General features: G+C 44.6%; 40 protein-coding genes, 10 tRNA genes and 6 rRNA genes (1 of these 56 only partly in view). 55 read left to right on the top strand and 1 reads right to left on the bottom strand.

What is annotated here, in order from left to right:
* Positions 1 to 279: 279 nt before the first annotated feature.
* The 16 genes from glmU (at position 280) to MKY93_RS00365 (ending at position 16,641) form a co-directional block, all read left to right on the top strand.
* Entirely contained in the window at positions 280 to 1,638 is a 1,359-nt protein-coding gene (gene glmU, locus MKY93_RS00290) for a bifunctional UDP-N-acetylglucosamine diphosphorylase/glucosamine-1-phosphate N-acetyltransferase GlmU (RefSeq protein WP_078818836.1), read from the top strand.
* A 27-nt stretch (positions 1,639 to 1,665) separates the two neighbouring features.
* Positions 1,666 to 2,619 (top strand): ribose-phosphate diphosphokinase, encoded by a 954-nt coding sequence (locus MKY93_RS00295; protein ID WP_009499423.1) that lies wholly within the window; start codon positions 1,666 to 1,668, stop codon positions 2,617 to 2,619.
* Between the two features lie 90 nt (positions 2,620 to 2,709).
* The gene (locus MKY93_RS00300) at positions 2,710 to 3,330 is read left to right on the top strand and encodes a 50S ribosomal protein L25/general stress protein Ctc (RefSeq protein ID WP_340757772.1); all 621 of its coding nucleotides are present in this window, start codon (positions 2,710 to 2,712) and stop codon (positions 3,328 to 3,330) included.
* 82 nt (positions 3,331 to 3,412) lie between these two features.
* Positions 3,413 to 3,976 (top strand): aminoacyl-tRNA hydrolase, encoded by a 564-nt coding sequence (pth, locus tag MKY93_RS00305; protein WP_040760055.1) that lies wholly within the window; start codon positions 3,413 to 3,415, stop codon positions 3,974 to 3,976.
* A 53-nt stretch (positions 3,977 to 4,029) separates the two neighbouring features.
* Entirely contained in the window at positions 4,030 to 4,257 is a 228-nt protein-coding gene (locus MKY93_RS00310) for an anti-sigma-F factor Fin (protein WP_009499428.1), read from the top strand.
* Between the two features lie 117 nt (positions 4,258 to 4,374).
* A complete protein-coding gene (gene mfd, locus MKY93_RS00315; protein WP_340757778.1) occupies positions 4,375 to 7,908 on the top strand; it encodes a transcription-repair coupling factor in 3,534 nt (1,177 codons plus the stop codon).
* Between the two features lie 83 nt (positions 7,909 to 7,991).
* Complete coding sequence (gene spoVT, locus MKY93_RS00320) at positions 7,992 to 8,528, top strand: stage V sporulation protein T (RefSeq protein ID WP_009499430.1); 537 nt, start codon at positions 7,992 to 7,994, stop codon at positions 8,526 to 8,528.
* A 637-nt stretch (positions 8,529 to 9,165) separates the two neighbouring features.
* Positions 9,166 to 10,368 (top strand): NAD(P)-dependent malic enzyme, encoded by a 1,203-nt coding sequence (locus tag MKY93_RS00325; RefSeq protein WP_340757780.1) that lies wholly within the window; start codon positions 9,166 to 9,168, stop codon positions 10,366 to 10,368.
* A gap of 142 nt (positions 10,369 to 10,510) precedes the next feature.
* Positions 10,511 to 11,104, top strand: a complete 594-nt coding sequence (gene ytaF, locus MKY93_RS00330) for a sporulation membrane protein YtaF (RefSeq protein WP_340757782.1) — start codon at positions 10,511 to 10,513, stop codon at positions 11,102 to 11,104.
* A 35-nt stretch (positions 11,105 to 11,139) separates the two neighbouring features.
* Positions 11,140 to 12,753, top strand: a complete 1,614-nt coding sequence (locus MKY93_RS00335; RefSeq protein WP_340757784.1) for a putative polysaccharide biosynthesis protein — start codon at positions 11,140 to 11,142, stop codon at positions 12,751 to 12,753.
* A 5-nt stretch (positions 12,754 to 12,758) separates the two neighbouring features.
* Positions 12,759 to 14,228, top strand: a complete 1,470-nt coding sequence (mazG, locus tag MKY93_RS00340; protein WP_340757786.1) for a nucleoside triphosphate pyrophosphohydrolase — start codon at positions 12,759 to 12,761, stop codon at positions 14,226 to 14,228.
* The gene (locus MKY93_RS00345) at positions 14,215 to 14,505 is read left to right on the top strand and encodes an RNA-binding S4 domain-containing protein (protein WP_078818831.1); all 291 of its coding nucleotides are present in this window, start codon (positions 14,215 to 14,217) and stop codon (positions 14,503 to 14,505) included. Before mazG ends, MKY93_RS00345 begins: the two co-directional genes overlap by 14 nt.
* Before the next feature lie 366 nt (positions 14,506 to 14,871).
* Positions 14,872 to 15,168 carry a sporulation protein YabP gene (yabP, locus tag MKY93_RS00350; RefSeq protein WP_009499437.1) on the top strand — a complete coding sequence of 99 codons (297 nt, stop codon included), beginning with the start codon at positions 14,872 to 14,874 and terminating at the stop codon, positions 15,166 to 15,168.
* The gene (yabQ, locus tag MKY93_RS00355) at positions 15,165 to 15,647 is read left to right on the top strand and encodes a spore cortex biosynthesis protein YabQ (protein ID WP_221837373.1); all 483 of its coding nucleotides are present in this window, start codon (positions 15,165 to 15,167) and stop codon (positions 15,645 to 15,647) included. Before yabP ends, yabQ begins: the two co-directional genes overlap by 4 nt.
* A gap of 32 nt (positions 15,648 to 15,679) precedes the next feature.
* Entirely contained in the window at positions 15,680 to 16,093 is a 414-nt protein-coding gene (locus MKY93_RS00360) for an FtsB family cell division protein (RefSeq protein ID WP_078818829.1), read from the top strand.
* A 125-nt stretch (positions 16,094 to 16,218) separates the two neighbouring features.
* Positions 16,219 to 16,641 (top strand): S1 domain-containing RNA-binding protein, encoded by a 423-nt coding sequence (locus MKY93_RS00365; protein WP_009499440.1) that lies wholly within the window; start codon positions 16,219 to 16,221, stop codon positions 16,639 to 16,641.
* 136 nt (positions 16,642 to 16,777) lie between these two features.
* On the opposite strand, the gene MKY93_RS00370 is transcribed toward MKY93_RS00365, so the two are convergent.
* Positions 16,778 to 16,851, bottom strand: a tRNA-Met gene (locus MKY93_RS00370).
* Between the two features lie 213 nt (positions 16,852 to 17,064).
* Between MKY93_RS00370 and MKY93_RS00375 the strand changes: the two genes are divergently transcribed.
* The 39 genes from MKY93_RS00375 to MKY93_RS00565 form a co-directional block, all read left to right on the top strand.
* Positions 17,065 to 19,476 (top strand): SpoIIE family protein phosphatase, encoded by a 2,412-nt coding sequence (locus MKY93_RS00375; RefSeq protein WP_340757795.1) that lies wholly within the window; start codon positions 17,065 to 17,067, stop codon positions 19,474 to 19,476.
* 20 nt (positions 19,477 to 19,496) lie between these two features.
* On the top strand, positions 19,497 to 20,906 hold the full coding sequence (gene tilS / locus MKY93_RS00380) for a tRNA lysidine(34) synthetase TilS (RefSeq protein ID WP_078818827.1): 1,410 nt from the start codon (positions 19,497 to 19,499) through the stop codon (positions 20,904 to 20,906).
* 18 nt (positions 20,907 to 20,924) lie between these two features.
* Positions 20,925 to 21,467: a hypoxanthine phosphoribosyltransferase gene (gene hpt, locus MKY93_RS00385; protein WP_009499443.1), complete on the top strand. Its 543-nt coding sequence runs from the start codon at positions 20,925 to 20,927 to the stop codon at positions 21,465 to 21,467.
* A 142-nt stretch (positions 21,468 to 21,609) separates the two neighbouring features.
* Positions 21,610 to 23,646, top strand: coding sequence for an ATP-dependent zinc metalloprotease FtsH (ftsH, locus tag MKY93_RS00390; protein ID WP_040760064.1), 2,037 nt, complete (start codon positions 21,610 to 21,612; stop codon positions 23,644 to 23,646).
* A gap of 226 nt (positions 23,647 to 23,872) precedes the next feature.
* On the top strand, positions 23,873 to 24,637 hold the full coding sequence (locus tag MKY93_RS00395) for a type III pantothenate kinase (RefSeq protein ID WP_078818825.1): 765 nt from the start codon (positions 23,873 to 23,875) through the stop codon (positions 24,635 to 24,637).
* Between the two features lie 14 nt (positions 24,638 to 24,651).
* A complete protein-coding gene (gene hslO / locus MKY93_RS00400; RefSeq protein ID WP_340757798.1) occupies positions 24,652 to 25,542 on the top strand; it encodes an Hsp33 family molecular chaperone HslO in 891 nt (296 codons plus the stop codon).
* On the top strand, positions 25,520 to 26,446 hold the full coding sequence (locus tag MKY93_RS00405) for a peptidyl-prolyl cis-trans isomerase (protein WP_340757801.1): 927 nt from the start codon (positions 25,520 to 25,522) through the stop codon (positions 26,444 to 26,446). Before hslO ends, MKY93_RS00405 begins: the two co-directional genes overlap by 23 nt.
* A gap of 128 nt (positions 26,447 to 26,574) precedes the next feature.
* Positions 26,575 to 27,501: a cysteine synthase A gene (cysK, locus tag MKY93_RS00410; RefSeq protein WP_340757802.1), complete on the top strand. Its 927-nt coding sequence runs from the start codon at positions 26,575 to 26,577 to the stop codon at positions 27,499 to 27,501.
* A 149-nt stretch (positions 27,502 to 27,650) separates the two neighbouring features.
* Positions 27,651 to 28,298, top strand: coding sequence for a peroxiredoxin family protein (locus MKY93_RS00415; protein WP_009499449.1), 648 nt, complete (start codon positions 27,651 to 27,653; stop codon positions 28,296 to 28,298).
* A gap of 30 nt (positions 28,299 to 28,328) precedes the next feature.
* Complete coding sequence (locus MKY93_RS00420) at positions 28,329 to 29,759, top strand: anthranilate synthase component I family protein (protein WP_340757804.1); 1,431 nt, start codon at positions 28,329 to 28,331, stop codon at positions 29,757 to 29,759.
* Positions 29,756 to 30,610 carry an aminodeoxychorismate lyase gene (pabC, locus tag MKY93_RS00425; protein ID WP_340760881.1) on the top strand — a complete coding sequence of 285 codons (855 nt, stop codon included), beginning with the start codon at positions 29,756 to 29,758 and terminating at the stop codon, positions 30,608 to 30,610. The genes MKY93_RS00420 and pabC overlap by 4 nt, the downstream gene beginning before the upstream one ends.
* On the top strand, positions 30,610 to 31,461 hold the full coding sequence (folP, locus tag MKY93_RS00430) for a dihydropteroate synthase (RefSeq protein ID WP_340757807.1): 852 nt from the start codon (positions 30,610 to 30,612) through the stop codon (positions 31,459 to 31,461). Before pabC ends, folP begins: the two co-directional genes overlap by 1 nt.
* A 21-nt stretch (positions 31,462 to 31,482) precedes the next feature.
* Positions 31,483 to 31,851 (top strand): dihydroneopterin aldolase, encoded by a 369-nt coding sequence (gene folB / locus MKY93_RS00435; RefSeq protein ID WP_078818820.1) that lies wholly within the window; start codon positions 31,483 to 31,485, stop codon positions 31,849 to 31,851.
* Positions 31,852 to 31,868: 17 nt separating this feature from the next.
* Positions 31,869 to 32,363 (top strand): 2-amino-4-hydroxy-6-hydroxymethyldihydropteridine diphosphokinase, encoded by a 495-nt coding sequence (folK, locus tag MKY93_RS00440; protein ID WP_340760882.1) that lies wholly within the window; start codon positions 31,869 to 31,871, stop codon positions 32,361 to 32,363.
* Between the two features lie 193 nt (positions 32,364 to 32,556).
* Complete coding sequence (gene lysS / locus MKY93_RS00445) at positions 32,557 to 34,047, top strand: lysine--tRNA ligase (RefSeq protein WP_340757810.1); 1,491 nt, start codon at positions 32,557 to 32,559, stop codon at positions 34,045 to 34,047.
* A 378-nt stretch (positions 34,048 to 34,425) separates the two neighbouring features.
* Positions 34,426 to 35,977 (top strand): 16S ribosomal RNA (locus MKY93_RS00450).
* Positions 35,978 to 36,230: 253 nt separating this feature from the next.
* Positions 36,231 to 39,156: ribosomal RNA gene (locus MKY93_RS00455) — 23S ribosomal RNA — on the top strand.
* A 140-nt stretch (positions 39,157 to 39,296) separates the two neighbouring features.
* A 5S ribosomal RNA gene (gene rrf / locus MKY93_RS00460) occupies positions 39,297 to 39,412 on the top strand.
* 102 nt (positions 39,413 to 39,514) lie between these two features.
* Positions 39,515 to 39,590: transfer RNA gene (locus tag MKY93_RS00465), tRNA-Val, on the top strand.
* 16 nt (positions 39,591 to 39,606) lie between these two features.
* Positions 39,607 to 39,682: transfer RNA gene (locus MKY93_RS00470), tRNA-Thr, on the top strand.
* 10 nt (positions 39,683 to 39,692) lie between these two features.
* Positions 39,693 to 39,768: transfer RNA gene (locus tag MKY93_RS00475), tRNA-Lys, on the top strand.
* Between the two features lie 21 nt (positions 39,769 to 39,789).
* Positions 39,790 to 39,871 (top strand) — tRNA-Leu (locus tag MKY93_RS00480).
* A 7-nt stretch (positions 39,872 to 39,878) separates the two neighbouring features.
* Positions 39,879 to 39,950 (top strand) — tRNA-Gly (locus MKY93_RS00485).
* A gap of 11 nt (positions 39,951 to 39,961) precedes the next feature.
* Positions 39,962 to 40,050: transfer RNA gene (locus tag MKY93_RS00490), tRNA-Leu, on the top strand.
* A gap of 11 nt (positions 40,051 to 40,061) precedes the next feature.
* A tRNA-Arg gene (locus tag MKY93_RS00495) sits at positions 40,062 to 40,138 on the top strand.
* Positions 40,139 to 40,157: 19 nt separating this feature from the next.
* A tRNA-Pro gene (locus tag MKY93_RS00500) sits at positions 40,158 to 40,234 on the top strand.
* Between the two features lie 9 nt (positions 40,235 to 40,243).
* Positions 40,244 to 40,319 (top strand) — tRNA-Ala (locus tag MKY93_RS00505).
* A gap of 146 nt (positions 40,320 to 40,465) precedes the next feature.
* Positions 40,466 to 42,017: ribosomal RNA gene (locus tag MKY93_RS00510) — 16S ribosomal RNA — on the top strand.
* 253 nt (positions 42,018 to 42,270) lie between these two features.
* Positions 42,271 to 45,196: ribosomal RNA gene (locus MKY93_RS00515) — 23S ribosomal RNA — on the top strand.
* A 71-nt stretch (positions 45,197 to 45,267) separates the two neighbouring features.
* Positions 45,268 to 45,383, top strand: a 5S ribosomal RNA gene (gene rrf / locus MKY93_RS00520).
* The 16S, 23S and 5S rRNA genes sit together here with 9 tRNA genes alongside, the layout of an rRNA operon.
* A gap of 403 nt (positions 45,384 to 45,786) precedes the next feature.
* Positions 45,787 to 46,593: a YihY/virulence factor BrkB family protein gene (locus MKY93_RS00525; protein WP_340757812.1), complete on the top strand. Its 807-nt coding sequence runs from the start codon at positions 45,787 to 45,789 to the stop codon at positions 46,591 to 46,593.
* A complete protein-coding gene (locus tag MKY93_RS00530) occupies positions 46,590 to 47,261 on the top strand; it encodes a response regulator transcription factor (RefSeq protein ID WP_078817679.1) in 672 nt (223 codons plus the stop codon). Before MKY93_RS00525 ends, MKY93_RS00530 begins: the two co-directional genes overlap by 4 nt.
* Positions 47,258 to 48,637: a sensor histidine kinase gene (locus MKY93_RS00535; protein ID WP_340757816.1), complete on the top strand. Its 1,380-nt coding sequence runs from the start codon at positions 47,258 to 47,260 to the stop codon at positions 48,635 to 48,637. The genes MKY93_RS00530 and MKY93_RS00535 overlap by 4 nt, the downstream gene beginning before the upstream one ends.
* Before the next feature lie 74 nt (positions 48,638 to 48,711).
* Positions 48,712 to 49,113, top strand: a complete 402-nt coding sequence (locus MKY93_RS00540; protein ID WP_078817677.1) for a hypothetical protein — start codon at positions 48,712 to 48,714, stop codon at positions 49,111 to 49,113.
* 174 nt (positions 49,114 to 49,287) lie between these two features.
* The gene (locus MKY93_RS00545) at positions 49,288 to 49,950 is read left to right on the top strand and encodes a hypothetical protein (protein ID WP_340757820.1); all 663 of its coding nucleotides are present in this window, start codon (positions 49,288 to 49,290) and stop codon (positions 49,948 to 49,950) included.
* Between the two features lie 196 nt (positions 49,951 to 50,146).
* Entirely contained in the window at positions 50,147 to 50,761 is a 615-nt protein-coding gene (locus tag MKY93_RS00550) for a class D sortase (protein WP_340757822.1), read from the top strand.
* Positions 50,762 to 50,879: 118 nt separating this feature from the next.
* Positions 50,880 to 56,387 (top strand): collagen binding domain-containing protein, encoded by a 5,508-nt coding sequence (locus MKY93_RS00555; protein WP_340757824.1) that lies wholly within the window; start codon positions 50,880 to 50,882, stop codon positions 56,385 to 56,387.
* A 300-nt stretch (positions 56,388 to 56,687) separates the two neighbouring features.
* Positions 56,688 to 57,539: a sensor domain-containing diguanylate cyclase gene (locus tag MKY93_RS00560; protein ID WP_340760884.1), complete on the top strand. Its 852-nt coding sequence runs from the start codon at positions 56,688 to 56,690 to the stop codon at positions 57,537 to 57,539.
* A gap of 24 nt (positions 57,540 to 57,563) precedes the next feature.
* A protein-coding gene (locus MKY93_RS00565; protein WP_340757826.1) for a glycosyl hydrolase family 8 crosses the window boundary here: on the top strand, positions 57,564 to 57,671 show its beginning. 966 nt of this gene lie beyond the right edge of the window; 108 of the gene's 1,074 nt are visible here — the first part of the coding sequence; its start codon is at positions 57,564 to 57,566; the stop codon falls past the right edge of the window.

The following is a 57,671-nucleotide window of genomic DNA, read 5'->3' on the forward strand; positions in this document are numbered from 1 at the left end:
TTTAAGCAAAAGGCCATCTATTTGAGTAGATGGCCTTTTGGTTTCAATAAGAAAAGACGAGGGTATACCCAAATCACTCCTGTTAGTAAAAAGATGGTCGATAAAGTACGTTTACTATTATAACAATCTTAAAAATTCATAGTGGTTTTCTATGAATATAAAATTTGCCAAAAGATTATTAATGATAAAAGAAAGTAATGTAATTGTCAAGGGGATATGCTTGAAAAAAGCGATCATTTCCGATATAGTCAATAATGAATTAAGGATGGGGGCTGGCAGATGACAAAGACATATGCTATCGTCCTGGCTGCAGGACAAGGGACTCGAATGAAGTCCGATTTATATAAAGTGCTTCACCCAGTCTGCGGTAAACCAATGGTAGAGCATGTGATTGACCATATTCGAGATCTAGATTCAGACCGGATCGTCACCATTGTTGGTCATGGCGCGGAAACGGTAGAACAAGCATTAGGAAACAAAAGTGAATATGCGTTACAGGCAGAGCAACTTGGTACCGCACATGCTGTGCAACAAGCCGGATCGGTTCTTGGCGATCTTGACGGCACCACTCTTGTCGTTTGCGGAGACACACCGTTAATCGGCAGCGAGACAATGAAAGCGTTACTTGCCCATCATCATCAAACAGAAGCAAAAGCTACAATACTTACTGCAATCGCAGATGACCCGACCGGCTATGGACGAATCATCCGCGCAGAGAACGGCGACGTATTGCGAAACGTCGAACATAAGGATACCGATGATGAAGAGCGTAACGTGAAGGAAATTAATACAGGAACTTATTGTTTTGATAATCGGGCATTGTTTGAAACACTAAAAAAAGTAAATAACGACAATGCACAGGGTGAGTATTATCTTCCTGACGTATTAGGTATTTTGAAATCAGAAGGACAGCGCATTTCGGCTTACACGACGCCAAATTTCCATGAAACATTGGGCGTCAACGATCGTGTTGCATTAGCGCAAGCCGAAAAAGAAATGCGTCGCCTCATTGCAGAGAAACATATGCGCAACGGTGTAACGATCATCAATCCGGAGCAGACTGTGATCAGTGCTGACGCAGAAATTGGCCGAGACACTGTCATCCAGCCAGGTGTAGTGATCGAAGGGTCAACGAAAATTGGTTCAAACTGTGTGATCGGCCCTAATAGTCATTTACAAAATAGTACAGTAGGCGATCAAACAACAATTCATTCATCTGTCGTTCGTGATAGCCAAGTGGGCTCGCAGACAGCAGTTGGTCCGTTTGCACATTTACGTCCGGAAACTCAATTGGGCAACCATGTGAAGATCGGCAACTTTGTAGAAGTGAAGAAATCCCAGCTTGGCGACGACAGTAAGGTATCCCATCTCAGCTATATTGGGGACGCCGAAATTGGCAAGAATGTAAATGTGGGTTGCGGCACGATTACCGTTAATTATGACGGTAAAAATAAGCATAAGACAGAGATACAGGATGACGCTTTTATTGGTTGTAACGCTAATTTAGTAGCTCCTGTCACTGTAGGAAAAAATGCTATTGTAGCTGCTGGATCCACTATTACAAAAAATGTTCCAGAAAATTCACTTGCAATTGCGCGTGTTCGCCAAGAAAATAAAGAAGGATATGTAAAAAACTAATCTTACCCAACTAACAGGAGGGCCATCATGGCAAATCATTATCCGAACGACAAACTGAAAATCTTTTCGTTAACTGCGAATGAACCACTAGCACAAGAAGTAGCGGAGCAAGTCGGACTACCTCTAGGTAAATGCTCAGTCAAACGTTTTAGTGATGGAGAAATCCAAATCAATATCGACGAAAGCATTCGAGGTTGTGAAGTGTTTGTCATCCAATCTACTTCCAACCCAGTCAACGATAACTTAATGGAACTTCTCATTATGTTAGATGCCTTGATGCGTGCTTCTGCGCGTACGATTAATGTAGTGATGCCTTATTATGGCTATGCACGGCAGGACCGTAAGGCTAGCTCACGTGAGCCAATCACAGCTAAGCTAGTAGCGAATTTATTGGAAAAAGCGGGTGCTGACCGTGTCATCGCTGTAGATTTGCATGCACCTCAGATTCAAGGCTTCTTTGATATTCCGATTGACCACTTAATTGCTGAGCCAATCTTGACTGAATACTTCCAAAGCCAAGAATTAGACGACCTTGTCATCGTATCACCTGACCATGGTGGTGTTACAAGAGCACGTAAAATGGCGGATCGAATGAAAGCACCAATCGCGATCATTGATAAACGTCGTCCGCGTCCGAATGTAGCGGAAGTGATGAATATTGTTGGGAATGTTGAGGGCAAAACAGCTATTCTTATTGACGATATCATCGATACGGCTGGAACAATTACGATTGCAGCGAGCGCCTTAATTGAAAGTGGAGCGAAAGAAGTGTATGCTTGTTGTTCACATCCAGTTTTATCCGGTCCTGCAATTGAACGGATAAACAACTCCAAGATTAAGGAATTGGTTATTACAAATTCCATCGAATTGCCGGAGTCTAAGCAATCTCCAAAAATCAAACAGCTATCAATTGCACCGCTATTGGCATCTGCAATTATTCGCGTGTTTGAGAAGAAGTCCGTAAGCACTTTGTTTGATTGATGACAAGTTACCTGATGTCGTCTGATATTGAATGTTTCAAGAGGTAGAAAAAACTTTTTTAAAGGAAAGGTGACTATACAAATGAACACAATGCAGTCGAACTTAAGAGAACCTGACAAAACGACACTAAGACAATTACGAAATGACGGGTGGATTCCTTCCGTAGTCTATGGTTACGAAACAGAAAGCACGCCAATCGCGGTAAAAGAGCGTGATTTGATTGATACGCTTCGCGAGACAGGGAAAAATGGTGTAATCAAGTTGAACGTAGACGGCAAAGATGTAAATGTCGTGTTAAATGATTATCAATCTGATGTGTTAAAAGGCAATATTACACACGCTGACTTTTTATCGATCAATATGACAGAAAAACTTGAAGTTGAAGTTGTTATTAATCTGGTTGGCGAATCGCCCGGTGAAAAACAAGGCGGTACATTGCAACAGCCGATCCGTGAAGTAACGATCCGTGTTAAGCCTTCTGACATTCCAGAATCCATCGATGTTGACGTTTCAGAGCTGGAAATTGGGGATACGCTACTCGTTAGCGATGTCCGCGCGAAAGCAGCATATGAGATCTTGAATGAGGATGAAGATACACTTGTACTCGTATCAGCTCCTCGTACAGAAGCAGAAATGGAAGCACTGGACGAAGCAACTGATTCTGGTGAAGGTGCGGAACCCAAAGTAATTGGCGATGAAAAAGACGAATAAATAACGAAATGGGCGCACGAGTTTGTACCGTGCGCTCCTTTTCTATGCATATAGAGAACGTTTAGAAAAGGAAGAGAAGCAAATGAAATTAATAATCGGACTCGGAAATCCGGGAAAAACGTATGAAAAAACACGTCATAATATTGGATTCCAAGTAATTGATGAGTTGGCAAAGCGCTTGCAAGCACCTGCGTTTCAGAAAAAGTTCAATGGACAATACACAACTGTACATACCGTCCAAGGTAAAGTGATCTTGCTGAAACCGATGACGTATATGAACTTGTCGGGCGAATGTGTACGCCCATTGGCTGACTTTTTCGAAGTAAATGACGAAGAGATAGTCGTCCTATACGATGATTTGGATCTGCCGGTAGGAAAAATACGTCTTCGTCAAAAAGGAAGTGCTGGCGGTCATAACGGAATGAAATCATTGATTGCTCATTTAGGAACAACTGAGTTTAATCGAATCCGTATCGGCGTCGACCGTCCTTCAGGCGGAATGAAGGTTTCCGATTATGTGTTGGCTCCTTTCAGTGCGGACGAGCAGCCTTTAATCGAAGAGGCAGTCCAAAAAAGTGCCGATGCTTGTGAGGAATGGCAAAAGACGCCATTTATTGAAGTGATGAATAAATTTAACGGTTCTTAAGCATAACGTTGCAATTCTTTGCCTATACTTTGAAAAAGGAAGGTGAAGAGTGCGTGATCCGCTATTCTTGCAATCACTGTAATACGGAAATCGGTTCTATTCCATTCGAAGCGGCAAAGGAAACACTCAGTCAAATTGAGACATTAGACGAAGGTGAGAAGAAGTCGTTCCTGTCTGTCGATCATGATGGCGGGCTACATGTACGATGTATTTGTGAACATTGCGAGCAATCGTTAAAGACGTTCCCGGATTATTACACCTTTAAGAAATGGTTACAATAGTAACAGATGCTTTGGCGCTTACAGCCAAAGCTTTTTGTGCATAATGCATGCTGCTACGAACATGAAAACTAGACTTGAGAGTGAAGTTATAATTGATATATAGAGAGGGTTAGTTAATTGGGAGTAATAGATCAGCTGTTTTTAGAAGAAAAAGAGATTCAGGGTCTGCTGGATGACTTGCAGGCTGGCCAAGGCCAGCAGTTGATAACTGGCCTTTCCGGCGGTTCTAAGGCCGTCTTCTTTAAAGTAATCCAGCAGTCACTTGAGCGGCCGGTTCTGATCGTATCGCCGAATATGCTGCAAGCGCAGCGAACTTATGATGACTTGGTCAAAATGATCGGTGATGAGCATGTGCATTTATACACAGCGGAAGAACTTGTAGCTGCCGACTTTTCATTTGCCAGTTACGAATTACGGGCAGGACGGATTGAGACATTAGATCATATGGCACGAATAGGAAGCGGCATCTATATTACGCCGGTCGCGGGCCTTAGAAAGCTTTTACCTACAAAGAAACGCTGGTTGAACCACTATGTCACTGCTCAGACAGACGAAGAGATTGACATAGAAGCGTGGCTGGAAAAGCTCGTTTCTATGGGATATATCCGTAACGACTTGGTGAGTGCGCCAGGTGAATTTGCGTTGCGTGGCGGCATATTGGATATTTATCCGTTGACTACACAAGATCCCGTTCGAATTGAGCTATTTGATACTACGATAGATTCGATTCGTACATTTTCGGCAGAAGACCAACGCTCTACGGGAAAGTTAGAAAAGATTACGTTGTTACCCGCGACAGAATTTATTTGGACTCCTGAAGAGCTACTGCAAGTGTCACGTAAAGTAGAACAAGCACTTGGCGACAGCTTAACAAAAATTAAAAGTGAAGATCTGCAACAACAATTACTGACGACGATTATGGAAGACGTCGGTCTGATGAAGGATGGCATTGTGCCAGATACGATGAAGAAATATGTCTCCTTTTCATCTGAAGCCAATTCTATGCTGACTGATTACTTCCCATCGAATGGTCTCATCGTGTTTGATGAATTGGGACGTATACAAGAGAGCGTTGCGACATTGGAAGCAGAAGAACAAGAATTTCAGTTGGCGATGCTAGAAGACGGTAAAATGCTGCATGATACAAAGCTATCTTGGAAGTACGATTACGTGCTTGGCAAAATCCAGCAATTGCGTCTCTATTTATCTTTATTCACACGTGTGGTGCCAGGGTTCACAATTAAAAAGTCCATTGCCATCTCGTGCAAACCAATGCAGCAATTCCATGGACAAATGCCGCTATTGAAAAATGAAATCGAACGTTGGAAACAAGGAAACTATAATGTATTCCTTCTAGCAGCTTCAACTGAGCGGATGAATGTGATCCAAGGTATTTTACAAGAATATGACATAGAAGCTGCGGTGAATGGCCAACCTACAAAAGAAGGCACTCTGTCAATCATTGAGGGAGACTTGTCCGTAGGATTTGAATTGCCATTTCAAAAACTAGCGGTCATTACGGATGCAGAAATGTTTACAGGGAAGCCAAAACGGAAAGCGCGCCCGCCTAAAATAACCAATGCTGAACGAATTAAAAGCTATTCGGAAATTAAACCAGGCGATTATATCGTTCATGTCCATCATGGGATCGGCAAGTACTACGGTGTCGTGACACTAGAAGTAGGTGGCCTGCAAAAAGATTATTTGGATATTCGTTATCGAAGCGATGATAAACTGTTCGTACCTGCCGACCAAATTGATTTAATCCAAAAATATGTGGCTTCAGGTGAAAAGGAGCCAAAATTGCATAAGCTTGGCGGCGCAGAATGGACGAAGACCAAGCGTAAAGTTACAGCAGCAATTCAGGATATTGCAGACGATTTGATCAAACTTTACGCCAAACGGGAAGCAGAAAAAGGTTTTGCCTTCAGTGAGGATGATGATCTGCAACGTTCCTTTGAAAATGCTTTTCCTTACGAAGAAACGCAAGACCAACTGCAATCTATTGAAGAAATCAAAAAAGACATGGAAAGAGAACGACCGATGGATCGGCTGCTATGCGGGGATGTTGGTTATGGAAAAACGGAAGTCGCCATTCGAGCTGCATTTAAAGCAGTCACAAATGGTAAGCAGGTGGCATTTTTAGTGCCGACGACAATTTTGGCTCAACAGCATTTTGAAACGATGAAGGAGCGGTTCGCCGATTATCCGGTAACTGTGTCAGTGCTTAACCGTTTCCGCACGAAAAAACAGCAAGATGAAACCATTAAAGGCTTGAAAGCCGGCACAGTCGATATTGTGGTTGGAACACATCGTTTACTCTCGAAGGACGTTGTATATCAAGATCTAGGATTGCTCGTTGTCGATGAAGAGCAGCGCTTCGGTGTGACGCATAAGGAAAAGCTTAAGCAACTGAAAACGAATGTAGACGTATTGACGTTGACGGCTACACCGATACCGCGAACATTGCATATGTCGATGGTTGGTGTTCGTGATCTCTCCGTCATCGAAACCCCGCCTTCCAACCGTTTCCCGGTTCAAACATATGTCATGGAACATAACGCTGGATTAGTGCGGGAAGCGATTGAACGAGAGATGGGTCGTGGAGGGCAAGTGTTTTACTTGTATAACCGGGTTGAAGAGATGGATCGGAAAGTGGAGGAAATTCGTCAGTTGGTGCCAGAGGCGCGTATAGCATCTGCTCATGGGCGAATGGGAGAAGCTGCTCTGGAAGCAGTTATCATGAGCTTCCTGGAAGGAGAATATGATGTACTCGTCACGACGACCATTATTGAAACGGGTATTGATATACCTAATGTCAACACCCTAATCGTGCATGATGCCGATCGGATGGGGCTGTCGCAGCTCTACCAATTGCGTGGACGTGTCGGGCGTTCAAATCGTGTAGCTTATAGTTATATGTTGTACCAGCGCGATAAAGTGCTGACGGAAGTGGCGGAAAACCGCCTTCAAGCAATCAAAGAATTTACGGAACTCGGCTCGGGCTTCAAAATCGCGATGCGTGACCTATCGATCCGGGGAGCAGGGAATTTATTAGGTTCACAACAGCACGGTTTCATTGATTCCGTCGGCTTCGACCTTTATTCACAATTACTGCAGGAAGCGATTGAGGAACGACAGACAGGAATCGTAAAAGAAGAGAAGCAGGACGTCGAAATTTCACTGCCAATCAATGCTTACTTGCCTGAAACTTATATACAGGATGGCTATCAAAAGATTCAAATGTACAAACGAGTGAAGGCGATTGAAAGTAATGAGGATTACTTGGAATTGGTTGATGAGATGATTGACCGTTTCGGTGATATGCCGTTGGAAGCTGATTTGTTGTTACGGGTCGGTCGTATGAAGGCGTGGGGACGTATTGCAGGTGTGGAATCTATTAAGAAAGTGCAAGACGTTGTAGAAATCAGGCTGTCTGAGGAAGGTACGTCACGTGCGGATGGTGCTAAGCTCATGGAACATTCATTAAAATTTGGTCATGCTGTCGGTTTGACACTTGAAAATGGACAAATTATTGTGACGGTAAATGAAAAGAAGTCCAAAAAGTTTACTGAATTCGACATGATTGAAGAAATGGTGCAAACCATGCAAGAGACGGCAAAGGAAGTCCGTACTACTGATGCCGTGTAAATCCTAGATTGCATAAAATGACCATATATGATGCATACTACTTCTAGAAATACATTTCATTTCGAGAAAGTGAGGCATTATACATGAAGGCAACGGGTATTGTCCGCAGAATTGATGACTTAGGAAGAGTGGTCATCCCCAAAGAAATTAGGAGGACACTCCGAATTCGTGAAGGAGACCCTCTAGAGATATTCACCGATCGAGAAGGAGAAGTTATTTTAAAAAAATATTCACCTATTTCTGAACTTGGCGAGTTTGCAGTGGAATATGCAGAAACACTTTATGAAACACTTGGCACGCCTGCTTTGATTAGTGACCGGGATGAAATGCTGGCGGTCGCAGGTCTATCTAAAAAGGATTATATGAATCGTCAACTGTCGCCTGTTTGTGAAGAAATACTAAACGACAGGACGGTCATTACTGAAAAGCATGAAAAGTCAGTGGAGTGGGTACCAGGCCAAATTGAACAAGTGAAATCATACTGCATTGCACCCATTATCGCGAACGGTGATGCTATTGGGGCGGTATATTTATTGTCAAAAGTTCATTTTGTCGGCGAGGCCGAACAAAAAGCTGCTGAAACTGCAGCAAACTTTTTAGCTAAACAAATGGAAAGTTAATTGAATACAAAAAGTATCAAATCTTTAATTAAAACTCACAGCATCTTTCCGGTTGCTTGTGAGTTTTTTATCTTTATTCAGCAGAAGACTCTCACCTCTATAGGTGATGAGATGGATGTGGTTTTATTTCCTGTTCAGTGGGTGTTCAAACGCTCGCTAAAAAAAGATAAAGCCTCCGGCGGATGTCTCAGATTTTGAGAGGAGTTAATTGTGCAAGCACAATTCAAGATCTGGACGCAATTACGCCGAGGCGTAATTGATTGTGAATTTCATTTTCCTTTAAATTTTTCCTTCTATATAATAGTGAAATTTATCACATACTACTCATATGATAAAATTCACATGTAAATTTATGTATAAGTGAATCTTTTCACATGCCTATACGTGAAAAATTTCACATAAGCTAAATCAAAAGTGAAGGTTTTCACATACTACGAAATAGAGCAAAAGTCAAAACTTTTTTTAAAAAAATTTAAGTCGTTAGAAAACCCTTGACAAAGGCAATGTAAACGCTTACCAATTTCAAACTTTCCGAGTTGATAGAATATTCCCCCTTGTATTTGCTTTACGTTTACGCTTATAATCACTACCAACACAGATCAACACCAATTTAACAGGATAGGGAGAGAGATATTTTATGAATAGGCGATACAAATCTTCTTTACACATGCATAAAATTCACAATGGAAAAATGGAGACAATTTCAAAAGTGCCTTTGGAAAATAAAGAGGATTTAAGCTTGGCGTATTCTCCGGGAGTAGCTGAACCATGTGTAGAAATAGCTAAAGATCCTTCACTTGCGTATGAATATACAATTAAAGGTAATTTAGTGGCGGTTATCACAGATGGAACTGCTGTACTTGGCCTGGGAGATATCGGTCCAGAAGCTGCATTGCCTGTCATGGAAGGTAAGGCATTATTGCTAAAGCAGTTTGCTGGAATTGATTCATTTCCGATTTGTCTGGATACAAAAGATACAGATGAAATTGTCAATATCGTAAAAGCGCTGAGCCCAACATTTGGTGCAATCAATTTAGAAGATATCTCTGCTCCCCGCTGTTTTGAAATTGAACAAAGATTACGCGAAGAATGCAATATTCCAATTTTCCACGATGATCAGCACGGTACTGCAATTGTAGTAGGGGCTGGATTAATCAATGCGTTAAAATTGGTCGGGAAGGAACGTAATGAGGTTAAAATTGTATTAAATGGTGCAGGTGCAGCAGGCGTAGCCATTACAAAACTTCTGCTAAGTATGGGCTTTGAAAATATTATCATGTGTGACTCGAAAGGGATTATTTACGAAGGCCGAGAATTCTCCATGAACAGTGTAAAGCATGAAATGTCCCGTATTACAAATCGTGAAAAGCTAGAGGGTACATTGGAAGATGCCATGAAAGGTGCAGATGTTTTTGTAGGAGTTTCTGTCGCAAACTTGCTTACGAAGGAATTGATTGACTGTATGAACCCTGAGCCGATAGTCTTTGGTTTAGCAAACCCAATACCTGAGATAAAGCCTGAATTAGCTAAAGAATACGGTGTTAGAATTATCGCGACAGGGCGCTCAGACTATCCAAACCAAGTCAATAACGTCTTAGCTTTCCCGGGCATCTTCCGTGGAGCATTGGATGTGAGAGCGACAGAGATCAATGAAGAGATGAAGCTTGCGGCAACTTATGCGATTGCAGATTTAATAAAAGAAGAGGATTTACGCGAGGATTATATTATTCCAGACCCATTTGATGACCGAGTCGCTCCAATTGTGGCACATGCAGTAGGCAAGGCGGCAATGCGCACAAATGTCTCGGTTGCTAAAGAAATCGTACTACCAACCCGATAAAACTTACTATACCGACCAGTTTTTCTCCATTTAAGAGAAAGACTGGTCTTTAATATGTACGTATAACTTTTGACCCGCGCACACACGCCGCTTTCCTTCTATACGTATAGTATGATAAAACCTATAGGCTGGGAGGAACGGTATGACTTGGCTACTTATCGCAGGTTTTGCAATTTCATCAAGCATTGACAATTTCGGAGTTGGGCTTTCTTATGGGGTGCAGCGAGTTCGTATCCCTGCTATTTCTAACTTGTTAGTTGCTGTTATCTGTTTACTGTTTAGTTTGATCGGTATGGTGTCGGGTACGTGGCTGGCGGAATTGTTGCCAGGAAAATTTCCTGATCTCGTAGCATTTACAGTTTTAAGCATTATTGGGATACGAATCATGGTGATCGCTCTTCGGCAACAGAAAAAACGGCAAACAAGCGTTTTAGGGGAGCCGGAGAAAATGGACTTTGACGGGTCTTCGCATATTAGCATAGGGGAGGCCCTGCTGTTAGGTGTTGCCCTGTCGGCAAACGCCTTGACCAATGGAATCGGAGCCGGTCTGCTGGAGTTATCCCCGATTGCCATCGCACTATCGGCGGCAGTTGGAAGTTATTTGACGTTATGGGTTGGTGTCGTATTAGGTGCTAGATTGGCAAAGTTTCGCATTGGTAGAATGACAGTAGGGCAATTTGGAACGTTCATGAGCGGCGCCATCATTTTAATGATTGCAATTACGCGCTTATTCTAGTATTGCAAGCGAAAATGGTATACTAGAAGTCATTAATGAATGAAAGAGGCGCGTGTATGGCGTTGACAAAGTGGAATATGAAGTCGTTTATGAAAGGTGCCTCGATTTTGACGATTGCCGCCATCATCGTCAAAGTATTGAGCGCAGTTTATCGAGTGCCTTTTCAAAATCTAGTTGGAGATAAAGGGTTTTATATTTATCAGCAAGTGTACCCGTTTATCGGGATATTTATTGTTTGGACGTCCTCGGGATTTGCGGTAGCTGTTTCAAAAATGCTTGCAGAAAGTAAAGGGCCAGGTGAGTCGCGTGGAATTCTGCGTGTCTCGCTCGCTTATTTACTCATATTGTCGGCAATGATATTTCTATTGCTGCGTACAGGTTCTTCTTTTTTTGCGGATCTGATGGGCGATTCAGCTTTGGCGCCCGTATTGCAGACAGGATCCTATATTGTATTGGTGTTGCCATTTTTGGCCGTGCTGAAAGGTGTCTTTCAATCGGAAGGACAAATGATACCTGTTGCAATTTCCAATGTATCTGAGCAGTTATTTCGAGTTGTTATCGTGTTAGCAGGTACTTGGCTGGCGGTGAGAGCGGGAACTTCGCTTTACAAAATTGGGGAAATTACGATGTGGGCAGCGATAGCTGGAGAAGTGGCAGGGGTTTTCATTCTCACTTGGTTCTTTGTGCAGAGAAAACGAGCCCCTTTAGTCGCTGTGCAACCGTGGAAAGTGGTTAAGGATTTGACGAAGATCAGCGTTAGCGTAAGTGCCAGTTCATTAATATTACTGGTGTTTCAATTGGTGGACTCTTTTACGGTCTACAATGCATTAATGCAAGCAGGCTTCACGAGTGAGACAGCAATGACAATGAAGGGCATCTATGATCGAGGGCAACCGCTCGCACAGATGGGTATCCTATTGGCGTCAACGCTTGCGCTTGCGCTTGTTCCATTGATTGCACATCATGCATCCAAACAACAGGGACGTGGAGCGTTGCCGTTCATTAGTTTAACGTTTCGTACATCCATTTTATTTGGCTGGGCTGCAACGATTGGACTGGTGCTGGTCTTGCCTTTTGTCAATGAAATGCTGTTTGAAACAAGGACAGGCTCCGTAGCGCTCATCATTTTCTCTATTCAGATATTGTGGTTGTCGATAATTTTGCCGTTGACGGCTATTTTACAGGGAAGTGGCAAAGTACGAGGACCACTTTTGTTGTTGGTACTCGGTGTGCTGATTAAGTTGGCTGCGACACCACCATTGGTTCGACAGTATGGCATTGAAGGGGCGGCAGTTTCAGGTGCTTTCGCGTTCGCGTTCGTCGCAGTGTTATTGATAATATACTTCAAGCGGTTTTGGAAATTTCCGTTGGCATCAAGTCGCTTTTACATTGTACTTTTGAATGCGGCAGGTGCGATGGCAGTGATTCTTATTCCTTGGGTGCTCGTATGCGATCTTTGGTTGTTTGATGGACTTCCATCACGATGGGGTGCGACTCTGACAGCAATGACGGCTGTCTGTATCGGGGCGATCATATTTCTGTTCGTCATCTTGAAATCACGTATAATGAATGAAAGAGAATGGTACTTACTGCCGTTTGGAAAGCGGTTGGCAATTGTTCAACTATGGTTAACTAAAAATAGAAGGTGAAGCATGTGAGAAAGATAACAGTCATCGGATTAGGTGCAGGCGATTTGGATCAACTGTCGCTTGGTACCTATCGATTATTGAAACAGGCCGAACGTCTGGTAATCAGGACGGAAGAACATCCTGTTGTGAGCCAGCTGCGTTCGGAAGGCTTGCAAATGGAAAGCTTCGATGCAATCTATGAAGCGAAGGATGCGTTTGAAGATGTTTATCAGACGATTGTCGAAAACTTGCTTGAAATGAGCAGGGAACAGCTGGTTACATATGCCGTGCCTGGACATCCGCTCGTGGCGGAAAGAACCGTTCAATTATTAATTGAGAAAGAGCAGGCCGGTGAAATTGAATTGTATATAGCTGGCGGCAGCAGTTTCTTGGATCCGATTTTTACTGCCTTGCGTATTGATCCAATTGAAGGATTCCAACTGCTCGACGGGACAGATTTGAAGCGGGATGATATACGGATGGACCAGCATGTATTGGTAGGGCAAGTGTACGATGCGTTCGTCGCTTCGGATGTTAAGCTATCATTGATGGAGAAGTATCCCGATGAGCATTTGGTGACAATCGTGACGGCTGCCGGATCGGCTGATGAAAAGTTGACTACGTTGCCGCTGTTCGAGCTAGATCGGGCGATGACCTTGAATAATCTTACAACGATCTATGTGCCGCCAATACTTGAACGCGATCAGCGGTTGAAAGAGTGGAGTTCATTACGTGAAATCATTGCCGCTCTGCGTGCACCAGATGGTTGTCCGTGGGATCGGGAACAAACTCACGAGACATTGAAACGTTATTTGATTGAGGAGTCGTATGAATTGATTCAAGCGATTGACAATGAAGACGACGAGGCAATCATCGAGGAGCTCGGCGATGTCTTACTGCAAGTCTTCTTGCATGCGCAAATTGGGGAAGACAACGGGTATTTCTCTATAGAAGACGTCTTGGAGTCAATTGGAGCGAAAATGATTCGTCGCCATCCTCACGTATTTGGACAAGCAGAGGCCGACACAACAGCGGAAGTGCTGACGAATTGGCAAGCAATCAAAGAGCAAGAAAAGCCGCAGCGGACCTCTCTATTGGAAGACCAGGCACGCTATGCTTCTTCGTTGCTGACATCCTTTAACTATCAGAAGTCTGCCGCTAAGGTAGGATTTGATTGGCCGAATATAGAAGGCGCCTTTAAAAAGTTTCAAGAAGAGTGGCAAGAGTTTCAGGAGGAAGTACGTAACGGAGAAAAAGACCGCCAACTGGATGAACTTGGTGATGTGCTATTTACAATTGTCAACGTAGCCAGATTCTTGAAAATCTCCCCAGAAGAAGCGATGTGGCATGCCAATGAAAAGTTCAAATCTCGCTTCCTTCATGTCGAACATTGTGTCCAGCAGGGGAATGGAGACTTCTCCGCCTACTCTCTAGACCAACTTGAGGAATTCTGGCAGGAAGCTAAACGAAAGGAAGAATCTAATGAGACTCGATAAATTTTTGAAAGTATCCCGCCTTATCAAACGCCGTACATTGGCGAAACAAGTAGCGGATCAAGGAAGAATAACCATTAACGGAAAAGTGGCAAAAGCCTCCTCCGATGTAAAACCGGGTGATGAACTGGCTATCCGTTTCGGCCAAAAGATCGTCACCGCAACTGTAAATGAATTAAAAGACTCAACTAAAAAAGATGACGCAGCTACAATGTATACCATTCTCAGCGAAGAGCGCCTTGAAAAAGTGGAACCTGAATTTGTGGATGATGAAGACTGAATAGATAAGAAGGATCGAAAAGGCAGCCGCGGCAGGCTGCCTTTTTGTATGAGCAGGCTGGTTGTTCATCATCGGAAGTTAAAGTATTTAGGAAATGTGCGGTTAGCGGCTGGTTTGGTTTGTTTTACGTTTATTTTGGCTCGTTGTAGTTTGATTAATGTTCGTTCCAGAAAGGTTTTGGTGCATTTCGGTCGCATTTTGGTTCGGTCCAACGGAATTTTGGCGCGTCTCCCTTCTGGAACGGAAATCGACAGATCACAATCTGCACATTGCATGCAGATTAGCCATTCTCAAGAAAAGTTCCTGTCATGTTTTATTAGGCCGCCGCATAAGATATGGGGAACGCACTAGAAAAGGGGGACGCATATGCAAATTCAAACAGACAGTTCTACGTATACAATTCCATCAGGAGACCATGTAGTAACCATGCGAAATCGTAAGAGAATGGACCTTACCTCTGTAAAAACGATTGATCGATTCGATCAGGAGGAATTTCTCGTTCGAACATCGCAAGGGGTACTGCAAATTCGCGGGGAGGAATTGCGTATTGTACATTTAGATGTGGACAAGGGGTTGCTAACTTTAGAAGGCTCTGTCACAACATTGCAATACGACGAAGAAGAAACAGGATCACGCAATTTTCTCCATAAATTATTCGGATGAGCCTATCCGTCCAGTTCTTCAGTTTACTAGCGATGATCGGGACAGGTATTGCCGCTGGAGTCATCATGGATTTATTCGGAAGCATTATTGCCGCGTGCGATAAACGCTCATTTATTCGAAGACGTGCATTTTGGTTTGAATTGGCGGTCTGGATATTTATAGGGGTAGGTGCTTTTTGGATATTGGTGTTAGTAAGGGATGGGGCTTGGCGGATGTATGATCCAGTCGCACAAATCAGCGGTATGCTGCTCTATGCAGCCATCTTCCATTACCCATTTCGATTTATCGGTAGATTGCTATTACTAGTCATTATCCGGCCTATTTGGTATTTGATCAGGTTCCTGTTATTAATCGTTCAACGAATTATCCGGATTTTCGTTTCAATCCTGACATTTATTACGTCACCCATCGTCCGATTAATTAAGACCGCCGGGAAATTCCTTCAAAAAAAAGGTAGAGTACTATATAATAGAGAATAATAGTGTATACGGGGAAGAAAGGTGTGTGCGCCATGAATAAACCACAGAAGCCAACAGCTAGGAAAGTCACATCAATCGAAACTGAATATGTGCGCTCCATGCAGAAAAAAGAAAATTGGAAGCAAGCACAAAAAAAGCGTTTGCGAAATCGCCTAATCGTCTTCGCTGTTCTAATGTGTATTGTATTTGGCAGTTTATTCAACATGTATTCCGGTCAAAAGAAGTTGCTGGCCGCAAAAGAACAAGAAAAGACAGAAGCAATCGCGACACTAAAGGATTTGAAAACAGAACAAGAACAATTGAATAAGCAGCTGGCAAAGTTGGATGACGAAGAATATATCGCCAAACTCGCACGTAAAGAGTACTTCCTTTCGGAGTCCAATGAAATTATATTTTCCATTCCTGACAAGAAGAAATCGTCAGAAAAAGAGACGAGAAAAGAGTAGTCGTATTGACACTCTTTTTTTGTTGGCTATAATATAAGTAGGAGCCTGCAAATTGCAGGAAATGCCAATATGGTTGATAGGCACTTTTAAAGGCCGCTTAAAACTTAAGGAGGAGCATTTTTTTTATGTCAATTGAAGTAGGCAGCAAGTTAGAGGGTAAGGTAACCGGGATCACAAATTTTGGGGCATTTGTTGAATTGCCGAACGGATCCACAGGATTAGTCCATATTAGTGAAGTAGCTGACAATTATGTCAAAGATATAAATGACCATTTAAAAGTCGGTGATATGGTAGAAGTTAAAGTGATGAATGTGGGAGCAGACGGTAAAATCGGCCTTTCCATCCGTAAGGCAAAACCTGAGTCGGAACGTCCGCAACGTCCTCAGCGTCCTCAGCGACCTCGACAAGGCAGTAAGCCAAGTTTTGAACGACCAGAGAATTTTGAACAGAAGATGGCAAAATTCATGAAGGATAGTGAAGAACGTCTTTCTACCTTGAAGAGAGCTACAGAGTCTAAACGCGGTGGCCGTGGCGCAAGAAGAGGATAACTTGCTGTCTGTTTCAATCTTGAATCAAATTTATGTTCTGCCCTATTGCGTATGCTTAACAGACTTTTGTTAAGCATACGCTTTTAATTTTAACGAAAAAAACCCCTTGCAATAAATGCAAGGGGTTTTTAATGTATAGCGGCGGAGGGGGTCGAACCCACGACCTTACGGGTATGAACCGTACGCTCTAGCCAGCTGAGCTACGCCGCCAAGACGAATAGTTGACTGCTGGAATTGTGTAATTCGAGCACAACGTCTCTTATCATACAAGGTCAAACGAGAAGTGTCAACATTTCTTTGGAAAAAAGAAAAAAAGATACGGATTACGTCGAAATCTTTTTTAGATACTCTGTCACAAACAGACAAAATCTCTTGGGTCTCCCATGTATAGTTGCAAGTAAGAGAACATAGGGGGTATGGGAAATGAAGATGATTGACAATATGGAGAGACCGTTTGGCCAGCAGTTCAGAGTCGCATGGCAAGAGCTGATCAACCGAAAAGTTTATTTTATGACAGCAATTCTTTTCTTGATCGGCTCGTTCTTTCTGTCGCAGGCAGTAGTATTCGACATGGCGGTACCGTTCTTCTTACCAATTTGGGCATTGGCCAGCATGCGCTATCGGCGTCATATGATCTACGTGTTCATTGGAGGGATGGCAGGCAGTGCATTTTTGGGGATGGGACAAGCTGTAATCCACCTGACGCAATTGTTACTGTTTCATTTGGCCATTAAATCGCCATTTGTCAAAAAATCAATTCCCCTCGCTGTGGCTAGCTGCATGATCATCCCGCAGATCATCTGGCAACTTGTAATGTATAGCGGGAATCCACCGGTAGCTGTGCAACTATCGATTGGATTGGAAGCAATGCTCGCTCTTTTTATGACAGTTTTTATGCTATTGGCTTTTCCTTCTATAGACCGATTATTATATGGACCATGGAACCCTGAGCAAGTAAGTGCAATGTGTATAGTGGGAGCGCTTGCAACGACAGGAATGGGTGGTTTGCAGATCGGCAACGTCTCAGTGGCAGGTGTGTTTTTATTCTTGGCAATTTATGTGGCCGCTATGGTAGGCGGCGTTCCGTTTGCTACGACAGTCGGTATGATTATCGCGTTAATAATAGGTGTTTCTGATTTAGCCTTTACAGGAATGATGGCGTTATATGGAATGACGGGTTTATTAGCAGGCGGTTTAAAGCGGTTCGGTAAATTAGGGATTGTAACCGGGAGTTTATTTGTCTCGCTTTTTTTCCTGCTATACGATGCAACATTACCGCTGGATACAGTGCATTTTGTGACGATCGGAGTGGCGGCCGTTCTATTTTTCTTTATTCCATCACGGAAGATGAACCAAGTTCGGCAAGTGTTCTTACCAAAGCAGGAGGGGATCTCGGAAAAACGTCAGCAATGGCTGGCGGATAAATTAGATGGGCAGTTGGAGGAGTTCCAGCAATTTGCCCACTTCATGTCGACGCTCGTCAATAATCGATTTTCATCAGAAGAGGAGGTTGCTGCCACGATCCAAGTTCCGTCTATTTGTCAATCTTGTTTTCGCTATAAAAAATGTTGGGAAAGTGAGGAAGATGGAATTTCATCCTTAGTAAACGAGTGGGAGTCTACCTATTCCGCAACGAGGAAAGCAGCGCGATTACGTGTAGAAGAGAAGATGAAATTTAAATGTTTGCGTTTTAAAGGGCTAATCAATGAATTGGAGGAGCATGGGACGAATCGTTTGTTAATGGGACAGTTGCAGCATGGAAGAAAAATGCTGGCATTGCAATTACGGGATATGAGCACCCATATAGAAAAAGTAATGCGAGATGTAAAGGAGGACTTGACGACTTATAAACTGGCAGAGGAGGAGTTGGCGAATCGATTACAAGTACAAGGAGTGGAGTTTTTCCAAATCGATATTTTGTCAGAAGAAAGGGGAGCTTGTAAAGTAGTCATCTCGATTCCGGAGAAAAAGGCTGATTTTGAAACCGAGACCACCGTAGGGGAATACTTGATCTTGCCTGTCCTGGAAGAGATGTATGACGAACCAATCCATATTTCGAAATCTGCTTATCAGCCGTTTCCGTTCCCTCATGTGCAATTAACCTTCAGTTCGGCGGTTCGCTTTTCATTGGATTACGATATTGTGACGACAGCGGGTGGCGGGACATTCCAAGCGGGAGATGCGTATGAAGTCTTCAAGATTCACGATGGATTGTCTGCTGTATTGTTATCTGACGGGATGGGACAAGATGTCAACGCGTATCATGAGAGCAGAAAAGTAATTCGTCTCATGCGTGAATGTTTGGGACAGAAAATGGATCCTGAGACAGCCATTCACACTTTACATTATATGATGGCCCTGAACGGCTTAGATGATATGTACGCTACATTGGACTTAGCACTTATAGATTTACAGGATGGTAGGCTATGGTCGTGGAAAGCGGGTTCAATGAGCACCTATATTAAGAGGGGGGATGAATTTATACGTTTGGACAGCAAAACAGTACCTTTTGGGTTCTTGCCGTCTTTCTCAATAGAGGCAAAAAATGAACAATTGAAATCGGGCGATATTTTGGTGATGATGACGGATGGGATATTTAACGGGGAGTTACCATTAGAACCTCAGGAGGAAGTGATGGAAAGGACGATTGAACGGTATAAAGAGTTGGATTGCCATACAATTGCAGATCAAGTCATGGCGGAAATGGAGCGTTCGTTTGAGTCGGTGGAAGATGATCGGACGATACTCGTGATGAAAATTGACCACGTCGTACCGAAGTGGTCTAAAGTAAATAATAAATCACGAATTATTTCTCGAAAAAGAATGGTAGGATAGGGGGAGGAGGGAGATGAATCATGAAAACATTACGACAAAAAGTGTTGAACTTCATAAACCGACAAACGTTGATTCCTCCCGGCTCTCGTGTATTGGTAGCTTGTTCAGGAGGTGTCGATTCCATCGCCCTGCTGCATTTCCTGGCCACCCATAGAAAAACGCTTGGAATTGAAGTAGGCGCAGCACATGTGGATCATATGCTGCGCGGCGATGAGTCTGCAGAAGATGCATTTGTGGTAAAAGATCTATGCGAAGGATTTCATTTGCCATTCTTCTCTGAGCAAGTACCAATCCCTTCTATACTGGAAAATAACGGCGGAAATGTACAGCTGTTGTGCAGAGAAGAGCGCTATAAATGTTTAGCTGCAATTATGGCGCATCATGAATTTGATGTTCTGGCAACAGGACATCACGCAGAAGATCAATTGGAAACTGTGCTTATGCAATTAACAAAAGGTCATTCATTGAACGGCATGCCGATACAGCGTCCATTTCATCAAGGGAATGTTGTTCGTCCTTTCCTTCCCTTGCAAAAGAGAGAATTGTACGAGTATGCCGCCAATTTTGGCTTACCGTTTAGAGAGGATCCGAGTAATCAGCGGAATGATTATTTGCGCAATCGGATCCGGCATCATGTCGTGCCATTTTTGACTGAAGAAAATCCTTCTATTTCGTCGGGTGCTGTTCAGCTAACTGTCCAACGACAGGAAGATGAAGCGTTATTGAATGAACTTGCGGATAATCATTGGCAAGCGATTGTTACATATACAGATGAACAGCTTCCCTCTTTTAACCGCCAAGCCTTTCTCGCTATTCCCCAAGCTTTACAAAAGCGTGCGATTCAACTACTATTAAGGTGTCTTCCCAGCCCGGAAATTGATAAAACTGAGCGGCGTTCCGCATTAGTGGAAGAACTGTTACAGCATATTAAGGACCCGGCTGGAAATATAGCGCTTGACTTAGCGTATGGCTACCGATTTGTTAGAGAATATGATAAACTGCTAGTTACAAAAAAGTATATGAATACTGCGTCTCTTCGTTCAAAAGTACTGGAAAAAGGAACTTGGAATTCGTGGGGAAATGTTCAGATTTACTGGCAGCATGCCGACATGTGTGCAACCGAACACTTCCTATCTTCAGATGACGTGCGTTATTTTCAATTACCTGAGTTTGAGCTGCCGTTGACTGTCCGTCTTCGGGAACCTGGCGATCGTTTGCTTCTAAAAGGCATGTCCCAAGAAAAACGCGTATCGCGGCTATTAATTGATGAAAAAGTTGGAATGACGCAAAGACAGCAGCAGCCGGTTATTACAACGGCAAGCGGTATCGTATGTGCGGTGCCGGGTGTTCGATATGGTGAGATATTCTCACGCAATCAACCGGAAGGCGAGTCATACATATGGATTACGCGAGAAGGCGAAAGTAGATAAAATAGGAGGGACGAGCCGATGATCGCACAAGATATCGAGCAAGTTTTAATTTCAGAAGAAGAACTTCAAGAGAAAGTCCTAGAACTTGGAGCAACTTTAACAGAAGAATACCGAGAGAAGTTTCCTCTAGCAATTGGTGTGTTAAAGGGTGCGTTACCATTTATGAGCGACTTAATTAAACGGATTGATACGTACATTGAATTGGATTTTATGGATGTATCTAGTTATGGGAATGCGACAGTCTCATCAGGTGAGGTAAAGATTGTCAAAGATTTGAACACTAGTGTGGAAGGCCGCGACGTTTTGATTATAGAAGATATCATCGACAGCGGAAAAACATTGAATTATCTAGTGGAACTTTTTAAATATAGAAAAGCCAACTCCATCAAAATTGTAACTTTGTTGGATAAACCGACAGGCCGTAAAGTAGATCTAAAGGCAGATTACGTAGGGTTTGATGTTCCTGACGCATTCGTTGTCGGTTACGGGTTGGATTATGCTGAAAAATATCGGAATTTACCTTATATCGGTGTGTTGAAAAAAGAAATCTACTCTTTTTAACGCTTTCTGACTGAACGTATGGCATCCAGTCTGAAAGCCTTTTTCCATGAGGCATTTTCATTGTGGAGTCATGTTAATCTATGTTAAAATTTACAATAGTTTTCTGTTTAGTTTTCTGTTGAATGAGATGAGGAGGCTTGGGATGAATCGAATACTTCGATACTTTCTTTTGTATGGATTGATTTTCCTCGCGATTATGGGGATATTCAGTTCGCTAAACAATCCAAATCCGAAGATGAAACCGATTCGGTATGACGAATTTATCACGGCATTAGAGCAAGGAAAAGTCGAAAATGCTACTTTTCAGCCTTTACAGCTCGTGTATGAAGTAAAAGGGGAAATGGAAGGTTACGAAAAAGGTGAAACATTCGTAACTAACATTCCGATGAATGATATGGATGATATTGGCGAGATCGTAAAGACGACAAAGACTGAAATCGATATCTTACAGCCGCCAGAAACAAGTGCATGGGTATCCTTCTTTACAGGGCTTGTACCATTCATCATAATTATCATCCTTTTCTTCTTCCTATTGAATCAGTCACAAGGCGGCGGTGGCGGCCGAGTGATGAACTTCGGAAAGAGTAAAGCGAAACTGCAGACCGATGATCGGAAGAAAGTACGTTTCAATGACGTAGCAGGTGCAGATGAAGAAAAAGCTGAGCTCGAAGAAGTCGTAGATTTCTTGAAAGATGCTCGGAAGTTTGTGGAGCTGGGTGCACGAATTCCAAAAGGGATTTTGCTTGTTGGGCCTCCAGGTACAGGTAAAACTCTACTTGCGCGTGCAGTAGCAGGTGAAGCAGGTGTGCCGTTCTTCTCGATTTCAGGTTCTGATTTCGTGGAGATGTTTGTAGGTGTTGGTGCGTCTCGAGTACGTGATTTGTTCGAGAATGCCAAGAAAAATGCGCCATGTATTATCTTTATAGACGAGATTGACGCGGTTGGTCGTCAGCGTGGAGCCGGTTTAGGCGGCGGACACGATGAGCGTGAACAAACGTTGAACCAATTGCTAGTTGAAATGGATGGCTTTGAAGGAAACGAAGGTATTATCATCGTTGCCGCTACGAACCGTCCGGATATATTGGATCCGGCACTTCTTCGTCCGGGACGTTTTGACCGTCAAATCACGGTTGGTCGTCCAGATGTAAAAGGAAGAGAAGCTGTGTTGAAAGTGCACGCACGCAACAAGCCGCTTGATGATTCGGTCGATATGAAAGCTCTTGCTCAACGTACACCAGGATTTTCAGGTGCGGACCTTGAGAACTTATTGAATGAAGCAGCTCTTGTGGCAGCGAGAAGAAAGAAAACCAAGATCGACATGTCTGATATTGATGAGGCGACGGACCGTGTTATTGCAGGTCCTGCCAAAACAAGCCGTGTCATTTCGGAAAAAGAACGAAATATTGTGGCGTTCCATGAAGCGGGCCACGTAGTTGTTGGTTTGATGCTTGATGATGCAGAAATTGTCCATAAAGTAACGATTGTACCTCGTGGTCAAGCAGGCGGTTATGCCGTTATGCTTCCAAAAGAAGATCGCTATTTCATGACGAAACCTGAACTCCTTGATAAAATCGCCGGTCTATTAGGCGGCCGTGTAGCGGAAGAAGTAGTGCTTGGTGAAGTATCAACCGGCGCTCATAATGACTTCCAGCGAGCTACTGGCATCGCGCGATCAATGGTAACTGAATACGGTATGAGTGATAAACTCGGGCCAATGCAGTTCGGCCAGACTCAAGGCGGTCAAGTTTTCCTAGGTCGTGACTTTAATTCCGAGCAGAATTATTCTGAGTCGATTGCCTATGAAATTGATCAGGAAATGCAACGGATCATCAAAGAGCAATATAGCCGCACGAAACAAATTTTAACTGAGAAAAGGGATCTACTTGATTTAATCGCAACGACTTTATTAGAAGTCGAAACGCTTGATGCGGAACAAATCAATCACTTGAAAGACCACGGCGTTTTGCCAGACCGACCGTATGAAAATGGCAATGGCAAAAATGGTGCAGAAAAGTCTGATGACACTGTGAAAGAAAACAAATTGCCGGAAGACACAACGCCAAACGCAAATCCTGATGTAACGGGTGCTCCACAAGATCCGTCTACAGGTGACTTGCCAAGTGAAGGTGGAACAGCAGACAAAACGCTTCCTTCCATTGATGAAGAACGCAGAGATTAAGCGAAACAACAGCCGACTGTGATTAGCAGTCGGCTGTTTTCTTATGGATAGGCGGGCTGTGTTTTAGAGGAATAAAGAGATATACCAGTCCGGCCATTCGTCCTTCAATTGGCTCAATATAGTTTCGCGGAAGGCGTCCGTCCGCCAGGGAATCCAACGTTGTATAAAAGTCGAATATTTATGGTATGATGTGTGGGAAAAGTCAGAGCAAGAGAGGAAAGCGACTATGCTGTTAGTATTAGATACGGGCAATACAAATATTGTACTAGGTGTATATGAAGGCGATGAACTAAAGTACCATTGGCGGATGGAGACGTACCGTCACAAGACGGAAGACGAATATGCCATGCAGGTCAAAGCAATGTTCCAACACGTAGGCTTATCATTTAAAGACATCACAGGTATTATTATTTCCTCAGTGGTACCACCTGTCATGTTTCCATTGGAACAAATGTGCAAGAAATACTTCAATCAAAAACCAATGGTCGTCGGTCCCGGCGTGAAAACAGGCTTGAATATTAAATATGAAAACCCACGTGAAGTAGGAGCAGACCGAATCGTCAATGCGGTGGCAGCTATTCGCGATTACGGCAGCCCACTCATCATTGTAGATTTCGGGACTGCGACAACGTATTGCTATGTCAATGAGCATGGCGAATACATGGGAGGTGCCATCGCTCCGGGGATCAAGATTTCAATGGAGGCGTTATTTGATCGTGCGTCTAAATTACCGAGAGTTGAACTGACTCGGCCTGAACAAGTTGTCGGTAAAAATACAGTAGCTGCTATGCAATCGGGGATTGTCTTCGGTTACGTTGGACAAGTGGAAGGAATCGTCAATCGAATGAAAGAAGACAGCGCGGTAGAACCTACAGTTATCGCAACCGGGGGACTGGCCGAGTTGATTTCATCGGAAACAAAGGTTATTGATGTTGTAGATAATTTCTTAACATTAAAAGGTTTACATTTAATATATGAAAGAAATCTGTAATAGGAGTGAATAATATGTCAACTGATTACTTAGTAAAAGCGCTTGCCTTCGACGGAGTTATTCGAGCTTACGCAGTGCGTTCAACAGATACGGTGGGAGAAGTGCAACGTCGTCACCAGATGTGGCCAACTGCAACAGCTGCTCTCGGACGTACGATTTCTGCAGCTGTTATGATGGGGGCAATGTTAAAAGGTGATAACAAATTAACAGTGAAAATCCAAGGAGATGGTCCTCTAGGTCCAATCGTCGTGGATGCCAACGCAAAGGGAGAAGTTCGTGGATATGCTACACATCCGCAAACTCACGTGCCGTTGAACGAAAAAGGAAAATTGGATGTGCGAGGCGTTGTTGGAACGGAAGGAACGCTATCTGTTGTCAAAGATCTTGGGATGAAAGATTATTTCACCGGTCAAGTACCGATTATTTCCGGGGAAATAGCAGAAGACTTCACGCAGTATTTGGTTGTTTCTGAACAAGTGCCTTCTGCTGTCGCTCTTGGTGTATTAGTGAATCCCGATAACACGGTAAAAGCAGCTGGAGGCTTTATTATTCAAGTCATGCCGGGAGCTTCGGATGAGACGATCTCTCTCTTGGAAGAGAAGATATCGAACATGACACCTATTTCTTCTCTGATTGATCAAGGGCTGACGCCTGAAGGAATCCTAGCTGAAGTATTAGGACAAGAAAACGTGGAGTTCCTTGATAAGATGGATGTGAAGTTTGACTGTGAGTGTTCGAAGGAACGTTTTGGCGAAGCGATTCGGGGACTTGGACGTGACGAGGTTCAAGCGATGATTGATGAAGATCACGGGGCAGAAGCACAGTGCCACTTCTGTTTGGAAACTTACCAATACTCAGAGCAAGAGTTAAAAGGATATATAGATGAGATTCAATCGAACGAATGAAACCGAGCCGACTCCAACGAAAAGGCGACTTAAGACGAAGCCGCTGATCGCTTTGTTGGGAATTCTTTTCACGATGAATGTATTCTGGCTTTTCCACTGGCTGTTTACAGATCGTTCACCCGCTGTAGATACAGAGGAAGTTGCTTCTGTAGCGGGTGAGCCGATCACCCGTGCAGAGTGGATGGCTGCTATGGAACGACAGGTCGGGCGAGAGGTGCTAGAAGACCTAGTGAATTACCGCGTCATGGAAGCCGCAGCGGATGAGTATGATATTAAAGTGGAAGATAAAGAAGTAGATCTCGAACTAGCATTAATTACCTCAATTGACGGTCAGCAACATTCGGGTCTAGATACTGAGCAAACGAGAAAGCAGATTAAAAGGGAGCTGATTTTAGAGAAAGTCCTGACAAAGGATATTGTAATTAAGGAAAGCGCTATCAAAAAGTACTTTGAGAAAAATGAAACATTTTTTCATGTGTTGCCGGCTTACCGCATATCGGTAATCATCTCATCAACAAAGAAAGAAGCGGATCAAGTGGCTGGTGAGCTAAAAGACGGATCGACATTTTCTGCTTTGGCAAAGGAGCGATCGATTGATTTGTCTTCCGGAAACTTGGGAGGAGACCTTGGTTATGTAAATGAGCAAACCGAGGACGTGGATGTAACTATTATTGAAGCGGCGGAAAAGTTGAAAAAAGATGAGGTAAGCAAGCCAATTGAACTCAAGGATGGCACTTATGCAATCGTCACTGTGTTAGAAACCATTAAGAAACGTGATTTTACATATTCAGAAGTAAAGGACCATATCAAGCGACAACTAGCCTTAGAACAACTACCTGAGTCCGTCACGCCGGAAGCTTTCTGGAAAGAATTCGATGCTGAATGGTTTTATGGTAAAAATTAATTGTCGGTAAATTGATAGAATGACAAACTACAATTCTCTGAATAATTTGTTTGACAAGTGAAAAGTAAGGTAGTATGATTAACTCAACAAAACATATAAACCTACTAGGGATTAGGAGCGGATCAAATATGAGTAGAGTCGGAAATTCAATAATTGATTTAATCGGCAAAACCCCTCTTGTTAAATTAAATCGTCTGACAGGTGCAGAGGATGCGGAAGTGTATTTGAAACTGGAATTCTTCAATCCGGGTTCAAGTGTTAAAGATCGAATTGCACTCGCGATGATTGAAGCAGCGGAAAAAAACGGCAACTTAAAAGATGGCAGTACGATTATTGAACCAACAAGCGGTAACACAGGTATCGGATTGGCGATGGTTGCAGCAGCCAAAGGATACAAAGCGGTATTGGTTATGCCGGATACGATGAGCTTAGAACGACGCAACTTACTGCGTGCATACGGAGCGGAATTGGTGTTGACGCCAGGTGCTGAAGGAATGAAAGGTGCAATTGCGAAGGCAGAAGAACTTTCTAAAGAAAACGGCTGGTTCTTACCTCAGCAATTTAATAATGAAGCGAATCCAGAAATCCACCGTTTGACGACGGGCCCTGAGATTGCAGATGCGTTAGATCGTGTGGATGCATTTATCTCGGGAATCGGTACGGGCGGTACGATTACAGGAGCCGGCGAGGTACTGAAAGAACGATTCCCGGAAATCAAAATCGTCGCTGTGGAACCAGAAGACTCAGCGGTATTGTCTGGAGGAAAACCAGGACCGCATAAGATTCAAGGGATTGGCGCAGGTTTCGTTCCAAAGGTATTGGATACAGACATTTACGATGAAATCATTCAAGTCTCCAATGACGATGCATACGCAATTGCACGCCGTGCAGCTCGCGAAGAAGGAATTCTGGGCGGAGTATCATCAGGGGCTGCGATTTCAGCCGCTTTACAGGTTGCAAAAAAACTTGGCAAGGGCAAAAAAGTTGTAGCAATTCTCCCTTCCAATGGGGAGCGATACTTAAGTACTCCGCTTTACCAATTTGATGAAGAATAAGCTAGAGAGCGCCCATTCGCGCTCTCTTTTTTATTAATTATGATTGCAATGAAATCTCTAAGCTTTTACCGGGCTACAATACTCTGTATAATTAAAATGAAACATTATTGGAGTATTACATAGAAAGTGAACCATATAGGAGGCCAACTGTGAAGAAATGGAGTATGTTGATTTCACTCGCGATCATTATTAGTATGGTAACGATTATTATACTAACCAACCGAGAGTTTAAAAAAGAGGCCGGTGAGATGGATGGTTATTCTAGTGCGATGATAGAGGATCTGCCGAATGATGAGGTCAAACGGATACCGGAGGACTGGAAAGAGGAAACTACCTCAGAAGATACAGCTTCCGAAGAGACTGGGCTAGGCCGCGGTGATCTCGCGCCTGATTTTGAATTAACCACACTCACTGGTGAAACGGTCAAATTATCCGATTATCGTGGAAAGAAGATCATGCTGAATTTTTGGGCGTCGTGGTGTCCGCCATGCCGATCCGAAATGCCGTATATGGAAACATATTATGACGAGTACAAGGGCTCTGCGAATATGGAGATACTTGCAGTGAACATGACAAAAACGGAGAAAGATAAAGAAGATAGTGCCAAAGCATTTGTCAAGGAGTATGGGTTGACATTCCCGGTTTTATTGGACTTAGAAGGTGAAGTTATGAAAACGTACCGAGTGAAAGCCTATCCAACGACGTATATCCTTAACACGGAAGGTGTCATAACGGACATAGTGGTATCTGCTATAGACGATAAATTTCTAAAGAAACTCATAGATGAAAGCAATTAAAATTGGACGACAGATTCGGGAGGAACCATCATGGAAACAGTAGCTTATCAGACAGCCTCAATGACGAGAGACGAGTTCTTCTACGCCTATAAACAGCTTGCAGAACAAACAGATCGCCATATTTTATTGGAAAGTGGTAGAGACGGTGAAATGTGCATCGCGGGATTGAATCCGCTCGTGACCGTACAGGCGAATGAAGAGGGTTTACAATTAGATTGGCGGGATGGTACGAGTGAAATTCTTGCAGGCGAAGATCCTCTAACCTTGCTGAATGAGTTCCTGTCACGGTATGAGCTGAGACGAGATGACAACTTACCCGCATTCCAGGGCGGGGCGATTGGTATGATCAGCTATGATTATGTCAGAAGCTATGAAACACTGCCTAGTCTAGCGGAGAATGATTTGGCAACGCCTGACGTTTTCTTTTATGTCTTTGACCAATGGGCAGTTTTAGACGTAGTGCATGAAACAGTTTATTTTATGTCGCTGCCTAATGTTCAAACTTCGTTGACGGTCATGGAAAATGAGTGGGTGGATGCCGTTAAACATGGTCTTGCTGGTCGACGTTTTTCACAAGGGAAAGCAGTGGACGTGGAAGTAACTCAAGATAATTTGGAAGTTTCCGTAACGGGCGAGCGGTTTGAAGGAATGGTAAGGGATGTTCAGAAGTTCATTGCACAAGGCGATGTCGTGCAAGTAAATCTCTCCGTCCGTCAATCAAAACCACTGGATGTTCCGTCTTTATCTATGTATGAAGCGCTACGTTCCTTCAATCCTTCACCTTATATGGCTTACATGATGTCACCTGAATTTGAGGTCGTGTCCGGATCACCCGAGCTGTTGTTGAAGAAACGAGGAAATGAATTGAGCACACGTCCAATCGGAGGGACCCGAAAGCGCGGCGCTACAGAGAGGGAAGACGCGGCTTTACAGCAGGAATTGGTCTCTGACACAAAAGAAAAAGGCGAGCATAAAATGTTGGTAGATCTTGAATGCAAAGATTTTGAGAGAATTTGTAAGCCGGGAACGGTTGAAATAGATGAATTCATGGTTGTAGAAAAGTATTCCCACGTAATGCATCTCGTATCGAATGTTCGAGGGACTGCTGCGACGCAAGATGCCGCGGCAATCATTCGCGGTGTTTTCCCGGGTGGTTCGATAACGGGAGATCCGAAGCTGCGAACAATGGAGATCATCGAAGAATTAGAACCGACGCGAAGAGGACTTTATACAGGTTCAATGGGCTGGATAAGTTTCAATGGAGATATAGAGCTGAATATTACGATCCGAACCGCATTTATCCAAGATGGCATCGTTCATATCCAGGCGGGGGCCGGACTTGTACCAGAATCAATTCCTGCCGCCGAATATCAAGAGTCGCTCAATAAAGCGAAGGCGTTATGGCAGGCAAAAGAAATGGCAGAACAAGCGGTAAGAGAAGAAAGTTGGCGTTCTCATTGATCTGCTGGGCGAATGGGGAACAACAGAGTGCTGATGATTTGCGAATTTCACCTTATGACCACGGCTTTCTCTATGGACTTGGATTTTTTGAGACCTTTCGTACATATGAGGGGAAAGTATTTCTCTTCGATGCACATATGGATAGATTAAGGTCAGCGCTATCTGAATACAGGATCAAAATGCAGTACACGGATGAAGAACTTCGACAGGCCATTCATTCGTTGTTTGTAGAGAATGGAAGCGAGGATGGATATTTTCGGTTGAATGTGTCAGCGGGAGTCCATGATATCGGATTAGCACCTACTAGCTATGAGCGACCAAATGTATTCATTCTCCAAAAGACGTTGGTTTTGCCTCCTGTCCATACGGAAAAAGAAGGTGTGTGGTTGCAGACAAAGCGGAATGAACCGGAAAGTGCGGTTCGTCATAAATCGCATCAGTACGCGAACAATGTATTAGGGCGGCTGGAATTACCTTCTTTGCGAGAGATAGAAGGCTTTTTCGTTAATTGGGAAGGGTTCGTGGCGGAAGGTATAACGTCTAACATCTTTTGGGTGAAGCAAGGTATCCTGTACACTCCTTCATTGAAAACAGGTATTTTACCAGGGACTACGCGAGCATTCGTATTACGGTTAGTTGACGAACTTGGGGTATCGGTTAGAGAGGGATTGTTTTCGCCGACTGAGCTAGAGGCGGCGGAAGAGGTCTTCATTACAAACGCCATTCAGGAACTGGTACCCATTCGCAATGTTGGGACAACCGAGTTTTTAGGAAGTAAAGGTTCTATCTATCGACAATTACATAGCGGCTATCAACGAGCCGTCAACCGTATGAAAGTGAGTGACCAGTAATGGAGTTAGCGAAAGCTCGTGCATCTTATCAGTTTGGTAAGACGACGATTGATTTTACAGAAGAAACGATTATCATGGGTATTTTGAATGTCACGCCCGATTCTTTTTCAGATGGCGGAAAGTTTGGCCAATTGGATCGAGCGCTTGAACATGCTCGACAAATGCTGGCAGACGGGGCGAAAGTTATTGATGTCGGCGGCGAATCGACACGGCCTGGACATGCGCCTGTATCATTGGAAGAAGAATTGGAACGTGTCGTGCCGATTGTCGAATTACTGACGAAGGAATTGGGATGTGTCATCTCTGTAGATACATATAAAGCAGCTGTGGCGGAAGCGGCGGTTCAAGCAGGTGCAAGTATCATCAATGATGTGTGGGGTGCAAAGCGTGAACCCGCAATCGTGGAAGTGGCGGCGCGCTATAAAGTGCCGATTATCCTGATGCATAACCGAGATAATACAGACTATCAGCTGCCATTCATGGAAGCGGTAGTACAAGATTTACAGGAGAGTATCGAGATTGCGAGACGGGCGGGTGTTAGCGAAGAGTTGATTTGGCTTGATCCTGGGATTGGTTTCGCGAAAAATACAGAACAGAATATTTTAGCTATGCAAGGGTTGCCGGCCATTGCGGACCTTGGTTATCCTGTATTGCTCGGTACGTCTCGAAAGCGCATGATTGGAAATGTGCTGGACGTGCCAGTGGGAGAACGGATGGAGGGAACCGGTGCGACCGTATGTTATGGTATCGAGCATGGATGCCATATTATGCGTGTTCATGACGTGAAGGAAATTGCACGGATGGTCAAGATGATGGATGTGCTGACGAAAAAGACTGCATTTACTGGATAAGCGATAAAGTGGGGGGATTTCATGGATTATATTCATTTGAATGATATGGAGTTTTACGGTTATCATGGGGCATTGCCTGAAGAAAACAAGCTTGGCCAGCGTTTTCGGCTGACAGTTTCATTGGCGACTGACTTGGCGGAAGCCGGTCAGACGGATGATCTGTCGAAGACGGTGAATTATGCAGAAGTGTATGAGATGTGTAAGCGCATTGTCGAAGGCGAAGCGGTACGGCTGATTGAAACGGTTGCTGAAACAATAGCCGGAACTATAATGACGGATTTTGCTGAAAAGGTGATCGGCGTACGAGTTGTATTGGTGAAGCCGGATCCTCCGATTCACGGACATTACGCGTCCGTTGCAGTAGAAATCAAAAGGGGGCGCTTTTCTTGAATTTCGCCTATTTATCGATGGGTTCCAACATCGGTAACCGGTTGGAACATCTAACGCATGCAGTTCAACTGCTGAATGAACATCCCGCTATTACCGTTGAAAAGGTGTCTTCTGTCTATGAAACAGAGCCACTTGGATTGACTGAACAAGCAAAATTTTTGAATATTGCAGTTGGTCTGGAGACTTCATTGGAAGCATCGGAGTTGCTGAGTGCTTGCCAATCCATTGAAAACAAGCTCGGAAGAATGAGGAAAATCCGTTGGGGTCCCCGGACGGTAGACCTTGATATTTTGCTCTATAATCACGACACTATCCAATCAGAGAATTTGATTATCCCACATTTACGTATGCAGGAGCGTGCGTTTGTACTCGTTCCTCTCATTGAAATTGATTCAGAAGTAAAGAATCCGGTAACAGGGACACTTTACCGTAATGAGCCAGCGATGCGGGATGATGGAATGACCCTTTGGAAGAAAGTCCAGAATGTCGAGGAGTTCTTACAGCAAGGCTGATAATATAACCGGCGGATACTGATTCTAGCGCTGTCTAAAAAAAGAAACTGCTCTATTAGTAGGGCAGTTTTTTCTATGGGATGAGTACCGGGCGACCATTTGGACTTTTGTTAGGCAGGTAATTTGTGTACAATAGTTGCAGACGGCCTATACTGAGTAGAAGGTAGGTCAAAGTATGAAGGAGTGAAAGGGAATGTCCCATTTAGATGAAATGAATGATCAGCTTTTGGTGAGACGCCAGAAGATGAATGATATACGCGAAGGTGGTTTGGATCCATTCGGTCAACGTTTTGAACGCACCCATCTGACAAATGAGATTCGATCAGCCTATGAAGAGTTATCAAAAGAAGAATTAGAAGAAACTGAGCATGAGGTGACGATTGCAGGTCGAATCATGACAAAACGAGGGAAGGGCAAGGCGGGTTTTGCGCATATTCAAGATCTTGGCGGTCAGATTCAGATCTACGTACGTCAAGATGCTATTGGTGAAGACGCATATAAACTATTTACACTGGCAGACTTAGGGGATATTGTGGGCGTTCAAGGGGTTATCTTCAAAACAAAAGTAGGAGAGCTTTCCATTAAAGCGACAAAGTTTACGTTCCTTACGAAGTCATTGCGTCCGCTACCCGAGAAATTCCACGGTTTGCAGGATATTGAACAACGCTACCGTCAGCGTTACCTTGATTTGATCTCAACAGAAGGCAGTAAAGAAACATTCATTATGCGTAGCCGAATCATTCAATCAATGCGCCATTATTTAGATAAACAGGGCTTCCTCGAAGTCGAAACACCAATGCTGCACTCTATCGCAGGGGGAGCAGCGGCTCGTCCGTTTGTTACACATCACAATACATTAGATATGACGTTATATATGCGGATCGCGATCGAACTTCATTTGAAACGCCTCATTGTAGGTGGCTTAGAGAAAGTATATGAGATCGGACGCGTATTCCGTAATGAAGGGATGTCCACGCGCCATAACCCGGAATTTACGATGATCGAGTTATATGAAGCGTATGCGGATTACAATGATATTATGGAACTCACTGAAAATCTAGTGGCTCACATTGCACAAGAAGTACTCGGCACGACAACGATTCAATACGGTGAAGACCAAATTGATTTAGCACCGCGCTGGAAACGACTTCATATGGCGGATGCTGTAAAAGAATATACAGGCGTAGACTTTTGGCAGCAGCTTACTAAAGAACAGGCTCATGAATTAGCAAAGGAACATAATGTTCAAGTGACTTCTTCTATGGAAGTAGGTCATGTGCTGAATGAATTCTTTGAGCAAAAGGTTGAAGAGCAACTTGTACAACCAACATTCATTTACGGCCATCCTGTAGAAGTTTCACCGCTTGCCAAGAAAAACCCAGAGGACCCACGTTATACGGATCGTTTCGAATTATTCATCGTCCGTCGTGAGCATGCCAATGCCTTTACGGAGTTGAATGATCCTATTGATCAACGTGCTCGCTTTGAAGCTCAGTTAGTAGAGAAAGAGCAAGGGAACGACGAGGCGCATGAAATGGATGAAGACTTTATAGAAGCACTTGAATATGGATTGCCGCCGACTGGTGGATTAGGTATAGGTATTGATCGTCTTGTTATGCTATTGACGAATGCTCAATCAATCCGCGATGTTCTCCTATTTCCTCAGATGCGTTCTAAAGATTGATACAACAGCCCTGGCTTTCATAGTCAGGGCTTTTTTCTTTTAAGTCATATACAGTCTTAAAAGAAAATCAAAAAGAAAATCAAAAAAACAGTTGCACTTTCGAAAAGCAGGTGGTATATTAGATAACGTTGCTTGCGAGGTTAGCAAGTTAGCGAAAAAACACTTTAAAACTTTTTAAGAAAAAGTGTTGACAACAAAACAGAAATTTGGTATTATAAGAAAGTTGCCTCTTACAAAAGAGCAACCATATGAACCTTGAAAACTGAACAGCAAAACGTTAACGAATTATACGTTTGTGCATCGGCTCTGCCGGTGACATAAACAAAATGAGCATCTTAAATGATGCCAGCAAGAAATCGAGCTAACTCGAATTTCTCTTTTATGGAGAGTTTGATCCTGGCTCAGGACGAACGCTGGCGGCGTGCCTAATACATGCAAGTCGAGCGAATCTTTGGGAGCTTGCTCCTAAAGATTAGCGGCGGACGGGTGAGTAACACGTGGGCAACCTACCTTACAGATGGGGATAACTCCGGGAAACCGGGGCTAATACCGAATAATCCATTTCTTCGCATGAAGAGATGTTGAAAGACGGTTTCGGCTGTCACTGTGAGATGGGCCCGCGGCGCATTAGTTAGTTGGTGGGGTAACGGCCTACCAAGACCACGATGCGTAGCCGACCTGAGAGGGTGATCGGCCACACTGGGACTGAGACACGGCCCAGACTCCTACGGGAGGCAGCAGTAGGGAATCTTCCACAATGGACGAAAGTCTGATGGAGCAACGCCGCGTGAGTGAAGAAGGTTTTCGGATCGTAAAGCTCTGTTGTAAGGGAAGAACACGTACAGGAGTAACTGCCTGTACCTTGACGGTACCTTACCAGAAAGCCACGGCTAACTACGTGCCAGCAGCCGCGGTAATACGTAGGTGGCAAGCGTTGTCCGGAATTATTGGGCGTAAAGCGCGCGCAGGCGGTCCTTTAAGTCTGATGTGAAAGCCCACGGCTCAACCGTGGAGGGTCATTGGAAACTGGAGGACTTGAGTACAGAAGAGGAAAGCGGAATTCCACGTGTAGCGGTGAAATGCGTAGAGATGTGGAGGAACACCAGTGGCGAAGGCGGCTTTCTGGTCTGTAACTGACGCTGAGGCGCGAAAGCGTGGGGAGCAAACAGGATTAGATACCCTGGTAGTCCACGCCGTAAACGATGAGTGCTAAGTGTTAGGGGGTTTCCGCCCCTTAGTGCTGCAGCTAACGCATTAAGCACTCCGCCTGGGGAGTACGGCCGCAAGGCTGAAACTCAAAGGAATTGACGGGGACCCGCACAAGCGGTGGAGCATGTGGTTTAATTCGAAGCAACGCGAAGAACCTTACCAGGTCTTGACATCCCGCTGCCCGGCATGGAGACATGCCTTTCCCTTCGGGGACAGCGGTGACAGGTGGTGCATGGTTGTCGTCAGCTCGTGTCGTGAGATGTTGGGTTAAGTCCCGCAACGAGCGCAACCCTTAATCTTAGTTGCCATCATTCAGTTGGGCACTCTAAGGTGACTGCCGGTGACAAACCGGAGGAAGGTGGGGATGACGTCAAATCATCATGCCCCTTATGACCTGGGCTACACACGTGCTACAATGGACGGTACAGAGGGCTGCAAACCCGCGAGGGGGAGCCAATCCCACAAAACCGTTCCCAGTTCGGATTGCAGGCTGCAACTCGCCTGCATGAAGCCGGAATCGCTAGTAATCGTGGATCAGCATGCCACGGTGAATACGTTCCCGGGTCTTGTACACACCGCCCGTCACACCACGAGAGTTTGTAACACCCGAAGTCGGTGGGGTAACCCTTACGGGAGCCAGCCGCCGAAGGTGGGACAGATGATTGGGGTGAAGTCGTAACAAGGTAGCCGTATCGGAAGGTGCGGCTGGATCACCTCCTTTCTAAGGATAGTATGCCATCTTGGCATTCGGAAGATGGATCTTCGATCCGTCACGTTAACGTTTTGCGTTCAGTTTTGAAGGCTCATTTTTTGAGTGTTCAAAGCTTTTTTTCTTTAGACTTGTTCATTGAAAACTGGATAAAACGACATTGAAAGTAATCAAGTAATCAACCGAATCGAACATTTTGTTTGATTCATGTAAACTTTTTAACCTTCGTTCTTTCTATCGCTAGAGAGACGTTGGACCTTTTATAGGTTAAGTTAGAAAGGGCGCACGGCGGATGCCTTGGCACTAGGAGCCGATGAAGGACGGCACTAACACCGATATGCTTCGGGGAGCTGTAAGTAAGCTTTGATCCGAAGATTTCCGAATGGGGAAACCCACTGTCCGTAATGGGACAGTACGTTCACGTGAATACATAGCGTGATCGTGGCACACCCGGAGAACTGAAACATCTAAGTACCCGGAGGAAGAGAAAGAAAATCGATTCCCTTAGTAGCGGCGAGCGAAACGGGAAGAGCCCAAACCAGGAAGCTTGCTTCCTGGGGTTGTAGGACACTCTATACGGAGTTACAAAGGAATGCATTAGACGAAGCGATCTGGAAAGATCCGCCGCAGTGGGTAACAGCCCCGTAGTCGAAAGTGCATTCCCTCCAGAGTGGATCCTGAGTACGGCGGAACACGTGAAATTCCGTCGGAATCCGGGAGGACCATCTCCCAAGGCTAAATACTCCCTAGTGACCGATAGTGAACCAGTACCGTGAGGGAAAGGTGAAAAGCACCCCGGAAGGGGAGTGAAATAGAACCTGAAACCGTGTGCCTACAAATTGTCAGAGCCCGTTAATGGGTGATGGCGTGCCTTTTGTAGAATGAACCGGCGAGTTACGATTCCATGCAAGGTTAAGCTGAGAAAGCGGAGCCGCAGCGAAAGCGAGTCTGAATAGGGCGCATGAGTATGGGGTCGTAGACCCGAAACCAGGTGATCTACCCATGTCCAGGGTGAAGGTCAGGTAACACTGACTGGAGGCCCGAACCCACGTATGTTGAAAAATGCGGGGATGAGGTGTGGGTAGCGGTGAAATTCCAATCGAACCTGGAGATAGCTGGTTCTCTCCGAAATAGCTTTAGGGCTAGCCTCAAACGAAAGAATCTCGGAGGTAGAGCACTGTTTGGACGAGGGGCCCATCCCGGGTTACCGAATTCAGACAAACTCCGAATGCCGATGATTTATGTTTGGGAGTCAGACGGTGGGTGATAAGATCCATCGTCGAGAGGGAAACAGCCCAGACCACCAGTTAAGGTCCCCAAGTATCCGTTAAGTGGAAAAGGATGTGGCGCTGCCCAGACAACCAGGATGTTGGCTTAGAAGCAGCCATCATTTAAAGAGTGCGTAATAGCTCACTGGTCGAGTGGCGCTGCGCCGAAAATGTACCGGGGCTAAACGGATCACCGAAACTGTGGATTGACGCAAGTCAATGGTAGGAGAGCGTTCCAAGGGCGTTGAAGCTAGACCGGAAGGACTGGTGGAGCGCTTGGAAGTGAGAATGCCGGTATGAGTAGCGAAAGAAGGGTGAGAATCCCTTCCACCGAATGCCTAAGGTTTCCTGAGGAAGGCTCGTCCGCTCAGGGTTAGTCAGGACCTAAGTCGAGGCCGATAGGCGTAGACGATGGACAACAGGTTGATATTCCTGTACCACCTCCCCGCCGTTTGAGTAATGGGGGGACGCAGTAGGATAGGGTGAGCACGCAGTTGGTTGCGTGTCTAAGCAGTGAGGTGGAGAACGAGGCAAATCCCGTTCTCATATAACACTAGGCTGTGATGGCAAGGAGAATTGTCTCCGGAGTCCCTGATTTCACACTGCCAAGAAAAGCCTCTAGCGAGGCGGGAGGTGCCTGTACCGCAAACCGACACAGGTAGGCGAGGAGAGAATCCTAAGGTGATCGAGAGAACTCTCGTTAAGGAACTCGGCAAAATGACCCCGTAACTTCGGGAGAAGGGGTGCTCTGGTAGGGTGAATAGCCCGAGAGAGCCGCAGTGAATAGGCCCAGGCGACTGTTTAGCAAAAACACAGGTCTCTGCAAAACCGTAAGGTGACGTATAGGGGCTGACGCCTGCCCGGTGCTGGAAGGTTAAGAGGAGGGGTTAGCGCAAGCGAAGCTCTGAATTGAAGCCCCAGTAAACGGCGGCCGTAACTATAACGGTCCTAAGGTAGCGAAATTCCTTGTCGGGTAAGTTCCGACCCGCACGAAAGGCGTAACGATCTGGGCACTGTCTCAACGAGAGACTCGGTGAAATTATAATATGCGTGAAGATGCGCATTACCCGCGACAGGACGGAAAGACCCCGTGGAGCTTTACTGTAGCCTGATATTGAATTCCGGTGCAGCCTGTACAGGATAGGTAGGAGCCTTGGATTCCGGAGCGCCAGCTTCGGAGGAGGCGTTGGTGGGATACTACCCTGGCTGTATTGGACTTCTAACCCATGCCCGTGATCCGGGCAGGAGACAGTGTCAGGTGGGCAGTTTGACTGGGGCGGTCGCCTCCTAAAGAGTAACGGAGGCGCCCAAAGGTTCCCTCAGAATGGTTGGACATCATTCGTAGAGTGCAAAGGCATAAGGGAGCTTGACTGCGAGACCTACAAGTCGAGCAGGGTCGAAAGACGGGCTTAGTGATCCGGTGGTTCCGCATGGAAGGGCCATCGCTCAACGGATAAAAGCTACCCCGGGGATAACAGGCTTATCTCCCCCAAGAGTCCACATCGACGGGGAGGTTTGGCACCTCGATGTCGGCTCGTCGCATCCTGGGGCTGTAGTCGGTCCCAAGGGTTGGGCTGTTCGCCCATTAAAGCGGCACGCGAGCTGGGTTCAGAACGTCGTGAGACAGTTCGGTCCCTATCCGTCGCGGGCGCAGGAAATTTGAGAAGAGCTGTCCTTAGTACGAGAGGACCGGGATGGACATACCGCTGGTGTACCAGTTGTCTTGCCAAAGGCATCGCTGGGTAGCTATGTATGGACGGGATAAATGCTGAAAGCATCTAAGCATGAAGCCCCCTTCAAGATGAGATTTCCCATTACGCAAGTAAGTAAGATCCCTCAAAGATGATGAGGTGGATAGGTCTGGGGTGGAAGCACGGCGACGTGTGCAGCTGACAGATACTAATCGATCGAGGACTTAACCTATTTTAAGAAGTACTACTTGAGGTACACAATGTCTTTTATTCAGTTTTGAGTGAACAAAAATTCACTAAAAAAGCTAAAAATAACACTTGCATTACTGCAAAGAAGTGTTATAATAGTAAATGTCTTTGGAAAAGGACAAGTCTGGTGACGATAGCGAAGAGGTCACACCCGTTCCCATACCGAACACGGAAGTTAAGCTCTTCAGCGCTGATGGTAGTTGGGGGCTTCCCCCTGTGAGAGTAAGACGTCGCCAGGCAACACTTTTTGATCTATAATTTAGTGTTCCATACATAATGAAAGAGATCATTGAAGAGTATTAACAGTCACAGCAATGTGATGTTTATAGTAATTTTACCCAGGAGGATTAGCTCAGCTGGGAGAGCACCTGCCTTACAAGCAGGGGGTCGGCGGTTCGAGCCCGTCATCCTCCACCATATTTTCTACACTTTTGCCGGTGTAGCTCAACTGGTAGAGCAACTGACTTGTAATCAGTAGGTTGAGGGTTCAAGTCCTTTCGCCGGCACCACTTCATGTACGAGCCATTAGCTCAGTTGGTAGAGCATCTGACTTTTAATCAGAGGGTCACAGGTTCGAATCCTGTATGGCTCACCATTTTTATCGCAGTAATATAACGCGGGTGTGGTGGAACTGGCAGACACGCTAGACTTAGGATCTAGTGCTTTCGGGCGTGGGGGTTCGACTCCCTTCACCCGCACTTTTTTGCGGAAGTAGTTCAGTGGTAGAATACGACCTTGCCAAGGTCGGGGTCGCGGGTTCGAATCCCGTCTTCCGCTTTTTCACTCTTGCCGGGGTGGCGGAACTGGCAGACGCACAGGACTTAAAATCCTGCGGTAGGTGACTACCGTACCGGTTCGATTCCGGTTCTCGGCACCATTTATAAATATGCGCCCGTAGCTCAATTGGATAGAGCGTCTGACTACGGATCAGAAGGTTGTGGGTTCGACTCCTGCCGGGCGCGCCATTATTATATATTTTATATTCGGGAAGTAGCTCAGCTTGGTAGAGCACTTGGTTTGGGACCAAGGGGTCGCAGGTTCGAATCCTGTCTTCCCGACCACTTATTCTCGGGGCCTTAGCTCAGCTGGGAGAGCGCCTGCCTTGCACGCAGGAGGTCAGCGGTTCGATCCCGCTAGGCTCCACCAATTACATTTTCATTATATGAACCTTGAAAACTGAACAGCAAAACGTTAACGAATTATACGTTTGTGCATCGGCTCTGCCGGTGACATAAACAAAATGAGTATCTTAAATGATGCCAGCAAGAAATCGAGCTAACTCGAATTTCTCTTTTATGGAGAGTTTGATCCTGGCTCAGGACGAACGCTGGCGGCGTGCCTAATACATGCAAGTCGAGCGAATCTTTGGGAGCTTGCTCCTAAAGATTAGCGGCGGACGGGTGAGTAACACGTGGGCAACCTACCTTACAGATGGGGATAACTCCGGGAAACCGGGGCTAATACCGAATAATCCATTTCTTCGCATGAAGAGATGTTGAAAGACGGTTTCGGCTGTCACTGTGAGATGGGCCCGCGGCGCATTAGTTAGTTGGTGGGGTAACGGCCTACCAAGACCACGATGCGTAGCCGACCTGAGAGGGTGATCGGCCACACTGGGACTGAGACACGGCCCAGACTCCTACGGGAGGCAGCAGTAGGGAATCTTCCACAATGGACGAAAGTCTGATGGAGCAACGCCGCGTGAGTGAAGAAGGTTTTCGGATCGTAAAGCTCTGTTGTAAGGGAAGAACACGTACAGGAGTAACTGCCTGTACCTTGACGGTACCTTACCAGAAAGCCACGGCTAACTACGTGCCAGCAGCCGCGGTAATACGTAGGTGGCAAGCGTTGTCCGGAATTATTGGGCGTAAAGCGCGCGCAGGCGGTCCTTTAAGTCTGATGTGAAAGCCCACGGCTCAACCGTGGAGGGTCATTGGAAACTGGAGGACTTGAGTACAGAAGAGGAAAGCGGAATTCCACGTGTAGCGGTGAAATGCGTAGAGATGTGGAGGAACACCAGTGGCGAAGGCGGCTTTCTGGTCTGTAACTGACGCTGAGGCGCGAAAGCGTGGGGAGCAAACAGGATTAGATACCCTGGTAGTCCACGCCGTAAACGATGAGTGCTAAGTGTTAGGGGGTTTCCGCCCCTTAGTGCTGCAGCTAACGCATTAAGCACTCCGCCTGGGGAGTACGGCCGCAAGGCTGAAACTCAAAGGAATTGACGGGGACCCGCACAAGCGGTGGAGCATGTGGTTTAATTCGAAGCAACGCGAAGAACCTTACCAGGTCTTGACATCCCGCTGCCCGGCATGGAGACATGCCTTTCCCTTCGGGGACAGCGGTGACAGGTGGTGCATGGTTGTCGTCAGCTCGTGTCGTGAGATGTTGGGTTAAGTCCCGCAACGAGCGCAACCCTTAATCTTAGTTGCCATCATTCAGTTGGGCACTCTAAGGTGACTGCCGGTGACAAACCGGAGGAAGGTGGGGATGACGTCAAATCATCATGCCCCTTATGACCTGGGCTACACACGTGCTACAATGGACGGTACAGAGGGCTGCAAACCCGCGAGGGGGAGCCAATCCCACAAAACCGTTCCCAGTTCGGATTGCAGGCTGCAACTCGCCTGCATGAAGCCGGAATCGCTAGTAATCGTGGATCAGCATGCCACGGTGAATACGTTCCCGGGTCTTGTACACACCGCCCGTCACACCACGAGAGTTTGTAACACCCGAAGTCGGTGGGGTAACCCTTACGGGAGCCAGCCGCCGAAGGTGGGACAGATGATTGGGGTGAAGTCGTAACAAGGTAGCCGTATCGGAAGGTGCGGCTGGATCACCTCCTTTCTAAGGATAGTATGCCATCTTGGCATTCGGAAGATGGATCTTCGATCCGTCACGTTAACGTTTTGCGTTCAGTTTTGAAGGCTCATTTTTTGAGTGTTCAAAGCTTTTTTTCTTTAGACTTGTTCATTGAAAACTGGATAAAACGACATTGAAAGTAATCAAGTAATCAACCGAATCGAACATTTTGTTTGATTCATGTAAACTTTTTAACCTTCGTTCTTTCTATCGCTAGAGAGACGTTGGACCTTTTATAGGTTAAGTTAGAAAGGGCGCACGGCGGATGCCTTGGCACTAGGAGCCGATGAAGGACGGCACTAACACCGATATGCTTCGGGGAGCTGTAAGTAAGCTTTGATCCGAAGATTTCCGAATGGGGAAACCCACTGTCCGTAATGGGACAGTACGTTCACGTGAATACATAGCGTGATCGTGGCACACCCGGAGAACTGAAACATCTAAGTACCCGGAGGAAGAGAAAGAAAATCGATTCCCTTAGTAGCGGCGAGCGAAACGGGAAGAGCCCAAACCAGGAAGCTTGCTTCCTGGGGTTGTAGGACACTCTATACGGAGTTACAAAGGAATGCATTAGACGAAGCGATCTGGAAAGATCCGCCGCAGTGGGTAACAGCCCCGTAGTCGAAAGTGCATTCCCTCCAGAGTGGATCCTGAGTACGGCGGAACACGTGAAATTCCGTCGGAATCCGGGAGGACCATCTCCCAAGGCTAAATACTCCCTAGTGACCGATAGTGAACCAGTACCGTGAGGGAAAGGTGAAAAGCACCCCGGAAGGGGAGTGAAATAGAACCTGAAACCGTGTGCCTACAAATTGTCAGAGCCCGTTAATGGGTGATGGCGTGCCTTTTGTAGAATGAACCGGCGAGTTACGATTCCATGCAAGGTTAAGCTGAGAAAGCGGAGCCGCAGCGAAAGCGAGTCTGAATAGGGCGCATGAGTATGGGGTCGTAGACCCGAAACCAGGTGATCTACCCATGTCCAGGGTGAAGGTCAGGTAACACTGACTGGAGGCCCGAACCCACGTATGTTGAAAAATGCGGGGATGAGGTGTGGGTAGCGGTGAAATTCCAATCGAACCTGGAGATAGCTGGTTCTCTCCGAAATAGCTTTAGGGCTAGCCTCAAACGAAAGAATCTCGGAGGTAGAGCACTGTTTGGACGAGGGGCCCATCCCGGGTTACCGAATTCAGACAAACTCCGAATGCCGATGATTTATGTTTGGGAGTCAGACGGTGGGTGATAAGATCCATCGTCGAGAGGGAAACAGCCCAGACCACCAGTTAAGGTCCCCAAGTATCCGTTAAGTGGAAAAGGATGTGGCGCTGCCCAGACAACCAGGATGTTGGCTTAGAAGCAGCCATCATTTAAAGAGTGCGTAATAGCTCACTGGTCGAGTGGCGCTGCGCCGAAAATGTACCGGGGCTAAACGGATCACCGAAACTGTGGATTGACGCAAGTCAATGGTAGGAGAGCGTTCCAAGGGCGTTGAAGCTAGACCGGAAGGACTGGTGGAGCGCTTGGAAGTGAGAATGCCGGTATGAGTAGCGAAAGAAGGGTGAGAATCCCTTCCACCGAATGCCTAAGGTTTCCTGAGGAAGGCTCGTCCGCTCAGGGTTAGTCAGGACCTAAGTCGAGGCCGATAGGCGTAGACGATGGACAACAGGTTGATATTCCTGTACCACCTCCCCGCCGTTTGAGTAATGGGGGGACGCAGTAGGATAGGGTGAGCACGCAGTTGGTTGCGTGTCTAAGCAGTGAGGTGGAGAACGAGGCAAATCCCGTTCTCATATAACACTAGGCTGTGATGGCAAGGAGAATTGTCTCCGGAGTCCCTGATTTCACACTGCCAAGAAAAGCCTCTAGCGAGGCGGGAGGTGCCTGTACCGCAAACCGACACAGGTAGGCGAGGAGAGAATCCTAAGGTGATCGAGAGAACTCTCGTTAAGGAACTCGGCAAAATGACCCCGTAACTTCGGGAGAAGGGGTGCTCTGGTAGGGTGAATAGCCCGAGAGAGCCGCAGTGAATAGGCCCAGGCGACTGTTTAGCAAAAACACAGGTCTCTGCAAAACCGTAAGGTGACGTATAGGGGCTGACGCCTGCCCGGTGCTGGAAGGTTAAGAGGAGGGGTTAGCGCAAGCGAAGCTCTGAATTGAAGCCCCAGTAAACGGCGGCCGTAACTATAACGGTCCTAAGGTAGCGAAATTCCTTGTCGGGTAAGTTCCGACCCGCACGAAAGGCGTAACGATCTGGGCACTGTCTCAACGAGAGACTCGGTGAAATTATAATATGCGTGAAGATGCGCATTACCCGCGACAGGACGGAAAGACCCCGTGGAGCTTTACTGTAGCCTGATATTGAATTCCGGTGCAGCCTGTACAGGATAGGTAGGAGCCTTGGATTCCGGAGCGCCAGCTTCGGAGGAGGCGTTGGTGGGATACTACCCTGGCTGTATTGGACTTCTAACCCATGCCCGTGATCCGGGCAGGAGACAGTGTCAGGTGGGCAGTTTGACTGGGGCGGTCGCCTCCTAAAGAGTAACGGAGGCGCCCAAAGGTTCCCTCAGAATGGTTGGACATCATTCGTAGAGTGCAAAGGCATAAGGGAGCTTGACTGCGAGACCTACAAGTCGAGCAGGGTCGAAAGACGGGCTTAGTGATCCGGTGGTTCCGCATGGAAGGGCCATCGCTCAACGGATAAAAGCTACCCCGGGGATAACAGGCTTATCTCCCCCAAGAGTCCACATCGACGGGGAGGTTTGGCACCTCGATGTCGGCTCGTCGCATCCTGGGGCTGTAGTCGGTCCCAAGGGTTGGGCTGTTCGCCCATTAAAGCGGCACGCGAGCTGGGTTCAGAACGTCGTGAGACAGTTCGGTCCCTATCCGTCGCGGGCGCAGGAAATTTGAGAAGAGCTGTCCTTAGTACGAGAGGACCGGGATGGACATACCGCTGGTGTACCAGTTGTCTTGCCAAAGGCATCGCTGGGTAGCTATGTATGGACGGGATAAATGCTGAAAGCATCTAAGCATGAAGCCCCCTTCAAGATGAGATTTCCCATTACGCAAGTAAGTAAGATCCCTCAAAGATGATGAGGTGGATAGGTCTGGGGTGGAAGCACGGCGACGTGTGCAGCTGACAGATACTAATCGATCGAGGACTTAACCTATTTTAAGAAGTACTACTTGAGGTACACAATGTCTTTTATTCAGTTTTGAGTGAACAAGCTTTACTCATCTGTCTAGTAACGATGGCGAAGAGGTCACACCCGTTCCCATACCGAACACGGAAGTTAAGCTCTTCAGCGCCGATGGTAGTCGGGGGCTTCCCCCTGTGAGAGTAGGACGTTGCTAGGCATGCGAAGCCATTCACTATGGTCCTCATAGTGAGTGGCTTTTTTGTGTTTTTATATAATAAAAATAAATTAGTAAAAAGGCTGTTAATGGATACAGTGAAAATTAGGAAGAAGATGTGTCAGTTGCGCTCATTACCCCTTCCAGAGTCTCAACGCAGTGATGCCCGGTGAGGTAGTCGAGTCTTCCCCTAAGACGGCCGGACGTTGCTGCGTATACAAAGCCATTCACTATGGTCCTCATAGCAAACGGCTTTTCTGTGTTTTCATTAATTCGCATAATGAATAATCAAATGACTGTTTCATAAGATAACCAATAGAGCCCATCGAAATGAGACCAATAGTATTTAATTTGTATTAATTGAGAGGGCTTCATTAGGGTATATTGGTAGTAAGGGGAGAGTGTTATGATCATTACTATCGTACAACGTTTTTTTAAAGAACGCTTTTTTGATCAAGCTGCACAGAATGCATATTACTTGCTGTTATCCGTTTTGCCTTTTTTACTGGTCGTGTTATCTCTAGTCCAATTTTTGCCGGTTCAAGAGGCAAGTATATTGGCGTTGCTACGACCCTTTGTTCCTGAGGAGTCATTTCAACTTATCGAGCAAAGTGTCCAGTCGATGATTTATAAAAGCCATGGGAAGCTACTTCTATTAAGTGTGCTGGCTGCACTATGGACATCATCTATTGCGGTTCAGTCATTTGCCCGGTCATTGGATCTAACGAACGAAAAAAGACCACGGCAGTCCTTCTGGATTAGTTTAATACGGAATATAGGTGTGACGATTCTTTTTATGTTGGTCGTGCCGTTGTCCTTATTTTTGCCGTTACTGGAGAAGTTGCTGCATACGGTGATTGCGTATTATGACGTGTTAGAAGATTGGCAGGGCTGGCTATATATTTGGCCGAATATTAAGTGGGGCCTCGGAACAATTTTTTTGCTGCTATTTTTCTTGTTATTTTATCAACTTGTTCCGACCGGTAAAATGAAATGGAAAGAGGCGCTGCCAGGTGCTGTTTTTTCAGCTTTCGGGTGGCAGTTGGTTTCTTTGCTGTTTGGTGATTATGTATCCAGGGTGGATTATTCTAGATTGTATGGTCAATTGGCAGGTATCATTATGCTTGTGTTATGGTTTTATTTGACGGCGGTTATTATTTTACTATCGGGATTGTTGAATGCTGAATGGAAAAGGAGAGGGCGTTTCAGATGAAGATTTTAGTGGTCGATGATGATATACATATCCTAGAGCTGGTAAGCATTCATTTGAGACAGGCGGGGTATATCGTGGTGAAGGCGATGAATGGACAACAAGCCTTAGAGTTGGTTACAGAGGAGTGGCCCGACTTGGCGGTAGTGGATGTCATGATGCCGGGGATGGATGGCTATACGTTGACGAAGAGGCTGAGAGAGGATACGGAAATCCCAGTATTGCTCCTGACGGCGAAAGGTGAGTTGGAGGATAAGGAGCGTGGTTTTTTGGCAGGTTCCGATGATTATCTTGTAAAACCATTCGAGCCAAAGGAATTGTTGTTTCGTATTCATGCAATTTTGCGGCGCTATGATAAAGCGGTTGATCGAATGATTCAAATCGGTCCTTTGCTGATCAATCGTCAAAGTTATGAAGTAGTGCTTGGAAAGAAGTCTTTATTATTGCCTCTGAAGGAGTTTGAGTTACTGTCGGTGCTGGCATCCCGGCGCAATCAAGTATTTACACGCGAAGTATTGGTGGAGCGTGTATGGGGATTTGATTATGAGGGTGATGAACAGACGTTAAGCGTTCATATTAAGCGCTTGCGAGACAAGCTTGGAAAGCTGACAGAACAAGTGAAAATTGTGACTGTGCGTGGTGTAGGGTATAAGCTAGAGGTTTCAGAATGAAGTCGCTCTATGGAAAATTTCTTGTGATGACGGTCGGAATTATGCTGACGAGTGCGTTGGTCGCGTTTTTAGCGGTTAATACGTATTATCATCGCTATTTGAAAGAACAGAATGATACGAAGAACGTTGCTGTTGCCGAGCAGATCGCATCGTTTATTGAAGAGGAAAACGGACTTGATTTGACGGCTTATTTTGACATGCTTGCCGCAGCAGGTTACAAGCTAATGATTATTTCGCCTGACAACACCCCTACCTTGTACGGTGAAGCGTTCCGGGTAAATAATTTGGAGTTAGAGGCAATTGAACAGGTAAGGAACGGACAAGTGTACCATGGTATGCGGGATTTAAAGGCAGAAACATTTGTGACGGGGTATTTTTCGAATGAATCTGCGAATACAGTCGGAGTGCCCTTTAGCCGTGAAGGCGATACATATGCGCTATTTTTGCGTCCTGATATTAAAATGCTATTCACCGAAATTCATTACTTATTAGGCGGCATGGTAATTGTTATGGCCATTATCAGTTTACTGGCTATGCTCGTTGTTGCGAGAAAGCTGATTGAGCCAATTGTCGTGCTGACAAGAGCAACAAAACGGGTTGGAGAAGAGCAATTCAGCGGCGATATGGCAATTGACCGAAAAGATGAGATTGGTCAATTGGCGAAAAGCTTTCAACAAATGATCAATCGATTGAGTGAGAACGATCAGATACGAAAGGCTTTCATTAGTGATGTGTCGCATGATTTTCAGTCCCCTTTATTAAATATTAAAGGCTATGCAGACTTGCTGTCAGATGAAAATTTACCTGCGAATGAACGCAAGCATTATGCAAACATTATCCAATCGGAGACAGAGCGCTTATCGACGCTGACGAAACAGTTGCTTCTATTGACTTCACTTGATCAGCTAGTTTCCCCATTACAGAAGAGAGTGTTCCGTGTCGATCAGCAAGTGAAGGAGACGGTACGCAAATCACAATGGCTTTTGCAGGAGAAAGAGATGTCGCTTATGCTGGAGATTGATGAAGTGACATATGAAGGGGATCCAGCTTTCCTAGAGAAAGTATGGGAGAATTTATTGTCGAATGCGTTAAAATACACACCTGACGGAGGAACAATTGATATTCAGCTGACAGAACGAGAGAATGAAGTATATTTTTCTATTGAGGATTCAGGAGTCGGTATGTCGGAGGATACGAAAGCACGCGTATTTGATCGCTTTTATCGGGCAGATCACTCCCGAACACGCGAAGTTGAGGGAACTGGTCTAGGTCTCTCAATTGTAGAACAAGTAGTGCGCCTTCATGATGGCAGGATAGAAGTGATTAGTGAACTTGAGGCTGGTACGACATTTATTGTGCATTTGCCAAAACTGTAATCAGTTGTTCATCTTCCGTTCATCTTGCTCAGGTAGTATAAAGATAATAGAAAGACGATGGGAGGAAATATAAAATGCAAGATAAATGGAGTTTACGTTTGATACGCGTTGCTGCAATTTTTGGTTTAATTGGTACGGTGCTTGGTTCTCATATGGCGGGTGCTGGTTCGTATGCATTTCGTCCAATTCATGCGCATATTTTGTTAGTGGGTTGGCTGTCCGTATTTTCATGGGGCGTATTCTACAAAATTTACCGAGTGCGTGCAAAGAAGCTTCTGACAGTCCAAGGTTGGACAGGAATCGTCGGGGCGATTGGATTGACAGCCGGTATGTGGTTACAATTCATGCAGCCGTTTAATATTAATGAGACATTTTCGCTGATCTTCTATATTGTCGGTGGAACAGTTCTGCTCGTCAGCTTTGCGCTATTTGTCATTGTGACTTTTATGGTAGAGAAAACAAAAGCAGTTCGTTAATTAGTCGAGAGTCCAAGAAAGCGGTTATTCCGTGTTCTTGGGCTTTTTGTGTTTTGGGGGGAGTGTCTGTCGAAACGTAAAGAACGTTTTTTCTCGATAGTCAGTGTTTTCAACAAAAAAAACAGTTGGGTTATGGCATACTGGATGGACTTATAGCATAAAGGGGCCATGACAATGACAGGAAATAATCGCTTTACACTGACGATGATTTGCTTTGGGTTAGTGATCGCCGCAAGTGTGCTGATCAAGCAGTCGGCTAGTTCGGAGCAGAATGAGCCCAAGCCGGAACTTACAGTGCAGGATTATGCGCAGATGAACGTGGCAGTTGAAGACGTGCTGAAGGAGATGCCGGAAATTACAGAGGAGTTGGAACGGATTCATTTGGGGCATATTGAAGATGGGATGGAAGAGCTGCTTTCTGTGACGAAGGCGGAATTCCGTATACGTGTGGAAAATAATTTAACGAAGCAGGAACATTCAACAGAGTTCATGCGGGCGATGGCAGAGAAAGAGACAGGTCGATACGTGGATGCGCTTCGTGTTGCGAAAGAGGAATATGGAATTCGTGTAGCAGAGGAGGAAGTGACGGAATTCATTAAAAAAAATGTAGCCAATGTTCGCAGTAAGGAGAAGAAGAACTATGCGGAAGCGCTCGGTTTGACGCTATACCAACTTGATTACCAATTCGATCGGGACTTTTATGTGATGGATGTGCTGTGGGAGAAATTGATGCCTATTGTGACGAAGAACTATCCAAAGCAGGATGGTGAGAGTGAGCAAGCGTATGGTGAACGCGCAAAGGAAGAATTTTTTAGCCAGGCAGCTGAGAGTAATTAGGAATGAAGTAGAAAAAATGAGTTTATGCTACTTTAAAGAATGCGACCCTGATTGAGGATGAAAAAAATAAGTAGGCACTAAAGACTATTCTTGGGTAGAGAATGGTCTTTTTTGCATGCTTTTTTTGTTTAAGAGTTTTGTAAGAGTCAATTACTATACTAGATTGGTAGAAGTTGAGTATCAAGGAGAGAGTGGAATGGTACGTAAATCATTGGGCTGGATACTTGTAGTTTCTGGATTGTTGATTGTCGGCTATCCCTTCTTGCAAAAGGTTGCGTACGATAGGCAACAGCAACAGCTCCTTACTGCGTTTGACCAACTGGGGGCAATAGAGGATAGGGAGAACTTTGACGACCAGGAAACTGCGCTATCCTCCATTAATGAAGATCAAAGTCTTGACTTAAAAGGAGCACGAGGCATTATAACGATTGGAAAGATAGATCTTGAAATGCTTATCTTTGAAGGTGCCTCAGAAACAGAGCTTAGTAAAGGTGTAGGGATGATTGAACCGCAAAAAGATTTCTTTAAACACAATGTCGGCTTGGCAGGTCATCGAGCCGTAGCGGATGGGAAGCAATTTAATCGTCTAGATGAATTGTCGATGGATGATGAAATCCAAGTGAACACCTTGAATAGGACGCTGCATTATCGTGTAACGGATACATTTATCGTACATAAAACGGAAGTATCCGTGCTTGAAGACCAAGAAAATCCGCATCTTACACTGGTAACCTGTACACCACTTGGAAGTTGGCATCCGACCGATCGATTGATTGTACAGGCGGAGTTGCAAGACATCACGCAAAAGTGAGTTGTACAGGCTATTTATATACTTTTATATAAATAAAATTATGAATGAGGAGGCGTTCATTTCTTATAGTCAGTCATTAAATGTGGGAAAAGGTAAAGAAAGGAGAGGGGATTGCATAGTGAAGAAACAATTGAATATATTCATGCTCACCCTGTTGATCTTGGGGCAAACGATATTAGGTCCGCTTGGCGCAGGAGTAGCAAATGCAGAAGAGGGAATGCCGCCCAATGACCCTTCTGAAGTGAATGTGCCAGCAGACAGCAATGAGCAACCCGAAGTTACGCAGCCTGCTGAGAAACCATTTGAAACTCCAGAAGATAACGAGGAACCTGTGATACCAATTGCTCCCGACAACGATGATGATAGCATTGGGGAAGCAGAAGGCGTCGGCGATAAAGACGTGAATAACCCGGATAATGTTGGAGAGCCAGGCGAAGAAAAAATTGACGATGACGAGAAAGAAGAAGTGGCGGATGATGAAAATGAATTGCCTGTTGATCCCGATTATGTGGTAGATACCCTTAATGCAACGCTTGGTTTTACTAATTTGATCGTTAATGGTCATACAATAACAGATGCCACTACAGCAGGTAATGTAACACCAAAAATAGGCGACAAAATTGACTTGAACTATTCATTTTCGATTACAGCAGATAAAGATTATGCGGTTGGTTCATCATTTCAATTCGAACTTCCACAGGCATTGTTAAATTTTGATAGTGCTAGCTTGAGTGGAACTTTAACAGACCCTGATACAGGCTTTTCAGCAGAGTATACTACTTCTGGAAGCACTGTTACTGTTACAACAACAGAACAGCTGGATGAGGCAAATGCATTTACAGGAAAATTACATTTTGTTGCACATTTCAGTGCGGATGGAACTGACGGAAGTTTAGATCAAGAATTGGTAATCCCGATTGTAGGCGGAGCTTCTGTTGTAATCCCGTTCACATTCCAACCAAATACTACTGGCCAATCTATGTCTAAAACAGGTACGGCAAGTATTGAAAACGGTGAACGTGTTATTAATTGGGAAGTTTGGACGAATCGTAAAGGAGAGAGCTTAAGCAATGCTACCCTCGGTGATACACTGGGAGGTGCGGATCACGGGCTTGAACTGGATAGTGATATTACAGTAGATCAGTATGTTGTTGGTTTAAGTGGACAAGCAGATACAGCAACAAAAACCACAACAGCTCCTAATTTTCCAGTCAGTCTAGAGGACGGCCGGTTTGCGTACAAATTAACGTACAAAACGAAAGTGACACGCGAGCCGACGAAAGAGACAGAAACCTTTACAAATGTTGCAACCTTAACAAATGGGTCGAACACAGATTCCGCTACGGCATCTGCCACTCACACATATGGAACAAAACTTGATAAAACAGCAACAACTAAAGATAAATATAATGCAAAGTGGGAAATAAAATACAACTATTTCGGTAGTAAAATGGCTTCACAAACATTAACAGATACAATAACAGGATCGCACAAGATTAAAGAAAGTTCAATTGTGGTGTATGAAGTAACTCTCGATGAATCAGGAAATGGTACAAAAGGCAATCCGCTTTTGTCACAGCCAGATCCAAATATCGCGAATGATGGTAAATCATTCACAATTGAATTAAAATCACCAAATGGCGAACCATATTTAATTGAATATGAAACAGAACTAGACTCTGAATATGTTACCGAAGGTGAAACTATAAGTAATGAAGCTTTGTATGAAGATAATAAAGATGGTGATAGTTTCTGGGCCGGAGAAAGTATCTTTAGCAAAACGCGAGGATCAATTGACCAAGTCAATAAAGAAATTACATGGACGATTACAGTAAATGCTGAGAAAGCCATGAATAATTTTGTGATTGAAGATAATTTCACATCATATACAGAAGGTGGGACTCGTCAGAAATTGGTGAACCCACAGGATCCATTTACTATATCCAATGGAGTAAATCCTACGGAAACATCACTAAAAGGTGATAATGGAGATGCTGGATTCATCCTTGAATTTGGTAACGTCACAAATAGTTTTACTATTACTTACAAAACAAAATATGATATTTTACCAAACGGTACAGCTTATCCAGAGTATAAGAATACTGCAAAAGGGAGTTGGACAGGTGCTGTTGATGGAAAAGAGTATTCCATTACTAAATCAGCAGAATATAAAACTGGGAACACACCAACAGGTAACAACGGATACAAAAATGGTAAATTTGATCACGAGAAACAAGTGTTTGAATGGAATTTGGCGGTTAACATTAACAAGCAGGACATTAATGGTGCTGAACTTGTTGATGTAATTGGTGAGGGACATGAACTTGTTATCGGAACAATTAAAGTACATCAATTAAATTTAGGTATGAACGATGAACAAGGTACGCCGGGCGCTGAATTAGAATCTGGACACACGATATCAGAAAACCCTGAAAAAGATGGATTTACGATTAAGTTTACTGAACCAACTACGGAAGCGTATATCATCACATACCAGACAAAAGATTCAGATGACATTATTGGGCATGAAAACGGCAATAGCTATGGAAACACAGCAACCTTTACAACACCAAACAGTGGTTCTTTTACATTGCCGGCTTCTACAACAGTAAAACATGCCAATGAGTTAATTGATAAAAAAGCTGTTACAAATCCAGCTGACGAAACAATTACATGGACAGTAGATGTCAACAAGTCACACTCAGCATTAGGAGACATTATACTGACTGATAAAATGTCAGCTAACCAACTAATTTTACCAGACAAATTCAAAATGCGTGAAATTAAAATGGATAAAGACGGCAATCTTAGCTATGGAAGCTGGAACTCCGTCACACCGACGATTAATAGTGAAAATAACAGTTTCACTCTGGATTTAGGAAACCTAGATCAAAAAGGTTATCAAATCGAATACAAAACATTCTTCTTAGGTGGAGAAGGAGATACATTCTCAAACGAAGCCTCCATTAACTATACTGGAGGAACAGCAGGAGTAGAAAGTGACTCAGGGGTAAAAGATAAAGTATTTAATTTCAATGATTCAAGTGGTACGATTATATCTACTAAAGGAAAACTAGAGCTTCATAAAATCGGTTTGAATCCATTAACAGGTGAATCAAAGAATTTAGATGGTATCACATTCGAACTGTGGAATAAAAGTGGAACGATCAAGCTGCAAGAGGCTACAACAGAAAATGGTGGACGACTTACATTTGATGAAGTTCGTTATGGTAAGTATCTGTTAAAAGAAAGTGGTACTCCTGTGGAATATATACCGTTTCCAGCATCCGGAAAAGAAATTACAATGGGCATATTCACAGACTTTAACGTAAATGGAAACGAACTATTTGTTGTTGAAAACATTGAAAATGTTGATATGAGCAATGCTTGTGCTGAATATACATTAACAATTAAAGATGTTGATAGAAATCCAGTAGTAAATACAAAAGTTATATTAACAAACAATGTAACAGGTATTACACACACTGCGACGACAAATGGTAACGGGGAAATTACGTTACTTCCTGCTGATGTTAAGGCAGGAAAATATACAGTCACAATAGATGATAGAGGGACGGAAGTTACATTTGGTGACGTAACTGTAATGTATGATGGCGACTGTAAAGGTGAAGTTGTGCCAACACCGTCATGCTCTGAATTCACAATCACAATAGAAGATACAAATAATATTGCACGTCCGGATGTGACTGTAACATTGGTGCACAAAGACGATGATACAGTAAAGATTACAGCAACAACAGATGAAAATGGTAAGTTTACTTTATCTTCATCCGTTACGAAAACAGGCGATTATAAAGTATATGAGGGTAAACAATATCTTGGTGATTTATCGATTACGTATAAGAATAATCCTTGTGCGGCTACTGTAACTGAAGCTCCAACTTGCGAGACATTTACATTAGCAGTGAATGATGTTGATGGAAAACCTCGCGAAGCAGGTGTTGAAATTACAATTAAAGATAAAGATGGTAATGTAATTGAATCCGGTCTAATGACAGATGCCGACGGTAAAATCACAACAACAGAAAAACTACCGGCAGGCGAGTATGACGTGTACGAAGGTACTTCAGCTGACCCGTTCGATGAATTTGCGGTCAATATTGATTGTGAATCAGAAGTTCAACCTGCTCCAGTATGTACAGACTTCACACTTACTGTGAAAGACGAGAACGAGCAAGTACGTCCTAACGTCTCAGTAACGGTGAAAGACAAATCTGGGAAGTCTATCAAAACAGCAACAACAGATGGAAATGGTAAAATTACAATCCCATCGAAAGATTTACCGGCAGGCAAATACAATGTATTTGAAGGCGAGTTATTGATTGGTGAAATTGATGTAAGTTATTTAGTGAAGTGTGAGACAGAAGTGAAAGGCGCTCCTACGTGTACAGACTTTACACTAACTGTACAGGACCGCAACGGTAACGGACGTTCTGGTGTGGATATTACGGTGAAAGATGCAAGCGGCAAAGCAATTGAAGACGCAAGCGGGAATACAGTTTTCACAACAGATACAGATGGTAAAGTTGAACTCCCTAAAAAAGCGATTCAGCCAGGTACGTATAATGTGTACGAGGGCGCAAACTTTATCAACTCATTCACAGTAACAGATCGCTGTGACGCAGTCGTTGCACCACGGCAATCTGGAGGCGGAGGTGGTACTCCACCGCCAGCAACTTGCACAGACTTCATGATTACTGTGTATGAAAACGGTAATAAGGCAGGTGCAGGCAAAGAAGTAACGCTGAAGTCGGGCGACAAGGAAATCGTAATGGGTAAAACAGACACAAACGGCAGCATAACAACTCCGAAAAACCAATTACCAAACGGTGAATACGTCGTATACGTGGACGGTGAGAAGGTTGGTAAAGTAGTTGTGACAAATACTTGTCAAGACACTATCACGTTGCCGACCAAGCAAGTATGTGAAGATTTCAAGCTAACTGTAAAGGAAAATGGTAAGACTGTGGCGGCAGGCAAGGAAGTTGTTCTGAAGTCTGGCGATACGGAAATTACCACAGGCAAGACGGACGCAAATGGTAAGATCACTTTCGTAAAAAGTCAATTGCCAAACGGCAGTTATGATGCCTACGTAGACGGTAAGAAAGCTGGCGTAGTGATAGTCGATAATACATGTGAAACCGTTCTTGAACTAAAAAAATCACCAGTAGATGGAACAGATCCAGAAGAACCTGATAATCCAGGTACCCCGGGTAAACCAGAAGATCCGAGTAACCCGAATGAACCAGGAACGCCGGGTAAACCAGAAGATCCAAGTAATCCGAGCCAACCAGGCACCCCAGGTAATCCAGAAGATCCGAGCAACCCGGGTGAACCAGGAACACCGGGCAAACCAGATGATTCAAATAACGCAAGTAAGCCTAGCACGCCAGGCAACTCAGGTAATTTGAACAAGCCGGACAATACGAAAAAGCCGTCTGACATTGGTTCTGCTAACATTTCAGACAAAAAAGAAGTTGCTAAGGTGGCGGGAGGAAATAATCTTCCACAAACAGGCGAGGCATATCCAATTGTTTCACTAGCTGCTGGCTTTGTGTTGATACTTGCTGGATTTTGGATGATGCGTAGAAAAAGGCACGCATAAGGAATTACTGAAGAATAGCGCATTTTAAATATTGAATGAAAGCAGCGAGGAATATTTCTATATTCTTCTGCTGCTTTTTTTTTGCAAATTTTTATAATTACCAAATATCAACACCATATGCAGGATATTTATGCGAAAGGAATGATTTATTGGACTTATAAGTTTAAGAGTTTTGTAAGAACAATCTCATATACTATTTATACCAATACATGACATTGATACTACGTGAAGGAGGAATAATAAATGCCTAGCCCTTTTCCTATTAAAAATTCTCAAGTAAGTGATAAAAATTTTATAAATATGATAAAAGAAAGGTTGAATTCGTCTTTTATCTTAGCTATGGCAGATTCGGAAGGGACTATTTTAGAACTAAATGAAAACTTCCAGAACATATTTGGATATGAACCGTCAGAGCTCCATCTATCTGACTTCCAAGTATTAGAATCGGACCTTCCAACAAAAGCCGCGTGGAATGAATTGTTGGACAGAGCCAGCCATGAAGGTGAATGGAATGGCTTATTAATCTTGCAGGCAAAAAGTGAGGAATTTTTATGGTTGCAAGCAACTGTTATTCCGTTCACTGAAGCTTCAGACACCGTTACAGGTATTTTAATTATTTTTAATGATATAACCTCGAGAGATGAAAGAGACACATGGAGACAAATTGCATGCCGCCATGACCTGACCAATTTACCTAACAGGAGGTCCTTCTATTTAACCATTGCTTCTTATTTGCAGAAGGCGGATCAATTAAAAACCAAACTTGCTATTCTCTATGTAGATCTAGACCAGTTTAAACACATCAACGATACGTACGGACATATGACGGGGGATGAGGTGTTAAAAGGGTTGGCTCAACGTTTTAAGGAACTTTCCATCATGCAAGACAGGGTTTTTCATTTTAGTGGGGATGAGTTTATTATCTTGCTAGATTATCTTGATGACTGTACTGACCAGATTGAAGCCGTTCAAGCAGTATGCGAGGAACCGTTTCAAACAAAAAAGGGAAATATTCAAGTTCATCTCAGTATCGGCGCAAGTGTTTATCCGGCTCATAGCTCGGACATATCCATGCTGTTAGAGTACGCAGATTCAGCGATGTTTTTGGCGAAACAACAATCAGGTTCATCATTTAAATTGTATACCTCATAAATGAGTAAGAAAAGGATATGGCATATGAAGAAAAGAACACTATTCATCGTAATAATTGTAGCATCCCTGGGGATCTATGGCGTATGGATTCCAGTAGAGAGCAGGGACAGTAGTAAACCTAAAGAAAATTTA

The organism is Sporosarcina sp. FSL W7-1283, from assembly GCF_038003105.1.
Taxonomy (GTDB): domain Bacteria; phylum Bacillota; class Bacilli; order Bacillales_A; family Planococcaceae; genus Sporosarcina; species Sporosarcina newyorkensis.

What these genes read in the sequence shown, in the direction of transcription:
- folB (WP_078818820.1), top strand. Translation starts at nt 31,483, where the DNA reads ATGGATTATATTCATTTGAATGATATGGAGTTTTACGGTTATCATGGG.
- lysS (WP_340757810.1), top strand. Translation starts at nt 32,557, where the DNA reads ATGTCCCATTTAGATGAAATGAATGATCAGCTTTTGGTGAGACGCCAG.
- hpt (WP_009499443.1), top strand. Translation starts at nt 20,925, where the DNA reads ATGATCGCACAAGATATCGAGCAAGTTTTAATTTCAGAAGAAGAACTT.
- folK (WP_340760882.1), top strand. Translation starts at nt 31,869, where the DNA reads ATGGGTTCCAACATCGGTAACCGGTTGGAACATCTAACGCATGCAGTT.
- MKY93_RS00365 (WP_009499440.1), top strand. Translation starts at nt 16,219, where the DNA reads ATGTCAATTGAAGTAGGCAGCAAGTTAGAGGGTAAGGTAACCGGGATC.
- MKY93_RS00525 (WP_340757812.1), top strand. Translation starts at nt 45,787, where the DNA reads ATGATCATTACTATCGTACAACGTTTTTTTAAAGAACGCTTTTTTGAT.
- MKY93_RS00530 (WP_078817679.1), top strand. Translation starts at nt 46,590, where the DNA reads ATGAAGATTTTAGTGGTCGATGATGATATACATATCCTAGAGCTGGTA.
- MKY93_RS00375 (WP_340757795.1), top strand. Translation starts at nt 17,065, where the DNA reads ATGAAGATGATTGACAATATGGAGAGACCGTTTGGCCAGCAGTTCAGA.
- spoVT (WP_009499430.1), top strand. Translation starts at nt 7,992, where the DNA reads ATGAAGGCAACGGGTATTGTCCGCAGAATTGATGACTTAGGAAGAGTG.
- pth (WP_040760055.1), top strand. Translation starts at nt 3,413, where the DNA reads ATGAAATTAATAATCGGACTCGGAAATCCGGGAAAAACGTATGAAAAA.
- MKY93_RS00405 (WP_340757801.1), top strand. Translation starts at nt 25,520, where the DNA reads ATGAGATTCAATCGAACGAATGAAACCGAGCCGACTCCAACGAAAAGG.
- yabQ (WP_221837373.1), top strand. Translation starts at nt 15,165, where the DNA reads ATGAGCCTATCCGTCCAGTTCTTCAGTTTACTAGCGATGATCGGGACA.
- MKY93_RS00335 (WP_340757784.1), top strand. Translation starts at nt 11,140, where the DNA reads ATGAATGAAAGAGGCGCGTGTATGGCGTTGACAAAGTGGAATATGAAG.
- MKY93_RS00360 (WP_078818829.1), top strand. Translation starts at nt 15,680, where the DNA reads ATGAATAAACCACAGAAGCCAACAGCTAGGAAAGTCACATCAATCGAA.
- MKY93_RS00535 (WP_340757816.1), top strand. Translation starts at nt 47,258, where the DNA reads ATGAAGTCGCTCTATGGAAAATTTCTTGTGATGACGGTCGGAATTATG.
- MKY93_RS00545 (WP_340757820.1), top strand. Translation starts at nt 49,288, where the DNA reads ATGACAGGAAATAATCGCTTTACACTGACGATGATTTGCTTTGGGTTA.
- yabP (WP_009499437.1), top strand. Translation starts at nt 14,872, where the DNA reads ATGCAAATTCAAACAGACAGTTCTACGTATACAATTCCATCAGGAGAC.
- ftsH (WP_040760064.1), top strand. Translation starts at nt 21,610, where the DNA reads ATGAATCGAATACTTCGATACTTTCTTTTGTATGGATTGATTTTCCTC.
- folP (WP_340757807.1), top strand. Translation starts at nt 30,610, where the DNA reads ATGGAGTTAGCGAAAGCTCGTGCATCTTATCAGTTTGGTAAGACGACG.
- MKY93_RS00550 (WP_340757822.1), top strand. Translation starts at nt 50,147, where the DNA reads ATGGTACGTAAATCATTGGGCTGGATACTTGTAGTTTCTGGATTGTTG.
- MKY93_RS00325 (WP_340757780.1), top strand. Translation starts at nt 9,166, where the DNA reads ATGAATAGGCGATACAAATCTTCTTTACACATGCATAAAATTCACAAT.
- MKY93_RS00295 (WP_009499423.1), top strand. Translation starts at nt 1,666, where the DNA reads ATGGCAAATCATTATCCGAACGACAAACTGAAAATCTTTTCGTTAACT.
- ytaF (WP_340757782.1), top strand. Translation starts at nt 10,511, where the DNA reads ATGACTTGGCTACTTATCGCAGGTTTTGCAATTTCATCAAGCATTGAC.
- glmU (WP_078818836.1), top strand. Translation starts at nt 280, where the DNA reads ATGACAAAGACATATGCTATCGTCCTGGCTGCAGGACAAGGGACTCGA.
- MKY93_RS00395 (WP_078818825.1), top strand. Translation starts at nt 23,873, where the DNA reads ATGCTGTTAGTATTAGATACGGGCAATACAAATATTGTACTAGGTGTA.
- tilS (WP_078818827.1), top strand. Translation starts at nt 19,497, where the DNA reads ATGAAAACATTACGACAAAAAGTGTTGAACTTCATAAACCGACAAACG.
- hslO (WP_340757798.1), top strand. Translation starts at nt 24,652, where the DNA reads ATGTCAACTGATTACTTAGTAAAAGCGCTTGCCTTCGACGGAGTTATT.
- MKY93_RS00345 (WP_078818831.1), top strand. Translation starts at nt 14,215, where the DNA reads ATGAGACTCGATAAATTTTTGAAAGTATCCCGCCTTATCAAACGCCGT.
- MKY93_RS00560 (WP_340760884.1), top strand. Translation starts at nt 56,688, where the DNA reads ATGATAAAAGAAAGGTTGAATTCGTCTTTTATCTTAGCTATGGCAGAT.
- MKY93_RS00300 (WP_340757772.1), top strand. Translation starts at nt 2,710, where the DNA reads ATGCAGTCGAACTTAAGAGAACCTGACAAAACGACACTAAGACAATTA.
- cysK (WP_340757802.1), top strand. Translation starts at nt 26,575, where the DNA reads ATGAGTAGAGTCGGAAATTCAATAATTGATTTAATCGGCAAAACCCCT.
- MKY93_RS00420 (WP_340757804.1), top strand. Translation starts at nt 28,329, where the DNA reads ATGGAAACAGTAGCTTATCAGACAGCCTCAATGACGAGAGACGAGTTC.
- MKY93_RS00540 (WP_078817677.1), top strand. Translation starts at nt 48,712, where the DNA reads ATGCAAGATAAATGGAGTTTACGTTTGATACGCGTTGCTGCAATTTTT.